42 protein-coding genes are annotated in these 50,132 nt (G+C 64.5%); 29 read left to right on the top strand and 13 right to left on the bottom strand.

Translation table 11 applies throughout. The annotated features are described in order from the left end of the window. The first annotated feature begins 532 nt into the window (after window positions 1–532). The 3 genes from AAFP30_RS27950 to AAFP30_RS27940 are packed head-to-tail and all read left to right on the top strand — an operon-like array spanning window position 533 to window position 3,942. Window positions 533–1,462, top strand: coding sequence for a hypothetical protein (locus AAFP30_RS27950; RefSeq protein WP_419233325.1), 930 nt, complete (start codon window positions 533–535; stop codon window positions 1,460–1,462). Beyond that, window positions 1,455–3,278, top strand: coding sequence for a hypothetical protein (locus AAFP30_RS27945; RefSeq protein WP_419233324.1), 1,824 nt, complete (start codon window positions 1,455–1,457; stop codon window positions 3,276–3,278). Before AAFP30_RS27950 ends, AAFP30_RS27945 begins: the two co-directional genes overlap by 8 nt. A 22-nt stretch (window positions 3,279–3,300) precedes the next feature. Beyond that, a complete protein-coding gene (locus AAFP30_RS27940) occupies window positions 3,301–3,942 on the top strand; it encodes a helix-turn-helix domain-containing protein (protein WP_419233323.1) in 642 nt (213 codons plus the stop codon). 1,345 nt (window positions 3,943–5,287) lie between these two features. Here AAFP30_RS27940 and AAFP30_RS27935 read toward each other — a convergent pair. Next, on the bottom strand, window positions 5,288–6,316 hold the full coding sequence (locus AAFP30_RS27935) for a DUF6545 domain-containing protein (RefSeq protein ID WP_419233322.1): 1,029 nt from the start codon (window positions 6,314–6,316) through the stop codon (window positions 5,288–5,290). A 562-nt stretch (window positions 6,317–6,878) separates the two neighbouring features. Beyond that, window positions 6,879–7,796, bottom strand: a complete 918-nt coding sequence (locus AAFP30_RS27930) for a nucleoside hydrolase (protein WP_419233326.1) — start codon at window positions 7,794–7,796, stop codon at window positions 6,879–6,881. Window positions 7,797–8,312: 516 nt separating this feature from the next. Here AAFP30_RS27930 and AAFP30_RS27925 point away from each other — a divergent pair. The 8 genes from AAFP30_RS27925 to AAFP30_RS27890 all read left to right on the top strand — a co-directional run bounded on the left by AAFP30_RS27925 (window position 8,313) and on the right by AAFP30_RS27890 (window position 20,659). Then, complete coding sequence (locus AAFP30_RS27925; RefSeq protein ID WP_419233321.1) at window positions 8,313–10,319, top strand: hypothetical protein; 2,007 nt, start codon at window positions 8,313–8,315, stop codon at window positions 10,317–10,319. A gap of 480 nt (window positions 10,320–10,799) precedes the next feature. Next, window positions 10,800–11,513, top strand: a complete 714-nt coding sequence (locus AAFP30_RS27920) for a ParA family protein (protein WP_419233320.1) — start codon at window positions 10,800–10,802, stop codon at window positions 11,511–11,513. Beyond that, complete coding sequence (locus AAFP30_RS27915) at window positions 11,510–11,980, top strand: hypothetical protein (protein WP_419233319.1); 471 nt, start codon at window positions 11,510–11,512, stop codon at window positions 11,978–11,980. The genes AAFP30_RS27920 and AAFP30_RS27915 overlap by 4 nt, the downstream gene beginning before the upstream one ends. A 133-nt stretch (window positions 11,981–12,113) precedes the next feature. Continuing rightward, window positions 12,114–12,986 (top strand): DUF2637 domain-containing protein, encoded by an 873-nt coding sequence (locus AAFP30_RS27910; RefSeq protein WP_419233318.1) that lies wholly within the window; start codon window positions 12,114–12,116, stop codon window positions 12,984–12,986. Window positions 12,987–13,206: 220 nt separating this feature from the next. Then, a complete protein-coding gene (locus AAFP30_RS27905) occupies window positions 13,207–13,926 on the top strand; it encodes a DUF3800 domain-containing protein (protein ID WP_419233317.1) in 720 nt (239 codons plus the stop codon). A gap of 681 nt (window positions 13,927–14,607) precedes the next feature. After that, complete coding sequence (locus AAFP30_RS27900; RefSeq protein WP_419233316.1) at window positions 14,608–16,593, top strand: site-specific DNA-methyltransferase; 1,986 nt, start codon at window positions 14,608–14,610, stop codon at window positions 16,591–16,593. Continuing rightward, window positions 16,590–19,145: a DEAD/DEAH box helicase gene (locus AAFP30_RS27895; protein ID WP_419233315.1), complete on the top strand. Its 2,556-nt coding sequence runs from the start codon at window positions 16,590–16,592 to the stop codon at window positions 19,143–19,145. Before AAFP30_RS27900 ends, AAFP30_RS27895 begins: the two co-directional genes overlap by 4 nt. A 623-nt stretch (window positions 19,146–19,768) precedes the next feature. After that, window positions 19,769–20,659, top strand: a complete 891-nt coding sequence (locus AAFP30_RS27890) for an Abi family protein (protein WP_419233314.1) — start codon at window positions 19,769–19,771, stop codon at window positions 20,657–20,659. Window positions 20,660–21,271: 612 nt separating this feature from the next. Here AAFP30_RS27890 and AAFP30_RS27885 read toward each other — a convergent pair. The 8 genes from AAFP30_RS27885 to AAFP30_RS27850 form a co-directional block, all read right to left on the bottom strand. Then, a complete protein-coding gene (locus tag AAFP30_RS27885) occupies window positions 21,272–23,080 on the bottom strand; it encodes an NACHT domain-containing protein (protein WP_419233313.1) in 1,809 nt (602 codons plus the stop codon). Window positions 23,081–23,097: 17 nt separating this feature from the next. Then, on the bottom strand, window positions 23,098–24,162 hold the full coding sequence (locus tag AAFP30_RS27880; RefSeq protein WP_235726358.1) for an IS630 family transposase: 1,065 nt from the start codon (window positions 24,160–24,162) through the stop codon (window positions 23,098–23,100). A 295-nt stretch (window positions 24,163–24,457) separates the two neighbouring features. Next, window positions 24,458–24,724: a hypothetical protein gene (locus tag AAFP30_RS27875; RefSeq protein WP_419233312.1), complete on the bottom strand. Its 267-nt coding sequence runs from the start codon at window positions 24,722–24,724 to the stop codon at window positions 24,458–24,460. Further along, a complete protein-coding gene (locus tag AAFP30_RS27870) occupies window positions 24,721–25,158 on the bottom strand; it encodes a hypothetical protein (RefSeq protein WP_419233311.1) in 438 nt (145 codons plus the stop codon). The genes AAFP30_RS27875 and AAFP30_RS27870 overlap by 4 nt, the downstream gene beginning before the upstream one ends. A 400-nt stretch (window positions 25,159–25,558) precedes the next feature. Next, window positions 25,559–26,065 carry an RNA polymerase sigma factor gene (locus tag AAFP30_RS27865; RefSeq protein ID WP_419233310.1) on the bottom strand — a complete coding sequence of 169 codons (507 nt, stop codon included), beginning with the start codon at window positions 26,063–26,065 and terminating at the stop codon, window positions 25,559–25,561. 69 nt (window positions 26,066–26,134) lie between these two features. Continuing rightward, window positions 26,135–27,393 (bottom strand): IS3 family transposase gene (locus AAFP30_RS27860; RefSeq protein ID WP_419233309.1). Its coding sequence is split into 2 segments (ribosomal slippage): window positions 26,135–27,048 and window positions 27,048–27,393, totalling 1,260 coding nucleotides; the frame shifts between segments, so codons are not numbered across the junction. A 61-nt stretch (window positions 27,394–27,454) separates the two neighbouring features. Beyond that, the gene (locus AAFP30_RS27855; RefSeq protein ID WP_419233308.1) at window positions 27,455–27,592 is read right to left on the bottom strand and encodes a hypothetical protein; all 138 of its coding nucleotides are present in this window, start codon (window positions 27,590–27,592) and stop codon (window positions 27,455–27,457) included. Window positions 27,593–28,025: 433 nt separating this feature from the next. Beyond that, window positions 28,026–29,411 (bottom strand): pentapeptide repeat-containing protein, encoded by a 1,386-nt coding sequence (locus AAFP30_RS27850; protein ID WP_419233307.1) that lies wholly within the window; start codon window positions 29,409–29,411, stop codon window positions 28,026–28,028. A 323-nt stretch (window positions 29,412–29,734) separates the two neighbouring features. Here AAFP30_RS27850 and AAFP30_RS27845 point away from each other — a divergent pair, with 323 nt between their 5' ends. Next, a complete protein-coding gene (locus AAFP30_RS27845) occupies window positions 29,735–30,958 on the top strand; it encodes an IS110 family transposase (protein ID WP_006896189.1) in 1,224 nt (407 codons plus the stop codon). A gap of 38 nt (window positions 30,959–30,996) precedes the next feature. Here the strand turns inward: AAFP30_RS27845 and AAFP30_RS27840 are convergent, their stop codons facing one another. Beyond that, window positions 30,997–34,038: an RND family transporter gene (locus AAFP30_RS27840; protein ID WP_006896188.1), complete on the bottom strand. Its 3,042-nt coding sequence runs from the start codon at window positions 34,036–34,038 to the stop codon at window positions 30,997–30,999. Between the two features lie 86 nt (window positions 34,039–34,124). Beyond that, window positions 34,125–34,751: a TetR/AcrR family transcriptional regulator gene (locus AAFP30_RS27835; RefSeq protein WP_006896187.1), complete on the bottom strand. Its 627-nt coding sequence runs from the start codon at window positions 34,749–34,751 to the stop codon at window positions 34,125–34,127. Window positions 34,752–34,865: 114 nt separating this feature from the next. Between AAFP30_RS27835 and AAFP30_RS27830 the strand changes: the two genes are divergently transcribed. From AAFP30_RS27830 to AAFP30_RS27775, 12 genes are all read left to right on the top strand, one after another. Then, window positions 34,866–35,342: a PaaI family thioesterase gene (locus tag AAFP30_RS27830; RefSeq protein ID WP_006896186.1), complete on the top strand. Its 477-nt coding sequence runs from the start codon at window positions 34,866–34,868 to the stop codon at window positions 35,340–35,342. 414 nt (window positions 35,343–35,756) lie between these two features. Beyond that, window positions 35,757–35,981, top strand: a complete 225-nt coding sequence (locus AAFP30_RS27825) for a hypothetical protein (protein ID WP_419233306.1) — start codon at window positions 35,757–35,759, stop codon at window positions 35,979–35,981. 99 nt (window positions 35,982–36,080) lie between these two features. Continuing rightward, window positions 36,081–37,640, top strand: coding sequence for a ParB/RepB/Spo0J family partition protein (locus AAFP30_RS27820; protein WP_419233305.1), 1,560 nt, complete (start codon window positions 36,081–36,083; stop codon window positions 37,638–37,640). Between the two features lie 85 nt (window positions 37,641–37,725). Beyond that, on the top strand, window positions 37,726–37,956 hold the full coding sequence (locus AAFP30_RS27815) for a hypothetical protein (protein WP_419233304.1): 231 nt from the start codon (window positions 37,726–37,728) through the stop codon (window positions 37,954–37,956). Further along, the gene (locus tag AAFP30_RS27810; protein ID WP_419233303.1) at window positions 37,953–38,291 is read left to right on the top strand and encodes a hypothetical protein; all 339 of its coding nucleotides are present in this window, start codon (window positions 37,953–37,955) and stop codon (window positions 38,289–38,291) included. The genes AAFP30_RS27815 and AAFP30_RS27810 overlap by 4 nt, the downstream gene beginning before the upstream one ends. 375 nt (window positions 38,292–38,666) lie before the next feature. Further along, on the top strand, window positions 38,667–39,032 hold the full coding sequence (locus AAFP30_RS27805) for a hypothetical protein (protein WP_419233302.1): 366 nt from the start codon (window positions 38,667–38,669) through the stop codon (window positions 39,030–39,032). 416 nt (window positions 39,033–39,448) lie between these two features. Beyond that, window positions 39,449–40,057, top strand: coding sequence for a hypothetical protein (locus AAFP30_RS27800; protein ID WP_419233301.1), 609 nt, complete (start codon window positions 39,449–39,451; stop codon window positions 40,055–40,057). A gap of 90 nt (window positions 40,058–40,147) precedes the next feature. Continuing rightward, entirely contained in the window at window positions 40,148–40,447 is a 300-nt protein-coding gene (locus tag AAFP30_RS27795; protein ID WP_419233300.1) for a hypothetical protein, read from the top strand. Between the two features lie 1,068 nt (window positions 40,448–41,515). Then, window positions 41,516–42,355, top strand: coding sequence for an ArdC-like ssDNA-binding domain-containing protein (locus tag AAFP30_RS27790; RefSeq protein WP_419233299.1), 840 nt, complete (start codon window positions 41,516–41,518; stop codon window positions 42,353–42,355). 661 nt (window positions 42,356–43,016) lie between these two features. After that, window positions 43,017–43,454: a hypothetical protein gene (locus tag AAFP30_RS27785; protein WP_419233298.1), complete on the top strand. Its 438-nt coding sequence runs from the start codon at window positions 43,017–43,019 to the stop codon at window positions 43,452–43,454. An 84-nt stretch (window positions 43,455–43,538) separates the two neighbouring features. Continuing rightward, window positions 43,539–43,907, top strand: a complete 369-nt coding sequence (locus AAFP30_RS27780; protein WP_419233297.1) for a hypothetical protein — start codon at window positions 43,539–43,541, stop codon at window positions 43,905–43,907. 35 nt (window positions 43,908–43,942) lie between these two features. Further along, window positions 43,943–44,944 carry a DUF3560 domain-containing protein gene (locus AAFP30_RS27775; RefSeq protein ID WP_419233296.1) on the top strand — a complete coding sequence of 334 codons (1,002 nt, stop codon included), beginning with the start codon at window positions 43,943–43,945 and terminating at the stop codon, window positions 44,942–44,944. A 231-nt stretch (window positions 44,945–45,175) separates the two neighbouring features. Here AAFP30_RS27775 and AAFP30_RS27770 read toward each other — a convergent pair whose 3' ends face one another. Beyond that, window positions 45,176–46,486 (bottom strand): ISL3 family transposase, encoded by a 1,311-nt coding sequence (locus AAFP30_RS27770; RefSeq protein WP_419233295.1) that lies wholly within the window; start codon window positions 46,484–46,486, stop codon window positions 45,176–45,178. 311 nt (window positions 46,487–46,797) lie between these two features. Between AAFP30_RS27770 and nrdH the strand changes: the two genes are divergently transcribed. The 5 genes from nrdH (at window position 46,798) to AAFP30_RS27745 (ending at window position 49,670) form a co-directional block, all read left to right on the top strand. Beyond that, window positions 46,798–47,046 carry a glutaredoxin-like protein NrdH gene (gene nrdH / locus AAFP30_RS27765; RefSeq protein ID WP_419233294.1) on the top strand — a complete coding sequence of 83 codons (249 nt, stop codon included), beginning with the start codon at window positions 46,798–46,800 and terminating at the stop codon, window positions 47,044–47,046. Window positions 47,047–47,061: 15 nt separating this feature from the next. Continuing rightward, entirely contained in the window at window positions 47,062–47,226 is a 165-nt protein-coding gene (locus AAFP30_RS27760) for a hypothetical protein (protein WP_419233293.1), read from the top strand. A gap of 29 nt (window positions 47,227–47,255) precedes the next feature. After that, on the top strand, window positions 47,256–47,933 hold the full coding sequence (locus AAFP30_RS27755) for a hypothetical protein (RefSeq protein ID WP_419233292.1): 678 nt from the start codon (window positions 47,256–47,258) through the stop codon (window positions 47,931–47,933). 14 nt (window positions 47,934–47,947) lie between these two features. Continuing rightward, on the top strand, window positions 47,948–48,136 hold the full coding sequence (locus AAFP30_RS27750; protein WP_419233291.1) for a hypothetical protein: 189 nt from the start codon (window positions 47,948–47,950) through the stop codon (window positions 48,134–48,136). Between the two features lie 319 nt (window positions 48,137–48,455). Then, window positions 48,456–49,670: a hypothetical protein gene (locus tag AAFP30_RS27745; RefSeq protein WP_419233290.1), complete on the top strand. Its 1,215-nt coding sequence runs from the start codon at window positions 48,456–48,458 to the stop codon at window positions 49,668–49,670. Window positions 49,671–50,132: the final 462 nt, after the last annotated feature.

Raw genomic sequence — 50,132 nt, 5'->3', positions numbered from 1 at the left:
TGGCCTGCGCCCCCCGCCCGCCCGCCCGTCCCCTCGCTTCCCTGACCAAACACACACTGCGTGCGCTTTTGGTCAGGAAAGCGAGGGGACGGGCGGGCGGAAGGGCCAATGAGGGCAACCCAGGGAAGACAAGAAGAGAAATGAGAAAAACTACAGACGATCGTGAGTGGTGGCAGAGAGAGTTCGAGAGGAGCAGTGACAGACACCATCAGGATCAGGTGCGACAGCACTGTGACGTTCCAGAAGTGTCTGGCTCCGATCAGCTCCTCTCGAACAACTCTCTCTGCCACCACTCACGACAAAGACTCGTGCCGCATCCGCGTCACGGCCGGCGCTTCGCGCCGGTCAGGGCGACCGCTGCGCGGTTCTCGCTCGTGCCCCCTGGGGCCGTCGGCGCCAAAGAGCGCCGCCGTCGGCCGCCGCGCCGGGCGCGGCGCCGGCCGGTCCCGCCGATCACGTGGCAGTGCCGGGGCAGCCACTTTGCTCGTCGCGACCGAGTTCATGTCGTAGCGATCGTCGAAAGTTTCTCCTCATGAGCACCCCCGCCGACTTCCCCGCCGCTGCCCTCATTGGCCCAGCTTCCGCCCCTGTAGCCCAATGGCTCGAGCTCGTCCGTGTTGCCGACACCGACTCGCTGCACATGGTGTGCCAGGCGTTCGGCCGGGGCCAGACGCGGCGCAGCAGCAACCGCACCGTCAAACGCCTCGAAGAAGCAGGACTCGCGGTGCGCTCGCGCCGCGCGCACACCAGCGACATCCTGGCCACCGCATCGGCGCGCGGATACACGCCGCGGTCGCTGTCCCACGACCTCATCGTGTCCAGGGTCAGTGCGATTGCGCTCGGCGGCGGTTGGTCCTGGGATCGCGACGTCGCCGCGCAGAACGAGCACACCGCCGACGGCATCCTCTACGACGGTGCCGGCCGACGCATCGCGGTTGAGGTCGAGATGACACGCAAGAGCATTTCGCGCACACGCCAGATCCTCCTGCGGCACAGCCGGGTGCCAGATCGGTACACGCGCGTGCTCTACGTCGGACCGCGCGACATCATGACCTACATCGAGCGCATTGCCGGAGAGACCGGCACCGCCGCTGTCCTCTGCGGCGCGGTGCCGGCCGTCGAACACTGGACACACGAGGTCGATCGCGACCAACTCGCTCGCGCCTTCGGGCGCCTCATCGACACCGTTGCCGCTCCCGGTCATCAACCGACGCTGCCCTATCCCGGGCCGGTGCCACCACCGGCACCAGCCGCAGCGACGCACTCTCAGGAACGCACCATCACCGACGAACAGATCCTCAACTTCCGCGTTCCATTGCCGGCGCCTCACCTACTCACCTCCGCTGATCGCATCGCCGCGCAGCGTCTGCTTGCGCAGCGACTCACCCGCGCCGAGGTCGCCGGGGACGAGCGCACAGTCCAAGCCACCCGACAACGGCAGGAAGAGATCGCCAATGCCTAAGCCACCGCCGACCGCACAACCACTACCTGTCACTCCGTTCGTCTTACTGGGTCTGGTCGCTCTCCCCGTCATCGGCGCGATCTACGTCTCCACCCGCAACGGCCTGCCGACCCTCCCAGCTTCGATCACTGCTGCGCTCACGAGCGCTGCGGTCGCCATACCGACGGCCGCCGTCATCATCGGGCGGGCTCCTACCTTCCTGACGACCCGGCCGCGCTTCTGGGCATGGCACCCAGACCGCGTTCTGCTGAGCGTCGCCACGGCGACCTCGGCGATACTGACCGCTGTCAGCCTCATCGTGACGATGCGCGCTCCCGTGCCGCTGTCGGAGTTCTATTCGCGGCCTGGGTGGGCAGTCCCCATCTTGGCGCTCGGGATCACCACTGCCGGGTGGGCGTTCCTCGCAGCGCGATTGCGACTTCGCCGCCTCGCCCGGGATCGCTTGCTCCCCGACGAGACGCTCACGGCGCGAGTCGTCAGCGCGATCCGAGCCGCCGAGGCCATCGACGCGACCCGCTCGGTCGGCGTCGCCCTCGACACCTCCCGCGCACGGCCCATTGTCACGGACGATTCCCTCACCGCACCTCATCGAGTCGGCGACCACTACGCCTATGGCCGGATCAACCGCGAACGTCTCCAGACACGCGACCAATACCGGATTCTCAATGGGTGGACCGACCCGCGGGACAATTGGATTGTCTTGCCCGACCGGGCCGGTGCTATGCGGGCACTCGTCATAGCGGCGTCCGGCTCCGGCAAAACCTACCTACTGTTCGCGCAGATGCTGTGCGCCACCGCCGCCCAATGGCCAGCGCTGTTCATCGACCTCAAGGGAGATCCCGAAGATGCCGATCGCCTCGTGGACAACGCCCGGGCGAGGTGTCCACGCAGCCGAGCACATCTGCTCGAAGGTGGATTCCGGTTCTTCGATACCCCCAGCGTTGCGAACCTCCGCGACAGGATTCTCGCCTTGTTTCCCGCCGCCCAGGGTGCCGACCGCTACTACGAGCAGCGCCGCACCCAGATCCTTGACCTCGTCCTCGACGACGACCTCGCCCTGGCGCCGACCTCGCTTGACGACATCGAGCGGCTCTTCCACACCCCCGACCTTCTCCCCGACGCCGAACGCGCGAGACGAGCCCTGTCCAACCCGACAAAGAACGGCGGCACCGACGGTCAAGAAGTGCTCAACGAAGTGACCAACGCTATCCGCTCCATCCGCGGCCACATCACGACAAGCACTCGTGCACACGACGGCTGGAGCTTCGCGACGCTCACCGCCGATCGCTCGCTTGGTTCCTTGCGCCTCTACCCCGCCACGAACAAGATCGACCAGACTTTCGCCGGAGTCCTACTTGTCGCACTGCGCCAGCACATGGAACACCGCATGCGCACCAAAGAAAAAGACACCCCGTTCCTCTGTGTCGTTGACGAGTTCCCCCAGATGATCAGCGCCACCGACGACGCCGCCACCACCGGCGCCATGCTCTACGAAACCGCGCGCTCAGCCAACATCGGACTCATCCTCGCCGGACAAACAATCTCCGGCTTCTCCAACGATCCCAACACCCAAGACCGGCTGCTCCGCAACGGAACCGCGGTGATCGTCGGTCGCACACCCGACCCCGAACCGGTTGTCGAGCTCGCCGGCACCACCATGCATCTTGAATCAAGCGCAGATCCCGAAGGCGGGCTGAAGTCGTCCCGAGCCCAGCACACCTACCGCATCCATCCAGACGATGTCCGGCGCGTAGAGATCGGCGGATTCTGGATCATCGCGGACGGCACAACACGGAGGTTTAACGCTCTCCCCTAACGCGTGCCAAAGTATAGGCACAATGAGTGAGACTGACGATGTCGAAGAGCCGGCCGCACCGAGTGCGCCAGGCGCTCCCAGCTACTTACGTGCAGCTCGTCGCGCAGCCGGACTCAGTCAATCGCAGCTTGCCGAAGCTGCCGGCCTTGCAGTCCGCACCATCTCGATCATTGAATCCGGTGACTCGAATCCCCGTGCAGCCACCCTGACCGCTATCGCCGAGGCGCTTGGCATTGACGCTGGCGAACTCGTGGGTGCCTTCGCAACCAACACACCACCAGGAATCACGACGCCACCACCCACCAGCGACAGGCATGTCACGGTGGCGGCCGCCGATCTTGCCGCCCTCTTCGATACCGTCGCCACAGTCGCTAGCACCGGCGCACTCGATGACCGACACACGAAAGACATAACTGCACGTGCGGGCCGACTGTTCACTGCTTACGCAGTGGCCTTGCTCGAACACGCCCTCGCACACCCCGACACACACAGCATCGACCCGATGGCTGGCCTCATTCGACTCCAACTGCATCAGTATCCCGATGACTCTGAGCAACGGCGCTACTTAGTGTGGCTGCTCGGCGACGACGACGCCGCCGCTAAGGATGACCTTGTCCGCTATCACGCACGGCGGGATCTGCTTGGCCGCCGTTCTAGTGAGTAGAAGCTGGTGCGCGGCACCCATCCAGCCCAAGCCCTTCCGGTGACGTCTTGAGATTTTGCGATCCCCGGCTAGGTTCACCACTCGTAGGTATCGCCCGGCCCTCGTGTACGCACGTATCGCCACTCGCCGTAAGGCGACTCCTGGCCACACCGGATCGCAATCCGTTCAAGCCACGCCAGGTTCAACGCCCAATGATCATCCGTTATCACCGGTACTAGTTCATCAGCGTGCACGTGCCTTAGTCCCGCTCCCAGTTCTCCACGGCCAACTCTTCCCTCAGGTCGCGGCATACGCCCACGCCGTATCGGGTGCTAACGCTCATACCCCGCTGTTCGACCTAACCTTGGATAGTCATCAGGTTAGGTTGTGAGGCGCGGGCGCTGCACTAATGTAACGCTGATATATAGGTATGTCCAGGTGTGAAATATTGTCAGGGTAAGGGTGGGGCCGCTGTGTTTGATGGTCAGTACTTCGCCGACGTCGTTCATCGTCGGCGTAAGGAACTCGGGTTGAGTCTTGCTGCCGTTGTAGAAGCTGGCGGGCCATCCGAACCTACGATGATCCGTATCGAGGGCGGCAAGACTTCCCCTCTAAGATCCCCCACATTCACCAAACTCGATCAGGCTCTTCAGTGGCCAGCGGGCAGCGCCAGGAGTGTCTACGAGGGCGGCGATCCCCTTCCGCCACCGAATTCGAATGGAGCCGACTCTCTTCGCTTGGCTCGCGGCGACATCATTGTTGCTGTCGGCACGATCACCGGACTCATAGAGGCTGCCAACGCCATCACAGCTGCCCTATCGAAGCTGGAACGAAACGCGGACGGGTCGAATACGGACGTGCTAGATGAGTTTCGGTCTGCCCTCGGAGAGCTTCGGTCAGCTCTATCTCCCCTGGTGGGCAGTGCTGTCTCAGCCATGCTGTCATCAACTTCTAGGCAAGGCATACCAGCTGCGCGTGTGGCAAGCGCAATCGAGTCGTTCATGACACAACCACCCGACGACGAGACACCAGCGCGCACGGCCGCCAACAGGGAACGTCGACGCCTCTATGCTCAGCAGTTATCCTCATCGCCTGATCACAGTGACCGGACCAAGGGAGGTACAGATGTCTCCGACGCCCCTGGCTAGCCCCGCTGATCGCGTCAGACTTGCGTTACGGGTCTGGAAGATACCGATCGACGAAGTCAGCGCGCAGGTTGGCTCGGCACCCGCAGCGTTCATGGCCGGCGAACTCTCCGAATGCGAGCTCGAACGCTTCGCGGCGTATCTCGGTCTATCCGTTGACTGGTTTCACGGCAAGCAACCCGACGTGGACACGGAAGCGATGCTCTTGGATTCGCTCACCACTAGCGGTCCCGGCAATCTCCGGCTTCGAGGCCGCGTGAAGGACTTTCAGGATCAACCAGGCGGGCCAGGCGCAAGACCTCCGACGGGCTGATGTCCTCTTTGCTAGCTCCAGCAGCGGTGGGGCGGTCCAGCAGTAATAGTGCGTCAAGGCACTCGGTAACCATTCGAACGATGGATTCGTCCCTGTCCAGCTCGACGGAGGGTTCGAGCCGCACAGATGGAACCTGCGAAGTGAGATCCTCCCACAGGATCGGGAGGCCACGAAGTGCTGCGCCAAAGGGACTATCTGTTCGCTGGCGAGCTGACCAGTTGACGAGGCCAAGCAACGCAATTGCCGACATCCCAAGCGTGAAATAGGCGAACAGGTTGCCGTTGCTGTCTCTTTGCAATTGCTCAGCGGTACCGATGTCTCCCAGGGCATTTGCCACCGCGTACCAAAGCAAGCTGGCTGAGTTCAAGCCCGTTGTTACAAAGATCAGCACACCCGTAAACACAATCGCGGTGGGGGGCCGTTCCCTCGGTTCGTGAGTACGCAGTGCCAGCATCACATGTACCAGTGCGTAGCCGTCGCCAAGCAGGATCGTTCCGGCGTAGACCGCGAAGTACGCCACCGCCAATCCAGGGCTGGCCTCCTCGATATGCACATGCCGGTTACCAGCGGCAACGTCAAGACACAGCAACGTGGTCGACGCGATAACCCAGACCACGCACATCCGAATCACGATCCGCTGCGTCACTTTGCGGCCGGCCCATCCCGTACGCGCATCGCGAACCGCCGCAGCTGCAACGAAGGCCGCGGCGACAGTGAGAACTTGTGCTGCTACGCGAACGGCACGCGGATCGACTAAGGAGGTCAGTAGATCGTTCGTCACACCCATTTTGATGAGATGCGCACCACCGAAACAGGCCACAAGAAAGGTGAACCATCGGGCACCTGGTGAGCGCATCAGCACAAGCCGCAGTGCGACTACAACCAGTGTTAGGACGGCGATGCTGACATCGAGCCACATCGGGATCGTGTTTCTCATCGCGGCCCCATAAAGGTGCTCACGACTGAAGAGTCCGCGATCAAGCTCTGGTACCGGCTGAGGGTCCTGAAGTCCTGATCAGTCACCAGAGTGAGGACTAATAGCTTACTGGCTAGTGTTTCTGCCGCTCTTTCTGCGGGGTCGGCGAAGTCTGAAATCGCTTTTGTACCAACATCAAAGTCCTCGGGTTCATCGTTGATTCCGAACGAAATCAGTGCCCTCTGCACCAGGTGTTCAGGCATCGCGGAGAAGAGCCCATGTATGTCGCGAACTGCCGGCTGCGCACTTCGCGCGCATTCGTGGTTAAGGAACAGGTGCGCTAGCTCGTGCGCGATCACCAGGTGAGCCCTCCACTGCCCGCCTCTCACTGTGTGATAGATCGTTGCAGTGTCACCCTTGACGGAGACCGCCCCACTGACCGAGGTGAGTCCCGTCAGCGGAACGAGCCGAATCTGCCGGCCTGTCCGATCCTCACAGTAGCGCCGAAGGTCCTCGATAGACACCGCCTGCCGTCGAACGGCACCGCGGACAATTGAGTAAATCCTGAAACGGTCCCGAAGCTTCACCGGCGCAGCGCTTCCCGAACCAGCTTGCCTACCATTTCAGGTGCCGGGGGCGAGGTGGCGAACAGATGCCGGGTGGCAGCAGAGGTGCTCCCGCGTACCACAGGGGTTCCGGAAGACTTGTCAACAAACGCTGCGGCAGCACACGTTTCGAACGAATCGTCAATTAACAGCGCAGTTGATGCCACTGTGTCGTGCGCCGGCACGCGCCACCCGGCACCGGACGGCTCGTACCCGTACGCGTCGGCCCGCGCTGCGCCGTAGGCCGCGCTCAATTCGGCCAGCTCCGCACCCAACGGTGATGCACCGAAGTCCGGCTCCCCAAGAACGACCCACCGTGTCACATCGAGCCCTACCCACGTAACAGGTAGCGATTCTGCGGCCGCTATACAGGCTGTGGCGGTCGGATTATGTCTCGTGTTGGTGTCGCCGGCATCGTCTAGCCACGCGGACCGCGCCGCCAGGCCATGCCCAGCCATCACTACTATCCGGTCCAGGGCGGCCAGGGCAGCTGGGTCAATGCAATACGCCTGTGCAAGGTTACTCAGGGGGGCGATCGCGAGTAGCCGGCCCTTTGGCCCAGCCTCTCTCGCGAAGCTGACAATCGCCGCCGCGGCGTCACTCTCCCCAGAGCGGAACTCTGGGTGGAGCGAGAGCACTCCTCCCATTCCATCCGGGCCGTGGACAGCAGACGGGGTCCACGACTCCGGGGGCGCATCTGTCGACGCCACTACCGGCACCCCCAGCGCTCCTGTTCTGCGTAGAACATAGCGGGCGTTCGCGGCCGCCTGTGCGGCGGAACAGTTTCCCCACGTGGTTGTCACGCTTGCTACGTTCGCAACTTGCCCGAGAACCGCAAGAGCCAGCGCATCATCCACGCCGCAGTCCGTGTCCACGTGTACTGGTCCCCTGAACATTCGCTCCATGGCGCTTTCCATTGCGGCCTCACTTACACACTATGTGAGTGAAACACTAAAATAGTTGCCGGGACCGCGGTACTGTCGGCGTGTCGCCCCCACCCGGGGGGTTTTGTGTAGCCATAATGACAGGCATGGCAGGACGCCCTCGAAAGGACCCAACCGGAGCAGACCTCGCACCGATGAACCTTAAGGTCCTCGCGCAGGTCAAAGAGACGGCAGTAGACGCCGCCCTATCCCGCGGTCTGACACTGACGGACTATGTCTGCCTGCTGATCGCTGAGGACAACCGAGATCGGTTGCCCTCGACGGTAGTGCCGATGCGTCAGGAGGTACTGAAGCTGCGCGACAGCGCATAACTGAAATGCCGAACGCCCCCGGCGGCAACCGAGGGCGTTCGTGAAGTTTGAGGGGCGAGACGGGAATCTCGCTCCCTGATCCCCGAAGGGACAGTCTGTGACGGACTGGTCTCAGGATAGCGTGCACCCATTTGGTCGCGCTAGTTCTGATGAGAGCGTGTCGGATCACGACTCGGTTACTGAGTCGCGGTGGTCCGAGATTTACCGGCTGCTCTCCGCACCCGGTGGCGAAGCGTTTGCGCTGGCGGGTACTGCGACGGCGAACAAGGCTCGGCGAGAGCGCAGCGGCACCCCAATCGAGCTGATCACGGAGGCTGAGCGCGCCGGCGGCGGCAAGGCTATCTGGGCGGTCGTAGCCCCGATCCGTAGTGATCTCTTGGTCATTGACCTCGACCGTTGTGCACACCAGGTATGGCCACACCTCCGCGACGTGCTCGGTGACTACTCCGCGACAGCCGCCTACCTGGCCCGCTCAGGCAGCCCGGATTCACTGCACGTAATCCTCAAGTGCGCCTCGGCTGCCTCTGACCGCGGCATCCGTGAGTTCCTTGCCGATCTGCGCCGACAGCTCAATCTGTCGGCTCGCCGCATCGACGTGCTGAGCCCCGGGCACCTGCTCCGCCTGCCGGGCAGTGCATCTCTGAAACCTGGCGGCCGCCACTGCACACCCGTCAACGACAACCTCACACCCATCACCGCCGTCCAGACCGCCGAGCGGCTGCGCGTTGCCCTTGGCAGTGATGAGCCAGGACCGGTGCAGGCAACCTTCACCCGTCACGACGACGGGTGGTGCGTGCAGCTCGACGCCGCGGTGTATCGCCCCGGGCTCGAGGTAGAGGTCCATCGTCGTGACGGTCAGATCAAGCGGGTGCGTATCGGCGCGGTCGTTGCCTATGCCGGCGAGAGAGTCCGCGCCGCGATCGCGGACGACCTCACCACCCACTCCCCTACCGCGGGTCCTATGGTTGCGCTGTCAGCGGCCGCGCAGATGCACGAGCTCGCTCCTGATACTGGCGGTCCGGGTGAGCTGCAATGGCAGGCACCACGTGCCTGGCGGCGGCGTACGCCTATTTCCGCGCAGCAGTGGCGCGTCCTCAACGACACCGGAGGCGAGGACCGCTCGGCCGCGGCGACGGCCGCGGCGTGGGTGCTCTGGGATGTGGGCCTGCGTTCTTTCGCTGCGGTGCGTTGGTTCTACGCGCACTGCCCTGCCTTCTCGAAATTCCGCGACCGCGACGGTGACCGCCGGCGTGCCCGTTCCGCGTGCGCAGCGCACTGGCAGAGCATCGCTGAGCGGGCCAGTACTCATCGGCCGCCGCTGGACCCCGCCGACCAAGCACTCGTCGACGACGCCCTCGCGGAGGTCGCCACATGGGACGAGCCTGAGCTGGTCGCGGCCGCGGTCGCCGTCATCACCCACCGCTACACCGACGGACACGGCCTCGCCGATCGCCCGATCGCCAAGCGCTGCCTAGCTGGATGGATGTCGGTCTGCGATAGCCGCGCGTTCATCCACCTCCGCCACCTCCAGGAGCGTGGCCTGCTCGTTCGGACCCGCGATTGGCGCGACGGCCCAGCCAACGAGGCAGCCCTCTACTCGCTGCGGGTACCAGACGAGCTTTACCGGGGAAATGGTGACCATGACGTCACAGACCCCCACCGGCTCCACCCACTCTGGGGACAACTCGGGCACCACGCCCACCTCCTCTGGTCCCTCCTATCGACAGCAAACTGCCCTCTCCCCACACTCGACCTGGCCGAGCGGGCCTCGATGCAGGTTGGTGGAGCCGGGTGGGGAGCTCTCGGTGTACTGACCACTCTGGGTTCGTTGGGGCTGGTCTCACGGACAGGGACGGGCAAAGGGACCCGGTGGACAGTGACCCCCGAGCAGGCAGAGAAGGGGGCAGTTGACGGTGCCGCGCGATCGAGCGGAGCGTTCGAACGCTACCAGCAACTTCTGGCGCGGATCGTGGGCGAGCGCAAGGCCTACCACGCAGAGGGGCCCGGTGAGCGGGCCCGAATGAGGACCGGGCTCAAGGTCCTACGGGACCGTCTGACCCACTCTGATGTGGCTGGACGAGATCAAGGCAGTCTGTTCTCCACGGCGGCGTCGACCCGCGATGTGACCAGATACCCGCAGGGTTGGCCGGATGGCTGCCGATGAAGCATGGCGAGGTCTTGGCCCGTCCGGCAGCGGCCGACGCGGGACGTTGAGCAAAGGCTTTGCGTTCCCCGCACTTGTGTGCGGCGCTCTCCGAGCTTTGGCTCAATTTGACCTTTGGTTGGAGTCGTCGCTGCAGGCACTCACCTTGGCAACCACCGTTGTAGCCCTACAATTGCTAAACACTAGAACCGCGCAACGTTTGAGCGTTTGCACGTTGAAAACGGGTAAACATATAAGACTCAAACATTGCCACGGCGGAACGTTATATAGTTAGATGGTTGCAGCCCTACAGTGCTGAAACGGTGTAATGTTGCAACATCGCATCTCTGGAATGTTGCAGCGTTGTAGCGTTGAAATGATCGAACGCTATGGGGTGACAACGTTCTGCCGCTATAACTCACCTGCGGCGGGGTAACGGGAGCTGCGATGGCGCAGTTTCAGCCTTGTGCAGTCACAACGTTTCAACGATGGAGGATCGCAATGGCAAAGATCGTCGTGCACCACTCCCGAAAAGGCGGGGTGGGTAAGAGCACCGGAGCGTACGAGCTCGCTCACCTGCTCGATGCGGTCCTCGTCGACTTCGAACACGACGGTGGGGGAGTGACCGGCAAGTGGGGGTATCGGCCGTTGGACCGGCTCCGGATCCCCATCCTCGACGCACTCCAAAGCGGCCGTACCCCGCGTCCGTTGAAAGGCCACGGCAAACCACGTCTCGTTCCTGGCCACCCCGACCTCTACGACCAGATGCCGCAGCACGACGTCGTAGCCGACGCTCTCGAACGATGGGCGGGGGAGTGGGACACCGAATGGGTCATCGTCGACACTCACCCGGGGATCTCTCCAGCTGCGGCTGGCGCACTCAGCGTCGCTCACGCTGTCATCGTCCCAACTCCACTGCGGAACCTGGACCTGACGGCGACGGAAGAACTGATCAACGACATGCCCGACTATCCGCTGATCATCTCGCCCACGATGATCCCGCCCGTCCCACCTGAGGCGGAGCTCAGAAGGCTAGCGAGAGCAGTCGACGGTACTCCCGTCCAGGTTGGTCCTCCGATTCCGCGTGCGGTTGCGGTGGAACGGCGGACAAAGAGGATCGCGATCACCTCAGAGAACCCGCCGGCGAAGGCGTTGCAGCCTGTCGCCGAGGCATACGAAAAGACCGCTAAGTTCGTCCAGGAGTACGTCCGATGAGTGGACTCGATGACATGGCCCAGGCGCGACAGAAGCGTGCGCGCGCACGTTCGATGCCACCACCGCGGCACACGGCGCCCGCTGTGGCTGCCGCGCCAGGCACGACCCCGGTGCCCGCGCCACCTGACACCACAGCCAGCGCCCCAGCGGCCGGGCAGGTTTCTCCACCTCCCAAGAAGAAGCAGCAGCACGCGGCACCCGCAACTCCGCCCACTGCGGCGACTACGACGACGGGACGCACCGTCGGCCCGAGCACGATCTACTTCGACGAGCCGACCGACGACTGGCTGGAAGAGGTGTGCATTACTGGCCGCCGCACCAAACCCCGAATCGACTCGCGCAGCGCTATCGCGCGATATGCCGTCCGCAAGCTCATGAACGAGATGACGCCAGAGCAGGTCATCGAGGCCATCCGGACCGAAAGCGCCGCAACCGCACACACGAAACCAGGCCGCCCCCGCCATTGAAACTTTGTAACGGCACAACTGCACAACTTTTGATCTTCGGCAGGGCTAGTCGTCTGACCTGGGATTGAAGAGGTCCTGGTGGTGATTGGAGCACCACCAGGACCGACGACCAACAGAATGGAGCTGTTGATCTATGTCCGACCCTACCCACGCCCGCAACACCACCGAGGCGGCGACGAACGCTGCCAGCGTGGCCACCGCAGTCATCCTGAGCCTCATCGTCGTTGCGGCCTCGTTCACTCTGAGCTTCACAGCACTGAGCGATCTCGCTCGCATGTCCGGGGCTATCCCGGCCCGCTTGGCCTGGCTCCTACCCGTCGTGATCGACGTCTTCATTCTGCAAGCCACCTGGTGTGTCTACGTCGCCACCAAACGCCGCGACGACGCCGGCAAGCGGTATCACTTCGCGATGCTGGCGATTTCCAGCACAGTCAGTGTGGCCGGCAATGCCGGCCACGCCTTCCTGGCCAGCGACCAGGGCGTCATGCACGGCTTGATGGCAGTCGCCATCGCTATCGTCGCGCCCCTAGCCCTACTAGCGAGTATCCATGGGCTGGTCATGCACGTCTGGGCCGGTGGGGGAGTAACAGTGCACGACCGGACGCCGGATGTCGACCACGCCACCGAGGACGGTGCGCCCCATGCACACTCGCAGGTCAGCGTCTCGAGAGAGCCGCATGTGCAGCCTCATGGTGCACAGGGCGACGCAGACACCTCGCCCCTGGGCCTCGCAGACCTCGACGCCCAGATCACCGACGCCGACCTCGAGCTGGCCAGACTGGTGTGCAGTCGCGGCCGGCTACGCAACGATGACCGCGCAGTCGCGCGCGTGCTCGTCGCCGAACGGCTCCGAGTCCACCGCGAGCAGACCGCCGACCTCACTGGCGTGCACAGGACCACGATCGGCCGCTGGCGCGACCTCGCGGCCGAGTGCACGGCTGACACGTCGTCGTACGGCGAGCGTGCGCACACAACGGATCAGCCCGCGCTCGTCGACGCACACTGAGGACACCGCCACTGAACTGCGTTCGCCCAAGGCCCGACCATCGTGCCCTGGGCTCCGGAGTAGGTATGGGCGTAGGGCTCAGCCCGCCCGCGCGCGGTCCCGAAGAAGCAGAGTTCCTACTCGCCCCCGATTACTTCTATGGGACGTGAGATCGATAGGCGGGAGCCGCCCACACGGGGCGGACGGCGGACGCGCCTCCGGCATCGGTCATGATCGTGATGTGCCAGCCCATCTCGAGCGGATGATCTACGTCGACGACTCCGGGCACCCAGCGAGCGGTCTCCACGTCTACGGGTGGATCGAGTTTCCCCCCGACCACTGGAGCTCGGTGCTCGCCTCGTGGCTCGACACCCGAAAGATGCTGTGGCGCGAGTACAGGATCGCGGTCACCAAGGAACTGCACACCACCGAGTACGTGAATGGTCGCGGCCGAATTTCGAAGGGCGTTCCCGACCGGCACGTGCATGCCGGTGTCGAGTATTGGAAGGATTTCGGCCGTGAGGTCGCTGAGGTCTGTCTGGAGACACTGCGCTGCACGGAGGGCCTGCGCGTAGGCGCCGTCTACCGTCGCGGCGACCCTGGCGAAATCGCCACAACCAAGAGAAACCTGTACGCGGACCTCGTTGCCCAAATTGAGGTCGAGCTCGCTGCCAGCGGCGGCCTCGGCCTGGTGTTCATGGACGGCGACGGCAACGATCCGACGTACCGAACCACGCATCGAGGGCTCGACCTGCGTAGGAGACGACTCATCGAAGATGCCGTGCATATCGACTCCGCCGCCTCACAGCTGGTGCAGATGGCCGACCTGGTCGCCTGGTCAGCAAATTCGCACGTCGATCGTCATTCTCACAACGAATTCGCGTGGCAGTGGTACGAGAAATTTCTCTCCGAGCGGGACCCTTCCCGCGTCCCGCAGGAAATAAAAATAAAACCCCTCTAGATACAGCGAGACCCCCTTATCCACAGGTGTGGGGGGGTCTGCGACAGCTACATTACGCCCTGTCCCAGGTTTAATCAATATTGGGACACCGGCAAAGTGCTGCCTCGCCCCTGACCACGACCTTCTTACTTGGCCGCTCGGGCCGGCATCTACCTCCGTCCGCGCGCACACGGATTGTCGATCGACTGGCAACCACAGCGTTAACCGTGGGCCGGTCTGTCGACCTGCACTCTCGTCAACCCCAGCCCTGACGTGATTGCAAGGAGTCAGCATGTCGGTGCAGCTTTGGGACGTCTCAGGATCGGTGCTCGCGCCAGGCGTAGTTGGGTCGTGGCAGCCAGTGCCCATGGAGACAATGCAGATCGTCAACGGACTGGACTGGGTAACCGTCCAGCCTAGGGGAGAAGCTATCGATCGGAAAAGGATATAGCGACAGGTCGCTGACGGACCTGACGTGCAGGTGACGTCACCGATGATTATCGGCGTCTCCTACGGATCGACGTGATCGACGATCTCCTTTATGCAGTAGCCGAGGGTGCCGTAGTCGCGTCTTCGGCAATCGGTGTCGATCAGAGTCGGCGATACGCAGCGAGCGCCGAGGTTCTGTTACCCGATGGCGCCCGAACGGATGCGGACCCATAGGCTTCTCCGGTAACTGTTGCGGCGGGAGAGGTGAGGTGGATGGGCGACGAATCGAACGTCCTCGATCAGCTGATCTCGCGTGTCGATGATGAAACCCTGCGTGCTCGCCTGGCGCAGGAGGTCGACCTACTGCGTGGCTCGCGTCGCTTTGGACTCGTGTTTGACCGGCATCTCCCGGAGTCGGTCCGCCTGCCCGACCATCCGATCCGCAAGGGCATCCGCGTCACTCTGCGAGATGAGTCCTCGGCCGAGACTTGGATCGTCGACCGCTTCACCGACCGCACCCGTGAGGTCGCAGTCCTCAGCGGCGACTGCGGCGAGCGAGTTGCGTCTGAGTTGATCGTCGTCCGCGAGTTCGAGGAACCGATCTACCCGGGGTTGCGCTCGGTCGAGCGCATCGAGAACGGACCTGCCGACGCGCCGTGGCACGTGGTGATCAACGGCGAGAATTTCCACGCGCTCCAGGCGCTGCGGTCGACCCACCGGGGCAAGGTTGACGTGATCTATATCGACCCGCCGTACAACACCGGCAACGACGGTTGGATCTACAACGATCGGTACGTCGACCAGAACGATCGGGCGAAGTCCTCGAAGTGGTTGTCATTCATGGAAAGACGGCTGCTCATCGCGCGTGATCTGCTGAAGCCCACGGGCGTCCTCATAGCGGCGATCGGTGATGACGAGCATCACCGACTGAGAATGCTTCTGGACCAGGTGTTCGAGACTCAGAACTTCATTGTGAATGTCGCTTGGCAGGGCGGAGTCTCCGCGCTGAGTCGCCACCACGGCGGCGGTCTCGACTACATGCTGATCTACGGGCGGGATGCGACCAAGGTCGGTCAGTTCCTCGACCCGAAACCACTCGCGCCGGAGATGCTGCGCGTCGCACGCGACGCCGTCGAGAATGGCAAAAGCGCCCACGAGGCGCAGCAACTGCTCAGGGAGTTCATTCGCACCGAAGGCAAGGACCTGCCTCCAGGTGTCCGTCGGTTCAACCATGTCGACGACCATGGCGAAGTGTACCTGGAAGGTGACCTCGCGAACTCGCTCTATCGTCCCAACCTGCGCTACGAACTCACCGACCCGGCGACCGGCCGTACCTATGAGCCGCCGAAGAACGGGTGGGCCGTAGGGCGCGACATGATGGCTGACCTCATCGCCGAAGGTCGGATTATCTTTGATGGTGACCGGATACCGACCAGGAAGCGCCTCCTGCGTGAGCAGATGCATTCGTTGACGAGCCCATCGTTCTACCGTGATCGTCGGACGGCGACGAATCGGTTGGCGGCGCAGTTGGGGGACAAGAGGTTTCCCTTCCCCAAGGACCATGAAGTCCTCATGCGCTGGTTCCGGATGGCTGCTCCTAAGGACGGGGTCATCCTCGACTACTTCGGTGGGTCTGGTACGACGACCGAGGCTGTCATGCAACTCAATGCGGCCGATGGCGGCTCTCGCCAGTCGATCCTGGTGACCAACAACGAACTGGGTGCCTCGGAAGCAAAGAGGCTGCGGAAGGCCGGCTTGCATCCCGGTGACGAGGGCTGGGAGTCGCGCGGCGTATTCCAGTACGTCTGCCGCCCGCGAATCTCGACCGTGGTGACCGGCGAGCGCCCCGACGGCTCCAGCTACTCCGATGGACTGCCGGCCAACGTTGAGATGTTCGATCTGACCTACCTCGACCCGGGGATGGTCCGCCGAGGCCACGAGTTCGAGTCGGTCGCACCGCTGTTGTGGCTCGAAGGCGGTGCTCGCGGGCCGTGCATCGACGACGAACCCGAGGACGGTTGGGCGCTGACCGACGCCTACGGCGTACTACTCGACGTTGACGCACTCACCGCGTTCGCGTCCGCCGTCACCGACGCTGCGACCAGCGGCGCCCCGCCAGCGGTCCTGTTCATTGTTACCGACTCGGAGGCTGAGTACCAGCAGGCCGTCGAGCGCCTGCCAGTTGGCATCGAAACCGTCCAGCTCTACGAGGACTACCTGTCCAACTACACCATCAACGTCACCGATGGTGTGCGGTGAAGTTCACGCTGGAGCCGTACCAGAGCGATGCGGTCGACTCGGTGCTCACCAATCTCGCCAAAGCCCGCGCCGGTTACCTTGACGACGGAGAGCGCACGGCGGTCGGGCTGACGGCCCCCACAGGCGCCGGTAAGACCGTCATCGCTACCGCCGTGCTCGAAGGCATCTACAAGGGCACCGCGACACGTCCGCCAAATCCGAGAACCACCGTTCTGTGGATCACCGACGATCGCGCGCTCAATGCGCAGACAATCTCCAAGATCACCCAGGCAGCGGGCGGTTCGATCGACATCAACCGAATCCGCTTCATCGGCGAAGTCGACCATCGGACGCTGGAACCGGGCGTGATCTACTTCGTCCACATCCAGGCAATGCAGAAGAACTCGACGCTGCACGCTATGCGCCCCGACGGCACCAAGAACGACAAACGCACGCACGGCGTCTGGGACATGATCGCCAACACTGTCTGGGACCGGGGCCAGGACTTCCTGGTGATCTGGGATGAGGCGCACCGCGGCTCGGGTACCAAGAACACCGACCGTAAGTCGATTGCCGGGACCATCGTAGACGGCGGCACCACCAACATCGGCACAATTCAACCTCCAGCTCCGGTCGTCCTGGGTATTTCGGCTACTCCCGACCGCTTCCTTGCCGCGATGAACGCCGCGAACCGCACGCCGCGACTGGTCGAGGTCAAGGCCGGTGACGTACGCGAGTCTGGTCTGCTCAAAGACCGCATCCTGCTGCGCAGTCTCGGCGAGTCCCAGTCAGCTCCCAACACGATGCTCGCGCTGGCCGTCGAAGATCTGAAGTCCTCCGACGAGGCCTGGCGCACCCACCACGAGACCACCGGAGACCGGCTCGTCGAGCCGCTGCTCGTCGTCCAGGTTGAGCAGGGCATGGCGCCGGCCAAGGAGGAAGCACGCCTCGCCGAGATCCTGTCGGTGATGGAGTCGACCTGGCCGGCCCTGTCGGATTACGCCGTCGCACATGCCTTCGGTGACCCGCACGGGCCGAAGAGGGTAGGGGACAAGACGATTCGCTACCTGCCGCCGGAGGCAATCTCCGGCGATGACCAGGTACGCGCGGTGCTGTTCAAGTCGGCGTTGACCACCGGCTGGGACTGTCCCCGGGCCGAAGTTATGATTTCGTTCCAGAACAAGGACAGCTACACCGAGATTGCCCAGCTGATCGGCCGGCTCGTCCGTACCCCGCTGGCCAAGCGGGTCGACGGCGGCGACGACCGCCTCGACGAGGTCGCCGCCTACCTACCTGGCTTCCGCTCCGAGCATGTGGCTCGCGTCGTGACCGCGCTGACCGAGGACGAGACCGTCGAGGTCGAGGTCGTGGTGGCGCCGGTGGTGTGTGAGAAGTCCACCGACGTGCCGGCGGAACTGTTCGACCTGCTCGACACGCTGCCCTCCTACACGCGGCAGAAAGCGTCATTCGCCTCCCGTACCGCACAGCTGTTGAGCCTGGCCACCGCGCTCACCGAGTACGGGATCATCAAGAAGGGTTCGGCGACCGCCAAGCGCTGGATCATCGACCAGATGCGCGCCGCTGACGGCCAGCACAGCAACGAGATCGACGCCAAGGTCGTGGACATCCTCTCGCTGACGGTCAGCACCACGATGGTCGCCTACGGTGAAATGGTGATGCAGAGCGTCGGTAAGTCCGACACCGCAACCAACGAGCGCGACATCGAGGGCTACTTCCAGAAGGCCAAGCGGCTGTTACCCGATGCGTCGGCGACCTGGTACTTTGCCGACCTGTGCGATCGCGGTGAAGAGGACGTCGACGCCTATGCCCGCCTCGCGGCGATGGCCGAGCTGGGTTTCAAGGACATCGTCGAGCAACAGGCCGCCTCGCTCATCGACAACTGGCGCCAGCAGCACGCCGCCAAGGTGTCGGCCAAACCGCGGCATGTGCGGGAGCAGATCGAACCCCTGTGGCACCTCGGGAAGACGCCGATGCTGCCCGCCACGGTCGAGGTCCGCGATGTCTATCCGGCCGCCACGGAGAAGCTCAAGAACAAGACCACCGCGGCCATCGACACCTACCCTGGGCACCTCTATGTCGTTCCCGAGGGCAAGGCCAACGCCGGCAGATTCCCCGTCGATACTTCGCGCTCGTCATGGGAGGCCGAGGTGCTGGCCGCCGAACTCGACTCCGACACGCTCGTCGGTTGGTACCGCAACCCCTCGTCGGGCCGACACGCACTGGCAGTGCCGTACGTGTTCGGCGACAAGCACCAGCTCATGCACCCGGACTTCCTGTTCTGGCACGACGACGGTGACGGTAAATACGTCATGGACATCGTCGATCCACACCGCTTCGACCTCGCCGACACCTCGGCCAAGTGGTCGGCGCTCGCGCGCTACGCACAGGACCACACCGAGAACGTCCGCCGCTGCCTGGCGGTGGCAATGGTCGGCGGTTCACTCAAGGCGCTGGACCTCACGACCCCGGGCATCGACGACCGCATCGCGGCCGCGACCAATCAGAACCTGATCGCGGCCATCTTCGATGGCGAGGGAATGTCGTATCCGTGACAAGGTGTTCGCATTGTCCTGGGTGAGTGGCAGTATGACCGGAGCGCGAGAGCAAATGAGCGCCCGCACGTTCGGCAGGGTAGGGTGCTGCGCTCTTGGCCAGATTGTCGAACACGGGACATCCATCAAGGGGGTTCGGATTGACCCACCGGGTCACCGCTCCGAGTCGATGAGCCAGAAACCACCCCGTGCCGGCGAGAACGGTGATCAGAAGCAGCCAGTCGTCGAGAGTCATGCGGATATGACGCTCCCGGCCGCTGACCGGTTCCATCGCGGTCACCCTCCGCCGCAGCCAGGGATCACCGCGCCGACGGCTATGCGAGAGAGCGCCTGACGCTGTAGATCACGTGATCCGACACCATCGGACACTGATCATGTCTTCCACGTCGAAGGGGCTAGGTTTAGTGTGTGGTCACCGACGACACTGCCCGACTCTGCCCCTGTGCGGGACACCCGTGCATGATAGGGACTCGGCGCCAGTCGGTGATCTGCCTCACTGGTCGGGCCTTCATCAGTACTTGGCGGGCAACGGTATCCGCTGCTACATTGGAGTCAATCGACCCCCTCCCAAGCCTCTCAGCGATGCTCAAATGGGAGGGGCCTTTTTCTTGCCCGGGGACACTGTGAAGCCGCCACTGACGTGGGCTGAACAGGTCGCCTTGCTGGCCCGTCGCGGTCTCGTGATCGATGACGAGGATCTATGTGCTGAGTTCCTCGCCGGTCACAACTACTACCGATTCTCCGGGTACATGCGGTATTTCCAGAAGGCGCCGCACGAGGGTGACGACGATTTCATCCCCGACACGACGCTGGCGCAGATCCGTGGCATTTACAACGCCGATCAGGCGCTGCGCGCTTCGCTCACCGAACAGCTCGCGCAGGCCGAACTGCTCCTGCGCACCCACACGGCCTACGTCATCGCCCACAACCACGGGCCATGCGGGAGCTACCTGACCGAGGAGTTCTACACCGACGCGCCGGGCTCCGAGCCCACCGTCGATTCATGCCTCAAGGACATCCGCAGAAGCCGCGAGCGTCATATCCTGCGGTACGCGGTCGGCGACACCGACCCAGACCTGAGTAAGCTCCCGATCTGGTCGGCCGTCGAGGCGCTCTCGTTCGGGACGCTGTCCAAGTGCATCGAGCGCGGGGCGCAAGGCCAGCTCGCTGACGAAGTCGCGACCAGCCTCGGCGCCGCCAAGTCCGGCTTCGCCTACCGGGTGAGGGCGCTCGTCTATGTGCGCAATCGCTGTGCCCACCACAGCCGGATCTGGAACCACTCGATCATCGACGCGGGCCCGACACCGAACAACGTCCGGAACAAGGCCAAGCGCGCAGTCGGTCAGTTCAAGCCGCGATCGGTTCTGGACGTCATCGCCTCACTGGACGACATCGTCGTGCGCGGCAAGGTCGGCGAGCCCATGATGGCTGCCCTCTCCGAGCGGCGGAAACGAGACACCGACTTCTGGCAGGGTCTGTCGCATCCGCAGAACCCGCAGGACCACCGGCAATAGAGCTCTGCCGGTGGCGTCCGTAAGTCGGTCGTTGAGTAGACACTCGGCTGCCTGCCCGCGACCGGACCCGCGAAGCGTCCGTAGGCCTGTCCAGGCCTGAGTCCGGTGAGGGTGCAGCGTTCGCTTCGCCCCACTCACTCTCCCGCACGGGTTCGGCTTGCTCGCCATGTCGCCGCCGCCACGGGTTGCCCACGTCATCGGCGAACTGAAGGTCCGCTCGCACCCCTGCCGCTCCGGGGGCGCTGTGCATCACTTCCGTCATCTACGTTGTCATCCCACAGTCGCGGCCTGTCGGGTGACAGTCGATCTGGGACGGTGACATGCGCTGGGAGCTCCCGATTTGTGGCGATCGTCGTCTGGGTTTCGAGACTGGTGTCATCTGAATTGGTACTTCCGAGCGATTCGTGGCCCCATTGGCCCCTGAGTGGCAGTCGATCTGGGAGTTCTCGTCGAATTTCCGCAGGTGACATCCGACCGAGTCTCATGTCCGTGTCAACAACTCCCAACTAGGGCGTCAAAGTCTCATCTACGTTGTCATCCAACACGGCCGCCAGTGTTGTGCGATTGCGATCACCAACATCCGCCACGCGAAGTGGCTGACAGAAGCCGCCATTATCGGCGCGACTCGCCCTCCTCACCAGGCGGTGGCGAGGAGGGCGCGCCCGCCTCGGCCTCGGGAGAGCCGGCGGCCAGCCACTGCTGAAAAGTGTCGTGGCGAAACTGGTACTCGATGCCACTGACCCGCAACAACCCGGCACGACGCGCCCAACGCAGAAACACCGCCGGCCGCCGCGGCAACACACCGGACCGCCAGAAAAACAGGCACGACAACAAGTAGTTCACCGACGCAGGCGCGCTCACGAGCCCGCCCACGAGCCCGACCCCGAGCCCGACCGCGAGCCCGACTACGAGTTCGCCCCCGAGCCTGCCCACGAGCCCGCCCACGAGAGCGAACACGAGCACGGCCCCGAGCCCGACCACGAGCCCGAACACGACCCCGCCCACGAGATCGTCCCGAATGACCCGGGTTTCGTCCTGGCCGATCCGTAAACGGTCGGAGTCAGTCGTTTCGAGCCCGCTCACGAGCCCGCTCACGAGCCCGCTCACGAGCCCAGCCCCGAGCCCGACCCCGAGCCCGAACACGAGCCCCTCCACGAGCCCGAACACGAGCCCGAACACGAGCCCGCCCACGAGCACGCCCACGAGCCCGAACACGAGTGCCCGTGGCCACCGTGATCGTCCGGGTACACGCCAGGCCAACCGCTGGGTGGTGATGTTCTCCGACCAGCCCATACGCCCGACCCCGACCAGCCCGACCACGAGCCCGACCACGAGCCCCTCCACGAGGCCGACCACGAGCCCGAACATGAGCCCGACCACGAGCCCGACCACGAGCCCGTACACAACGGCTGCGATGACCGCCCACGTGAGTCCGGTGATGCTCGAGAGATTGTTGAGGCTGAGTCCCGCCGCCCGCGTGTGGGTGAGGTGGGTGGCCAGTGTCGTCAGCCACCTTTCGACGTTCTCGGCGGTGTAGTCCGCGGTCGCGGTGTCGGTGCTGTCGATATTGCCGACGGCGGCAGGGATCAGGGTGGCCAACAGGCGATCGCGGATCTCGGTGGGCGACTGACTCTCCACGAGGCAGGGCGCGATGGTCGGGGAGTGGTGCACGGCGCTGGCGGCCAAGCTCAGCAGCCACGGGGTGGACAAGGCAGCCACCAGCGAACTGTCGGGCCGCTCGATGATGCGGTCGATGATGGCATCCCACGTGGCCGGCGGCGCTCCGAGTTGGGTGCGGTAGTCGGTGAGGTAGTCGATGATCGTCTCGGGTGGCAGTGCCCGCAGAGTCAAAGTGGTAGCTCCATGAATCCCGCTGTCGCCACGGATCTCACGAAGGCGCTCAAAATCGGCAGTCCGGCAGGTGACCACCACGGGACGATTACGCCACGGGGACCTGTTGACCGCATCGAGAGCAGCACGCGCGCACGGCATCGCAGAGTGCTCGTCGCCGAACTCGGCGGAAGGGTCCATTTCATCGAGGCCATCGAGCACCGGCAAGATTCGACCGTCATCGACGAGTTTGCGCATCGCTCGCCGGTGCTGGCCGTAGTCGATCGAGAGGCGATAGGTCAACCACGCCGACAGATCGGTGCCATCCCAACCCGCAGCGTTGATCCGCACCGGAACTGGTGTGCGGGCCTGAACCGCCTCGGGCAGTTGCGCCCGTTGATCCAGCAGTGCGAGTAGGAGGTGAATGGCAGCGACCGTTTTTCCCGCTCCCGGTGCACCGAGGAGAACGATGCGGGCCGGTGGCGCCATCCTGCCGACAGCGTCGCCCAGATCCGAGAGTTCCACAGCGGCGGCGCCGTCCTCGCCGGTCAATTGCTGGCGGGCGGTGATGTTGACCTCGAGGTCGATCACGGTACCGGCGCCGGCGGCTAGTGTTGCGCGTCTGAAGTTGGTTTACGTTTCGCGCCGGCGAGTATTTCCTCGGCGGGTTTGGTCCACACGAATGGGTGGCAGCGGTCGTTCCAGCCGTCGATGAAGGCGCGGATCGCGGCGACGAGTTCTCGGACGGAATCGAAGGAACCGCGCCGGATGGCCTGGCGGGTGATGATGCCGAAGAACACCTCGACCAGGTTGAGCCATGATCCCGATGTTGGGGTGAAATGCATTGTCACCCTCGGGTTCTTGGCCAGCCACGTGGTGATGTCGGCGTGCTTGTGGGTGTGGTAGTTGTCGCACACGATGTGCAGTTTGCGGCGCGGATAGGCTCTGGCCACCATCTTCATGAAGTCGAGGAACTCGGCCTTCCCGTGACGCTCGTAGCATCGATCGACCACCGATCCCGTGGCCACTTCGAGTGCAGCGAACAAGGTCGTGGTGCCATTGCGCTTGTAGTCATGGGTAGCCTTCTCCGGCAGACCCGGCCGCATCGGCAAGATCGGCTGAGTGCGGTTAAGCGCCTGGATCTGGCTCTTCTCATCCACGCACAGCACCACGGCGTTCGTGGGCGGGTTCAAATACAAGCCGACGACATCGCGAACCTTGGCCTCCAACTCGGGATCGGTCGAAAACTTGAACGTCTCGCGCCGCCATGGCTTGATCCCGTACCGTCGCCACGCACGGGCCACGGTCGCGTCGCCGATCCCCAACTGTTTCGCCAACAGCCGGGTCGACCAGTGGGTGACCGCCAACCGCTCGGGTGGTGACTCCAGTGTCACAGCGATGATCTCGGCGTCCTCAATCGTCTTGGGCCGGCCGCTGCGTGGCTCGTCGTGCAGCCCGTCGATCCCGTGTTCGACGAACCGATCCCGCCACTTGATCACCGTCGGCCGAGACACCGACAACGCTCTGGCGGTCGCCGACGTGCCGGAGCCCGAGGCAACCGACAACACGATGCGGGCACGCTCAACCAGACCCGCACTCACCGTCGATGATCGAGTCCACGACTCCAACACCGCGCGCGAATCATCATCGAGAACCAACGCCGAAGTGGGCATACGGCAATTCTTCCACCCGAACGCCTGTAAGCGAATTAACGACGCGCAACACTAGTTGATCCAGCAGTTTCCGTTCGCTGCGCGCCACGGCGTCGGCCAGGTCGTCGACCGATCCTTCGGAGGACAACCGGGACGTGTCCGGCCACACCTTGCGGCGAAACCAGCCGGCCGCAGGCCGTGCCGCCGCGACACCGACCTTGACGCCTGGGCCCACGAAAAACTCACCACCACTCACAAAGCTCCAGCGTGCCAGGATGCTGCGGCTTCTGCCCGATCAACACCCCGCACCCGAGGATCATCGGGCGAGATACAGACGCGCCGCGGCCTGTTTCGCCTCCGATCGCCGTGTGTCGGCGTCGCCAAGGCTGCGGCACAGCGCCGCAAGAGACTCACTGACCCGAGCGAGGCATTCGGCGGGGGTCATGTCGTCACCGAGGTCATCGACCGCGATGTCGTCGCGCTCGGCCAGCTCCCGGTAGTCGCGCTCAAGGCCGAGCACGTGGCGTTGCAGCGAGGCGAGTTGATCATGCAGCTCGTTGAGTGGTGCGTCGAGAGTGCTCATTGGCGGCCCGCGTTCCGCTGCTCGGAGTCAAGCGCTTCGGCGATGGAGTCCAGGGTGCGCGGGCTACCACTCGTCCACGCAGTCTTGAGCCGCGAGGCTTCCGACGGAGTCAGCGCCCGCCCCAACAAGCCGCCAAGAATCCGCGACACTGCCACGATTCCATCCAGGGATACCGTATCCCCCGACGGGGGACTGGCGAGGTACCCGCAGTCGGTCAACGCCGCATCCAGCACCACCCGGTACGGGGTATCGGTGACCCGACCCACCGCGACCAGGTTGTCGTGGGTCGGCAATGCGCGAATCTCTTTGCGCCACAAGTTCAGGTTCATCCGGCTCATGCCGATCTTGGTCGCGATCGCCGCATCCGACAGTCCGGAGCGCTGCTTGTAGCCATCGACGATGCCGGCAAGGGAGTGTCCCATCTGGGGTGTCACAGTCTCATCTTCGCTGTCACCACCGAGACTGTCAATCAGTGCTTACTGCTGTCGTGTAAACTACTACTTTACATAATAATAACTATCGGCGTGGAATATTTTGTGCCACACCATGTTTCGTCACAAGTGACGACATGCATAGGAATGCTGGTTGGCGAACTCCAAGCCTGTGGTGCGACAGTCCATCGGGCGCGTCGCAGGCTTTCTTCTGTGGATCGGCAACTGTCGCATCGAGCGACTCAATGTCTCCGAATCCACCACCCTGCGTTCGCTCGCCGGGTGAGAGTAGTGAGCACGCGCCGCGCGTCCGCGCGGCGGTCGGCGTCCGGGTGGGCGACGGCGTAGATGGTCGCCACAATGATCGGGAGACTCGAGACAGCAAACACCCACACGAACGCGCTCATGCTGCTGCACCCTGATCGCGCACCCAACGCCCAAGAGCGGTCGCCTCAGGTATATCGACCTTCGCTGCGAAATGGAGCGCGACAAGCTTTCGCCGGTAGAGGTTGAGCTGTGAGCGCATTGTCCCCGGCTTCTTCCCGAGCCGAAGCGACGCCTGGTTGAAGGTGACGCCCTCCATCGCGACCAGCATCAGGACGCGAGCGAGGTCATGTGGGGCGAGCTGAAGTAGCCGATGCATCCAGCGAAGGTCCGCGCCCTCGCTGCAAACTGCAATATCGTTCACCCAATCAAGCAGGTCCTCACGCGGATACTCGCTGCCAACGTTCTTGTGCCGACGATTAGCCACGGCCGGCAACACGTTGCGGCACGCGCCGATGAAAAAACTCTGTACGCTCGCGGGACCCGCCTCGTCGAACCGGCCACTATCGAGATAGCGCATGAACCCCGGCAATGCGGCCAGAAAAACATCAAGTGCAATGTCCGTCCGGACCTCGTCGCTACCCATCGCCGCCTGCTCAACCGGTAACGACAGCTCACCGGGCCTTGACCCCGGATCTTGGACACTGGGTGGGATTCATGCAGCGGTCAATAGTGTAGCACTAGAGTGCTTTTCGTAGTTGATGGGTGACATGAAGCCGCACCAGGAGTGGCGGCGGCGCGTGTTGTACCGCACCAGCCAGCCGAACACTTCGCGATGGCACGTCACCGCATCCGGCCAGAAGCGGTCATCTTGCAGGACCTCCCGCTTGAGAGTCGCATTGAATGATTCGGCCAACGCGTTGTCGGCACTTGTCCCCACCGCTCCCATCGACTGGATCACCCCCAGCCTGGCGCAGTGTTTCGCGAAATCCCTACCTGTATAGACACTTCCATGGTCACTGTGGAAGATCGCGCCAGCCAAACTACCCCGGGTCAACGCGGCATTGGTCAGCGCCTCGGTGACCAGTTCGGTACGCATGTGATCAGCGATCGCCCAGCCGGCCAGACGCCGCGAATAGCAGTCAATGACCGTGGCCAGGTACAGATTCGTCCCATCTTCCAACGGCAGGTAGGTGATGTCTCCGACATACTTTTCGTTGGGCGCATCTGCGGTGAAGTCCCGTTCGACCAGGTCAGCGACCTTGGCATCGGACGGCTCGGGGATCGTGGTGACCACCCGCCGGCGCCGGCGATAGCCGGCGATGCCGTGCTCGGCCATCACCCGCGCCACCCGCTTGTGATTGACCCGCTCCTGCGGTGGCACACCATCATTGAGCTCAGCAGTGATCCGCGGCGCACCACAGGTGCGGTCCTCATCGTGAATCTCGCGGATACGTTGTGCCAGCACAGCATCAGACTCCTCACGAGCCGCCCGGGTCGGCGCAGCTTTACGCCAGGCATAAAACGACGAACATGCGATCTCGAGGAGTTCGCAGAGCCACTTCACCGGGTAGGTGTCGAGGTGGTCGGCGACGAACTGGAAGCGGCTCACCAGTTCGTCTCCCCGGCGAAATATTTGGCCGCCTGACGCAGGATCTCGCGTTCGGTGGTCAACTTCGTCCGCTCGCTGCGCAGCGCGGCGTTTTCAGCCTCCAGACGCTTCACCTTGGCCTCCACAGTCTCCGGGCCATCCTCGGTGACCACCGGCTCCTGACGGGGTTTGAGCGGGCTCTGCGTCGCGCTGCCGTCCGCGGCCCTCTTGCGGCCGGTGCCGTAGATGGTCAACCACCCACGCAACGTGCCGCGCTCGACGCCGAGATCGGCGGCGATGCCGCGCACCGTGGCGCCCGGCGTGGACTCGTACAACTCGACCGCGTCTCTGCGGAACTCCTCGGAGTAGTGCTTTCGGGCCATCTCTTGATCATCTCGCTTCCTCCCGCACAGATGCGGGATTCAACGTGTCCAAGATCCGGGGTCAACTCCCACCGAACCGAGCCATCTCACTGCCCACTCCGTCGGCCAGCCAACACTTGATTGTGCCGACCGCCGGATCGTAGAGCTCGGCAGCCAGCACCTGCCCCGCCGGGGTCAGCACCCCTCCGCTCGTGATCATCTTCTCCATTTGGGTAATACCGTCCCTCGCGCGTTGTTTGTCGAGCTAATCCCTTCACGGGTTGCATGCGCGACGGTCGCGAAGGTGTTGCACAGACCTTTGTTCAAGACACCTGCCCGCGACGGGCCTCAACCGTCATGGCTCCCACGAATCGCCGAGCACCGCAGCCAACCGGTCCGCCAGGTCGGACGCTTCGTATCGCTGCCCATACACCACGTCATCACACTCGACGGCCAGATCCATCAGCTTCGAGTCTGGTGGCGCCCACGACCCGTTCGCCCGTGACATCTCGCCTGCCGGCGCCGCATCATCGTCCGGATGTCTCGCGCGGCCGAGCGCAGTATCTCTCGGTCGGTCACCCGGCCACAGTAGTAGAGGACTGCAAGTTAGCCAGGTCGCCCGGCTGAGGAGGTGAGGGTGTTCCGATCGCAGATCAATCTGGCAAGCGTTGCTCAGACACCACGGTCACCTCCGCCCCGCGAGAAAACAACGCCGCGAACTCGCTCGTCGCCGACAACATGATGTGCTGCACCGCCGGTTCAAGGCGGTCAGTAGCTTCGATATTCGCAGCAATATCCTTCGACGACAGGGCTTCAATCTCCGCATTCGCCTTCAGGAGACGGAGCTCGTTCTCCTTCAGGTCGGCGCGATGTCCCATCTCCTCCGCGGCCAGCTTCGTGATCCTTGCTTTGCTGTCCTTATCTCGTTCCTCGTTCCAGTCCGCCCACTCGGTCTTACGAGTAACCAATTTGATCAGGTTGAGAAGTGAACTCTCCTTGCCCTTAAGTACATCCTTGGCTGTCCATGCCGACACGCCCCCATAGCCCGCGTATTCAAGCAGCGTCACGAACCACGGACTCCCATAACCGACCCGCGAGACCTTAAACTCGACCGCACCTGGCGAACCAGTCGCCGTCTTCACCAACGTGTCGCCATCCCCAGCCGCCTCCTGCTGACGCCCCAACTCAGCACCCACAGAAACAGCCAACCCACACAACGCATCAACCGCACGCATCAACTCCAAAAGCGTCCCCGTCGACACACCAACATCAAGCTCAACCTCGATATCAACCACAGCCACAACCTCTTTCACAACGCCGACGGTGTCGCGGGCGGCGATGGCGGCGATAGCGGCGCGGGAGAGCTTGGCGCTGGCAAACACTGTGCCGGCAAGCTCTGCGCCGGCAAACTCTGCGTCGGTGAGATCGGCCTCGGCGAAGTTGGCGTTTCTGAGGTTGGCCGCGGTGAGGTTGGCGCCGGCAAGCTCTGCGCCGACGAGCTCTGCGTCGGTGAGATCGGCGTCGGTGAGGTTGACGCCGGCGAGGATGGCGCTAGAGAGGTTGGCGCTGATGAAGGTGGCGCGGGTGAGGTTGGCGCCGGCCAGGGTGGCGGCGACGAGGGTGGCGCCGGCCAGGTTGGCGCGTACGAGGTTGGCGCCGACGAGGTTGGCGGCGACGAGGGTGGCGCCGGCTAGGTTGGCGCCGAAGAGGTTGGCGCGGTTGAGGTTGGCGCGGTTGAGGTTAGCTCGGGTGAGATAGACGCTGGCAAGGTCGACGGCGAAGAGGTTGGCGCCGGTCAGGTCGACGGCGGTGAGGTTGGCGCCGGCCAGGGTGGCGTTGGTGAAGTTCGCTCGTACGAGGGTGGCGTTGGTGAAGTTGACGCGCGTGAGGTCGACGTCGGTGAGGTCGACGTCGGTGAGGTCGACGTCGGTCAAATTGGCGCCGCCGAGGTTGGGCCTTCGATCGCGGTTTGCGGCGCGCCACCTATTCCATGCAGCAACATCACTGGCACGCAAGAGCTCAATCGGAGAGATCGCCATGTAGGCAATCTAGCCAAACTCACTATGCGACTCTCGCCGACTCATGAGCTGCCGCGACACCAAGCCCTCCCGCATCCGCGTCGCTCCCGCACAATCACCTTTACGTTGGAGTACGTCCGGGGCGGTCGCCTCGGACGTTCGTCCGCGGTTCGGGGCGTGGCTCGACAATCACCTGTTGTCGCTGGTGGCTTGGCGTGGAAGGTCACCCCGGACCGTGACGGGTCGTTTCGGCCGCTGATTGAGATGTGTTCGCGAACTTGTCGCTGTGTAAAGGTGTGCCGGCGAAACCACCCTGACGAGCCAACCGCACACGGAAGGACAGTATGGACGAAAAGATCTGGGTAGGAATTGATGTCGGTCGGCATGCGCATCACGCCGCCGCGGTCGATGAGGCGGGAACGGTGCTGTGGTCTCGGCGGCTTCCCAACGATCAACCGGCGATCGAAGCGCTCATGGACCGGGTCGCCGACATGAAATTCGTGGTGTGGGCGATCGACATGACCGCACCGGAATCGGCGCTGCTGAGGGGTGTGCTGGCTGCGCGGCGCCAGCAGATCCGCTACGTGCCCGGCCGGGTCGTGCACAGCATGACCGGTGCGTTCGCGGGTGAGGGCAAGACCGATGCCCGCGATGCGGTCGTGATCGCCCAGACAGCCCGCCTACGTGGCGATCTCGCCACCGTCTCGGCGCCCGACGACGTCGCGATCGAACTCGACCTGCTGACCGGACATCGCAACGACCTCGTCGCTGAACGTACGCGAGGCATCAACCGCCTGCGCGGCCTGCTGACCCGCATCTTCCCTGCACTAGAACGGTGTTTCGACTACTCGACACTGACCGGTCTAACGTTCCTCACCCGCTTCGCCACGCCATCTGCGATCGCTGCGGTCTCTGACGACGAGATCTACGACCACCTGCGCAGTCACGGCGTCCGCCGACCCACGATCCCGAAGATGATCGACAAAGCCCGTGCCGCGGCGGCCGCGCAGACCGTCACCCTGCCTGGCGAGGCGACCACAGCCCTACTGGTGCAACACGCGGCTACCTCGTTGGTCATGCTGACCCGTCAGATCGCCGACCTGGATAAGCAGATCACCGAGGTGTTCCGCCGCCACCGTCACGCACGGATTCTCGAATCCGTGCCAGGCATCGGCACCCGAAGCGGCGCTGAGCTCGTCGCGATCACCGGCGGCGACCTCACTTCGTTCGGCTCGCCCGCCAGACTCGCCGCCTACGCCGGTCTTGCTCCGGTACCGCACGACTCCGGTAACCGCCGGGGAGCCTTGCGTAGACCCCAGCGTTACCACAGAGGACTTCGCAAGGTGTTCTACATGGCCGCACTCAACAGCTCGCAACGCGACGGCCCGTCCCGCGAGTTCTACCAGCGCAAACGACGCGAGAAGCGTTCCCACGTCCACGCTCTCATCGCTCTCGCTAGACGTCTGGTTGACGTGGTCTGGGCACTGATCCGCGACGGTAGGGTGTGGTTGCCGCGGCCGACCGTCGAGCGGGTGTCAGTCGATGAGGTGGGCGCGATGGCTGGATGACTGGCGGGGCCGGTCAGATCTCGGCACGTGCGTGCGTACTAGCGGGACACTGGATGCGTGTCGGTTCGGGTACTCGGCCACCAGCTTGCTCTGCCGACAAGTGTGGCGATGGTCGGCACAACGATGGTGCGGACGATGAAGGTGTCGAGCAGCAGGCCGATGCCGATGATGAGTCCGACCTGGGTCATGATCGAGATGGATCCGGCCATGAGTCCGAACATGCTGGCAGCGAAGATGAGGCCGGCCGAGGTGATGACTGATCCGGTGTTGGTGACGGTTCTCAGGACGCCGATGCGGATGTTGTTTTGGGATTCTTCGCGTAGGCGAGAGATAAGAAGCATGTTGTAGTCGGCGCCGACCGCGACGAGGACTATGAAGGCCAGTAGTGGTACGGGCCAGGCGATATCGGTTTTGAGGATGTGTTGAAAGATCAGGACACCGATACCCAGTGCCGCGGTGTAGTTGAGTATGACGGTGCCCAGAAGGTATAGCGGCGCGATGAGTGCTCGGAGTAGGAGTATCAGGATCAGGCCGACGATGGTGAGGGTGGCCAACGCTAGGAGTCGGAAGTCTTCGGTGAGTAGACGTTGCAGATCGGCGTTGATGGCGGGGAACCCGGCTATCGCGATGTTGGAGTCCTGCAGGGTTGTGTTCGGTCTGGCGGCGAGTGCGACATCGGTGATTGTGTCGGCCAGTTGCATGGCCTCGGTGCTGTAGGGGTCGAAGCTGGTTTGTATTGCGTAGCGCACGGTATGGCCGTCGGGCGAGACGAACTGGCGAGCGACGTCGACGAAACGGCGGTCTGCGTTGGCCTGAGGTGGGAGGTAGAAGCCGGTTGCTGAGTTTGTTCCGGCGGTCTCGCGGGCGGAGGTTTGTAGTTGTGTGGCTAGCGCGGCCATCCCGGCGAGTTGTTGAAGGTTGCTGTCGATCAGCGCGGATACACCGGCGGCGAGTTGGCGTGATCCCGCCGCGAGTTGACTGATACCTGTTTGCAGTTGGGTGAGCTTGCCGGGAAGGTCTTGGCTGCTGATGCTTCCCAGCGTGGAGCCCAGTGAGTTGACGGTGGAAGTGAGTTGGTCGGTGACTGTTGAGATCGGTGTATCCAGCTGCGCGAGTTGTGTTGACAGCGTGGCGATCTGGTCGAGGGTCCCGTTGCTCAGTAGGGCGTCGAGATTGCGGGTCTGCGCGCGCAGAGCTGCGCACTGCGGGACTTGGGTGCACCAGGGCGCATTATCGAGGATGGGCAGGATCGAGGTCACTGTTGCCAGGGCTGCAGATGTTTGGCGGGTGAGCGCGGCCAGCTGTGGGGCATTCTGAGAAGCGCGATCGAGCGCTGGTGCAGATGCGGCGAGTTGGCGGAGTATCGGCTGGTACTGCTGAATTTGCTGCCCTGCTGTGCTTGCCTGATCGAGGATGCCGGCCAGGGGGGCCAAGTTGGTGCGTACCTGGGTGTCGAGCTGAGTAAGCCCGTCGGCGAGTTGGAATGCGCCGGTACGGAGCTGTTCGAGGTCACCTCGGCGGTTCTGGCCATCGTCGACCGCACCCGCCAGCCGGTCCCCGATCTGACCGTTCTGCCAGGACAGCTCGGCTTGCTCGAGCTTGTCCCCGGTGGGACGGGTAACACCGATGACTCGAGTCACTCCGGGGATCTGGGATACACGTGAGGCCATTTGCTCAAGATCGGCCAGCCCGCTGGCAGTACGGAGATCGATCGGTGCATCTACAACGAGGAACTCAGTGATAGTGACGTCTTGAGGGAAATGACGGTCGAGCAACGCGTAGCCTTCGTTGCTGTCGGTTGTCGCGGGCTGCCCCTCACGATCGTCGAAGGTGATCTGGATGCCCATCGCGAAGACGCTAAGCACGATTAGCCCGACCAGGGTTAGTGCCAGCAGAGGCACAGGACGCCGCACGACGAGCACGGCGACGCGATTCCAGTACTTTCGGGTCAGATCTCGTCTGGGTGCGCCCCAGCCGAATCGCGCCGCCCACAGCAACACCGGTGGTAGCAGGGTGACCGTGGCGAGGAATCCGATGAGGATGGCGATCGCGCATGCCGGACCCAAGGTGGAGAACACGCTCAGCTGACCAAACACCATCGCCAAAAAGGCCAGCGCCACCGTGGCAGCTGAAGCCAGGATGACCCGTCCGATAGTTGCTGTCGCGTCCACGAGCGCAACCTCAGTGGTAGCGTCCTGGCGTAGCCGTTCGTGATAGCGACTGATGAAAAAGACTGAGTAGTCGACCCCGGCTCCGAGCAGGATGACGGTCATGAACGCGACGGTGAACTGCGATACCGGCATACCGAGTTCGCCGAGTGCGGACAAGACCCCGCGGCCCACGCCGAGGCTGACACCGATCACCAACAACGGCACCAGCGCGGTGAACAGCGATCGGTAAACGATCAACAGAATGATCGCGATAAGCGCCACCGTCGCCACAGTGATCACGACTAAATCGCTTTCAGCACTGACGATCTGGTCACTGAAAGTGGCCGTCGGCCCGGTGACATGGACAGTGGTGTCCGTACCGTCAAACACGCGCTGCGCGGTTTGGCGCACGGTCTCCACAGCATGCGTGGCCGTTGGCCCTCCCAAAGTTCCGGTGACCCCGACAGGCAAGTACCAGGCTTGCCCGTCCTCACTCAAGGCCTGGCCGGCCGTCGTCGGATCGGAGAGCAAATCCCGCACTGACTGCACATCGTCGAAATTTTCGCGCAACTGCAGAACGAGCATGTCGTAGCGTTCCCGCGCCACGTCGGTGAACCCGTTCGGGTTCTCCATGGTCACGAAAACAGTGGTCTTGGCGCCCTTCTCACCGAACGCACCACCCATCTGATCGAGTGCTTGAAACGATGGAACCCCAGCAGGGATCGGATCAACAGACTGCTGCCGCACCACCGTCTCCAGCTGGGGAAACAGTATCGCCAAGACGATACCCACAGCCACCCACGCCCCGATGACGAGGAATCTGTGCGCCAAGGTGAACCGTGCCAACCGCCCCAATGTCGTGCTGTACTCGCTGCGTTCCGCCAACCGGCGCGCCGCCAAGCGCCCACCACTTGGACGTTGGACCACCATACGCAGCACCTCACCCTCGACCCAGCCCGTCTACGAAACCGACGGTATCGTTACGGTACTAGCAGTACCGTAGATGGGGAAGGAGGTCAGGAGGTTTGGTGTCGCCGGTGGGCCATGAGGAAATCGTCGACAAGCTGTTCGAGATCGCCAACGGTCATCGACCGAATGCCCGTGAGCTTGGCAAAGACAAGGGGGCCCGCCAGTTGAGTGACTGCCATGGTCAAATCGAGGTCGCCGAGCTCCGCCGTGGCCACGTCACTCGTCAAAACTCGATCGAATGGTTCTCGATACTGCTCGACGACTCGACGACGCAGTGGCGCGAGCGCGTTCTGATCCCCGTCGGATTGCCCGGATTGCCGGGGCTGCTCGGGAAGCATTGCCAACCATGCCAGCGTCGTCAACTGCAGCGGTGCCTGCTCAATAAGCTCAGCCTGCCGCTGCATCAGCTTCAGCAGGTCATCACGGATCGACGTCGTCGTCTCGGGGGTCTCGGCCTGAGGCAACAATCGCTCGAAGGCAGCCGCCACCAGATCTGTGGAGCTCTCGAAGTGACGATACAAGGTGGTGCGAGCAACACGAGACAGTCGAGTGACCGCCTCCACGGTAACGGCTTCGACCCCGCCACTGTTCAGCAAGGTCACCGCAGCATCCAACAAACGCTGACGCGACCGAACCCGCCTCGGGTCAACATCGTCGGAATCGATGGTTTCCACCTGGCCACTCCCTATATAGCCAAAATCACGAACCCCTGACTGCACAACAATACCGTCGGTAACAGAGCGAAACTGCCAGTGGCGGTACCGATTGAAGGCTCAGAAAGGTCACTTATGAGGGGCGACAAACCACTACCAGCACACGCACCATGGTGCATGGGATGCGGCGAAGACAACCCCAATGGCCTGCACCTCGAGGTACACCTGCACGGCGACCACGTCTACGCCGACCTGCAATTCGACGAGCGCCACTCAGGAGCCCCGGGACTCGCCCACGGCGGAGCCATCTCAGCGGCATGCGATGACATCATGGGTTTCACCCTGTGGATCGCCGAGACACCCGCAGTCACCCGAACCCTCACCGTGGAGTATCGACGCCCGGTCCCACTGCACACCCCCGTGCACATCACCGCCTCCCTCGTCGACGAAACCGACCGCGCGCTCTTCATCGAAGCCAACGGTACTGTCGGCGACACAACCTATTTCGCCGCAGAAGCGGTCTTCGTAAAGGTCGACTTGAGTCATTTTCTTCGTCACGGAGACTGGGGCGCCACAGCAGACCTCATCACCAGATTCTTTCAGGCCGACTAGCGACCGCCAGGCACGCCACCAAGCAGAAGAGTCGCCCCGCATCCACCAGCTGGCCCATCCTTGCGCACCCGCATTGAGATCCACGACTGCCGGGTGGCGTCGGGCCTGGCCGGCAAAGTCGCATAGCCGGCAGTACGGCAGTACAGCAGTGTTGTGCCGGCTTCGCCGTCATCTGATCGGAGCGGCTTCGCCGCACTGTGGAGCCCTTCGGGCTGAGTTGGTTTGCGTTGCACCATCCATCCTTTTACCTCCAGTCCCGTGCCGCAAGGGCCGTGAAAAACTTCTCCGCCCTACGGGTTTCAGGCCTTCGGCCCGGACAACTTTTTCACTGTGAACACCCTTGCGGCCCGCTCCCTCCGGCAAAGACATGGCTAGTGCAAACGCAAACCAGCACTCACAACGGGAGGGGTCACCATGACCAGCGCCACCGTCTTTCAACTGTGCAATAGCTGCGCCGTCGCCGTCGCCTACGGCGACATGAGCGGACTGGACACCGAGAACACCGCCGAGGTCCTGGCCTTCATGGATCACCACGGCCTGCTCGTCGTCGCTGACGACATCGACCCGCCCGGCTCCTGGCTCTGCGAATGCTGCGGCCTGGACCAACTCGGTGCAGCACGCACATTCGCCCACCACTAGAAACCTCCGCGACGGACACGTTCCGTACACGGGCAGAAGAAAACCCGGTCAGCAGCTACCTGACCGGGGTCTCACCACAAAGAATAAGGGAGAACCCCAATGGCAGACAACACCACCACCGCGACCATTCCCACCGGGGAGCTGCGCACCCTGGACCCGCACGAGCTGGTCATCGGTGACAACATCCGCACCGACGCCGAGGCCAAGCTGACCGCCGATTTTGTCGCATCCGTGAAAGACGGCCTGCTCTCACCGATCCTGGCCACCGACACCGGCGATGCCGTCGTAGTGCGCGACGGGCAGATGCGCACCCTGGCCGCACGCCAGGCCGGACTGACCACAGTGCCGGTCTACGTCCTTCCCGCGACCGCCGACGAATCCGACACCGAGCAGCTCCGGGCGCGCGTGATCGACCAGTACAAGGCCAACGAGCACCGCACCGACCTGACCGCCTCCGAACGAGTCGAGGCGATCGCACAGTTGTCGCTGCACGGAGTGTCCCCGACACGCATCGCCAAAAGCCTCGGACTCAACAAGAAGAAGGAGGTCGACCCGGCGATCGCGGCCGCGAAGTCGCAACACGCCAAGGACGCCCTCGACGCCGACACCCTGACGCTGGAACAGGCAGCTGTGCTCGCCCAGTACGACGACGAGCCCGAAGCTCAAGACGAGCTGATGGAATCGTTGCGGTGGGGACGGTTCGAGCACACCGCCGCCCACCTGGCCGCAACCACCGCCGAGCGTGCCGCCGCCAAAGCCCAGGCCGAGCAGTACACCGCCGACGGGATCGCCGCCACGCTGCGCCACCCCAGCCACGCCGACACCGCCGAACGCCTCTCGGTCCTCGTCGACGCCAACGGTGCGCGAGTCACCGACATCGAACAGGTACCGCACGAGCAGCGCCTTGCCTACGTGCACGCCTCAACCACCGAAACCTGGACCGACACCGACGGAAACGAGGTCGACGAGGATCTCATCGACTGGTCGCTGGAGGACGAAGAGGACCCCGAAGCAACCCCCGATGACGGTCTGCGCGACCCGCGTACGCTGACCCGCCACGAGCACGTCGAGGTCGAAACCACCTGGTGCGTAGCTGATCCCGCAGCGCTCGGTTGGTCGCGCTACAGTTTCATCCCCACTGGCAACACCAGTGACGAGCAGGTGCCACAGGACACGCAAGCCAAGTCCGACGAGCGCCGCCAGGTCATCGCCTTGAACAAACTCGCTCTCACCGCGACCGAGGTGCGCCGACAGAAGGTGACCGAGTACCTGTCACGCAAGACCTTGCCCAAGGGCAAAGCAGGCGCGGTCGCAGCGTTCCTGGCCGAAACGATGTGGCAGTACCACGACCTGCTCGGCTACAACCGTGCTGACGGCTCCGCACGCGCGCTCGCAACCGCGTTCCTGGGCGACACCGCGCCGCTCGCAGCGCTCGATGGCGCCAGCGCCGAACGCCGCCAGATCATCAACCTGGCCATCGCTCTCGGCGCGCACGAGGCCGACATGCCGAAAACCGCGTGGCGCGAAACCGATCGCAGCTACACCAGCCACCGCCCGGTCTACCTGCGGCTGCTGGTCGACGTGTTCGGCTACACGCTTTCCGAGATCGAGGAAGTCATCGCGGCCGATAAGCAGGCCGCAGACATCGACCTCACCTGACCGGCGGTGGTGGGGCGGACCCGCGAGGTCCGCCCCACCACCGCCGCACCACCCCCTCTCCCCACCGCTCACAGAAGGACACCCAATGACCCGCGCACACACCATCCCCGTCATCGCCGATCAACTCGACCACCGAGCAGCCACTCTTGCCCTGGCCCGCATCATCACCATCCTCGGCGCCAGCCCCGACTGGAACGCCGACACCATCGATGCCGTCCGTGACGCGATCGTTCCGGTTCACGCCGCCAGCGGACTGCCCACTTTCGCCGACGCCGACCACCGCGCCGTCGCCTTCTGGCACGGAGTAGCGCAATGACGGGCCTGTTCCCCGACTGCCCACTCCCCGGCTGCATTAACCTCACTCACCGACAAGGACATCCCTGCCGCCAGTGCCTGGCCAGTTTCGGCGACTTCCTCGCCCATACCCCCGCCGGCACCCCACTGACCGCCGCCGTTCAGCAGCAGCGTGACCGCGACACGATTGCCGCCTACCGCGCGCAACACGAACCGGCCGTCGAACGGTCGCTGGCGATCGAGGCCGGTCAGCAAACCAAACCGAATCAGCTGTGCTGGCTGTGCGATGAGCGCCGCGCCTGCGTCAGGGTCGCCGGCCGATGGGAATGCGGCCAGTGCCGCCACATCGCCGGCTGAGGCGAAAGCGCCGAAAGTCGGGGCGGCCGGCGGCCGCACAGAGTTGTCCTCGGGGCCGGTGGCTACGCTGCGCTGCGCCACCGGCCCCGAGGAAGGCTCCCAGTTGGGTGGGTGGTCACCAACTTGCGCGCGCACGTCGACCAAGTGTGACCGACGGGGACCCCCGACCTGTCAACCCACGCCTGGTGACTTCCGCGTGTTCTCCGCTGCGCTCCGCCCACGCGCTCCGACCAATTCGGCACACCGCACTCGCTGCGCTCGCAGCCGAATTGGCCTCCGGCACACCAGGCTCTCCGGGGTTGACAGCCCACCCCCGCCGGTCCCCCAGGTCTTCGACGTCCGCCACACCGGCGGACACCAACCGAAAGGATCGCCATGCGATACATCCCCAGCGCCACCGTCACCTCCGCCGCCACCGGCAGCGTCGCCAACATCCTCTGGATCGCCGCCGACCTCACCGTCACGAATCCCGAGATCGCAGACCCCATCCGGGAAGCCGCCGCCCAGCTCATTGCCGGCGGCAGCACCACAGCACGCCACGGCCAAGCCGCGGTCGAGCTCGCCGCGATGATCGCGGCCTCCCGGCACCCGAACCTCGCCGGCAACGCCGACGAGGCCGACTGGGCAACGTGGCACCGGCAGCTGACCGAACCGTGGCCGATCCTCGCCGACGCGGCCGCGACCGCCGCCCGAATCGGCGGGTTCGAAGCGAACATCACCCCAGGGCGGTGGACGCTCTAACACCAACAGCACCGGGTCCGGGGTCGTCGCCACCAGACGGCCCCGGACCTGCGTGTTTCACCTCCCGGCACCAGCCCTACAACGGAGCGGCCTGTCGGCCGCACAGTGTTCTCCCTCCCCTCCGGGTCGGGAGTTCGCGAGTTGGGTGGGTGGTCACGTTTGTGTGTGCGTACGTCGCCCCAATTGTGACCGGCCGGGGACCCCGACCTGTCAACCCACGCCTGGTGACTTCCGCGTGTTCTCCGCTGCGCTCCGCCCACGCGCTCCGACCAATTCGGCAAACCGCACTCGCTGCGCTCGCAGCCGAATTGGCCTCCGGCACACCAGGCTCTCCGGGGTTGACAGCCCACCCTCAGCCGCCCCCAAAGGGCTCCGACGTCCGCCACCCCGGCGGACCGAAATCGAAGGAGCTCGCAATGAACAACACCGCCTCGACGATGCCTCGTCTGCGCGACCAGCTCACCACGCAGGGCGTGGTGTCGCGCCTCGTCGTCACCATGACCGGGCGCCAGGACTACCGCATCACCACCACCGCCGCCAGCACCGACTCCGCGGCACTACAGCTCGAACTGCCCGACCTCGTCATGCAGTTCACCTCAGCAGAGCAGGTCCAACACCTGCTCGGCTTCGTCGCCTTCGGCGTCCAAGCGAGCATGGGCATGGTCACCAACTACGCCCAGTACGATCCGACGCCCCAGCAGGTCGCGCGGATGCGCAACACCGTCACCTGGATCGCCACGCCCACCGGCACCGCGACCCGAGAGCAGATGACCCACACGGTCATCAAAGGCCAGACCATCCCCTACCTGACCCTCGTCTTCGACCCGGTCGCACTGCGCGTGCTCGACACCACCGCGCTGCGCTCGCTCATCGACGCGCTGCGCACCGCGCACCGCACCGCGATCGCCGTGTTCCCCGACGGGCGGCAGTACACCGCCGACCCCACCCGACGGGACTGGAAGCCTACCGGCCCCGAGTTCGGGCGCCGCGGCCACGGCTGGACCACCCCCGACGAGGACGACTAGTTCTCCACAGGGGCGGCATCACTCCACAGATGCCGCCCCTCACCGGTCGCGGCACCCCACACCGGCGGTGCCGCGACCACAATCAGAACCATGATCACCTGGACCGTCACCACCTACACCCCCGACACCAACACCACCAGCACCGACCACGGTGCCGCCGACAACCGCGCCGACGCCACCAGCGAAGCCGCCGCCACCGCACGCCTCCAGCTCGACGACATCACCGCCGACGGCTGGACACTTCCCTACCTCGCCATCGTCATCGACGACGACATCGCCCTCATGCTCGCCATCGGCCGCGACAACGACGGTCGGCCCGACGTGGCGGCCGCATACCTGCACCTCGACGCCCTCGAGGCCGGCGCCGCCGAACCCGGGCGCATTGCCTGATAAAGCCAAGGACCGGGCCAGCCCAGGCCGGAGCTGGGACACCCGGCGGAAACGCCGAAGTGGACACCGTTACCGGAGGTAACGGCGCCCACCCGCCACGCTGCACGCTCTCGACCACCATGTTTGAATACTCAAACGCAATGACCCGCCCGGAAACGCTGGGAAAAAATCCCAAACGGGGCTAACGTTGCACATGGAAGGACAGGAGCGAAGGTTCATAACATTCGCTTCCCGCCCAACCACAACGCATCATCAACGACATTTGCTCAGCACCACGGCCACACGTGCCAGCCATGCCGAACAACGTCAACGAGAAGCCTGATCACCTGGACACCGGTTGGTAGCCACTTCGCCCAGTCGATCGGGCTTTTCTCTTGTCTCCGACGCACACTCACCACCTCCTTCTAACCTTCAGGCCCCCCGCGGGAGGGCCTGAGTCGAGCGTTCGGTGGCTAGTTCAAAGGATACGAGCGCCCATGCTGCAAAATCGCGTGCAAGTCGACCTGGGCCGCTACACGTAACAACGTGTTTACATGCGCGAAATATTTACGCGGGCTAGCGAGAGAAATCCCAGGTCAGTCACGCCCCGGCCCTGCGACACACGAAGCGCGACACGCCGATATTGCAGGTGGCAATTGTTAACTACGTGTGCTACAGAGCGATGGTCCACGCCTCGAACGACCGCCCTGTGCTGCCGCGACACCAAGCCCTCCCGCATCTGCGTCGCTCCCGCACAATCACCCTGACTGCCAACCCTGTTTGAGGTGGCAGGCCCAGACCCGACGTGCTGTCAGTACAGCAGTACGGCAATCCGGGTGCCGGCGTGGCCAGCATCTGAACCGACGCGGCTACGCCGCGACAGAAATGTCAGGCGATGGGGTTTGTCCGCCCCCATCCATTCTCTGCCCTCTGGTCGTAACCATCAAGGCGCACAAAACTTTCCGCCGACCACAGGTCGCTACGCTCCCCTGCGGAAACTTGTGTGCTTCCTCCTTGACAGTTCCTCCCGCCGGGAAGAGATGGCTGGTGTCAAACAAACCGCACCACCGCGACCACGGAGGGGACACCATGAGCCGCACACCCAAGCCGACCCGCGAACAGCGCGCCGCCGCACGCCGCGAGCTGGCCGCCGAGCTGCACGCCACCATCGCGACGAAGATGGAAACGCTCACCCGCACCGAAGAGTGGGCCGCATTCCTCGACTACGCCACCAAGTTTCACGCCTACAGCCTCAACAACCTTCTGCTCATCCTCGCCCAGCGCCCCGACGCCTCCGAAGTCGCCGGATACAACAAATGGCTCGAACTCGGCCGCCACGTCCGCGCAGGTGAGAAAGCGATCCGCATCCGTGGATTCAGCAGCCGCAAAGTGACCGAGGTCGACACCGACACCGGCGAGGAAGCTGACCGCAAGGTCGCCACCTTCCCGATCCTGTCCGTGTTCGACGTATCCCAAACCGACCCCAACACCGAAGTCACCGACTGGATGCGCAAGAAGAACCCCAACGCCCGCCTCTGGGTCGACGTCGACCAGCCCGTGCAGAAGCTGACCGGAGACGACCCCGCCGACATCTACACCCGCACCCGCGACCACCTCACCGACCTCGGCTGGACCGTCACCCGCGAGCCGATCCCCGGCGCCACCAACGGCTACACCACCACCGACGGCAGCCGCCGCATCGTCGTCGACGACGCCCTGGCCCCCGCCCAAGCCGCCAAAACCATCATTCACGAGGCCGCCCACGCACTGATGCACGAGGACATCGAGTCCGCCGACTACATCGAGCACCGCGGCCGCTGCGAAGTCGAAGCCGAATCGGTCGCCTACATCGTCGCCGGGATTGCTCGGACTCGACACCAGCAGCTACAGCATCGGATACATCGCCAGCTGGTCCGACGCCAAACCTGAACTCATCGCCGAAACCGCGTCTCGCGTCCTGTCGACCGCCCGAGACCTCGCCAATCAGATCGACCCCGATACCGACACAGAACACACCGCCGCATGACCCGGCGGGTGCCTGTCCATCACACGGACGGTCAGGCACCCGGCCGGGCTGCGGCCGTCTGAGACGGAGCGGCCTGTCGGCCGCGCTGTGTCATCCCTCCCCTCCGGGTCGGGGGAGTTCGAGCAGAAGGAAGTTGCCGGCCGCCGCCGGCAACTGGACCGACGCGGCTGCGCCGCGACAGCGATCTCAGGCGATGGGGGTTTGTCCGCCCCCATCCATTCTCTGCCCTCTGGTCGTAACCATCAAGGCGCACAAAACTTTCCGCCGACCACAGGTCGCTGCGCTCCCTGCGGAAACTTTTCCGCTTCCTCCTTGACAGTTCCTCCCGCCGGGAAGAGATGGCTGGTGTCAAACAAACCGCACCACCGCACACCAGGAGGACAACATGGCCCGCCAGACCCGGCAACGGCGCTCAGCGTGACGTGTTCAGCCGGACGAGCCGCGCACATCAGAACCCGAGCACTGTCCGCGCGGCCAAGCGCCAGGCCAACCGTCAGGACCGCGCCACCGCACGGCGCGCGATCGCCGAACAGCTCTGACCCACCACTCGAAAGGACCACCGCCATGAGCACCAACCGCGCCGCCCTCGCCACCACCACTGTCACGCTGTCTGATGGCCGCACCGGTCACATCGTGGGATACGTCGAGGCATTCCCGAGCCACCCGGCCGCCGGCACCATCGCCGCGCCGATCCCCGGCACCGATGAACCCATCACCGCCGCCGTCGACGTGTTCGCGCTGGTATCGGTGCAATGGGCAACCGAGATCATCAACGTCGACCTGCACACACTCGAGGCGACGACTACGTACGCAGAGGGCATGTTGGGCACCCCACGCGGCACCAGCTGGTACCTCGCACCAGTCGAACCCACACCGAACGGATACGCCACCGTGCGTGGATTCGCCGCCAGCGCCACAACCGCCCAGGTCCCCGCAATTCTCGGCATCACCGACGCCCGCCAGGTTGAAAGTGCACGACCACCCGCTGTGGTGACCCACTGACCCCCGGTGTGCCCCGGCCGGAACCAACAGTCCCCGGGGCACACCGGCACCCAACCGACCACCGCACACCAGGAGGACAACACGATGAACCGCAGCTACACACCAGCCCAGATCCCCGCCGACTACCACCACACCAGCGCCGGAATCCTTTGGACCGCAGCCAATATCGCCGCCACGCGCGATGACGACCGCGACGCTCTCACCGCAGCCATCCGCGAGCTCGACGCGCCCGAGCACAGCGCCAGCCTCGCCGAGCGCGCCGCCATCGGCTACGCGCACCGCGCAGCCAGCCCCTACGACCTCGACCCCACCGCACCCGGTCACCGCTGGGCCACCTGGCAAGACGCCCTCACCGACCCCTGGCAAGTCCTCGCCGACGCCGCCACCGCCTACAGCGACCCCGGCGACGAGCGCGAAGGACTCACCCCCGGCCGCTGGACCCCCGCCGCCTGACCCGACCAACGCTAAGACGTATTCGAGAGGACGCCATGACCATCACGATCAGCCACACACCCGACGACGGCACCCTGGTCGACGGGACCAGCCGAGGAGACGGCACCAACACCATCCTGAAAGCCTGCGGATTCCGCTGGTTTCGCACCCTGGGCATGTGGGGCATCCCCAACAGCCGCGACCGCCAACCGAACCGGCACAAGATCGACCACGCACGCCGCGCCCTCACCGACGCCGGCCACCAGGTCACAGTCGAGCTCGACACCAGTTTTCGCGACACAGCCACCGTCGAGGCCGACAAAGCCGAACGCCAGCACGCCCGCGCCGCCGCACTCGAGGCCAAAGCCGACCGACACCGCGACCGCGCCGACGCAGCATGGGACGCCGACCGCCGCGCCACCGCAGCGCTGCCGCCCGGAGGGGAGCCGATCAAAATCGGCCACAGCAGCGAAGCGCGGCACCGCCGCGCCATCGACAACGCACACGCCAAACTCGGGCAGGCCGTGGCCGCCGAGAAGCAGGCCACCGAGACCGCACGCCGCGCCGACGTCGCGGCCGAGGGAACTGCACGCCGCAACAACCCGCGCACTGTCGCCAACCGCATCGAGAAACTCGAAGCCGACCAGCGCCGCGACGAACGTGCCCGAGATGGCTACACGCGCACCCTCTACACCACCAGCAGCGGCCAGAAAGTCTGCGATACCACAGCGCCGGCCACCGGCACCTACCGCGAGCAGCTTGACGCCCGGATCGCCCAACGCGCCGACGAGATCGCCCACTGGCGCCAGGTCCGAGCCGAGCAGATCGCCACCGGCCAGGCCGGCGACTACGGCCCGGACACCATCGCCAAAGGCGACCAGGTCCGTACCCGTTTTGACGACTGGTGCACCGTGCTGCGCGTCAACAAGAAGACCGTCAGCGTCGAAACCCGCGCACCGTTCGGCGGCCGCACGATCCGGGGCACCCTGCCGTACCAGAACATCACCGGACACCGACCCGCCAGCGCCACAACCGATCTCGACACCAGCACCCGGTAGCCCGCCGGGCATCGAGCCCGGCGGGTCGGACGCTTCGCGGCCCCACTCACCCAGTGCGGACCCGCTACGACACCATCGCCGTTTCCTGCACCCGCCAATTCTCACTGACGTGGCCGCCTGCTCTGTCAATCCGTTTCGGACGAAGAACCGGCACGCGCTGCGCGTCGCGCCGCTCCACTCCGCTTATTTCGCACCGGTTTTTCACCCTGCACTAAATGGGCTCTTCCTAATTCAGAGTGCGCGCAGGCTTTCTGCGAGTTGGCCGGAGTGGATGAGTGACCGCAAGATGTAGTGGGTGAGGTTGCGAAACCCGAGCGCGATACCCCGGAGGTGCTCGAGGCGCCCGTTGATGGCTTCGACGGGGCCGTTGGAAGCGCCGGTGTCGAAGTAGGCGAGGATCTCGGCACGTCGGGCCCACAACGACCGTCCGAGTTGAGCCACCTCCGCGAGGCCGGCCGGTAGGCCGGTGTGGATGCGTTTGAGCAACTTGTACATCGCGATCTTCCCGTCCCGCTTGTTCGGCTGGTCATAGGCCTCGATCAGGTCCTGATAGATCGCGTAGGTGATGGCCACCGCCACATGCTCGTCGTGGGCGTCCAGACCCGTGCGTAACCGGGTCTTCTGTTTGTCGGTGAGCAGCCCGATCCGGGTCAGCAGGGTCCGGCGGATACCGTAGAGCGGATCCCCGGACCGTCCCCGGTGCCCGCACGTATCCTGTTGCACGCGTTGACGACACAGGGTGAGTTTGTCCGCGGCCAGATGCACGACGTGGAACGGGTCCATCACCGCACGCGCCTTGTCCAGGGACTCTGCGGTCGCGGTGCGATAGCCGGCGAACCCGTCCATCGTGACCACCCGGATACGATCGCGGAACGCCTGATCCCGCGCGTCGAGCCAGTCCTTCAACGCGGCTTTGGAGCGCCCGGCGACCATATCCAACAACCGGGCCGGACCGGTACCGTCCACGATCGGGGTCAGGTCGACAAGGACGGTCACGAAACTCGAATCACCCTGGCCGCGAACATGTTTCCATTTGTGTTCGTCCACGCCGAGAACGCGGACGCCGGCGAGGCGTGCGGGTGCGGCGGCCAGCGTCTGGGCCGCCTCACACGCCAGGGTGTTGACGGTGTTCCAGCTCAACCCCACCGCGACCGCCGCCGCGGTGACCGACATCTTGTCGCAGATCATCGACCGCAGAATCCAGGTCGTGGTGCGGCGGGTGACCTGCGCCCGCGGGGCCACGATCGCGCTCAGGTCGGCGCGGAACACCGACGTCGAGCAGGCGTCGTTGCCGCATGTGTAGCGCGGCACCGTCAGGTGCAGCCGGGTCGGGTGCCCGACGATCGGTAGATCGGCGACCTCGCGGTCGACATGATCACGCAGCCGACCCCCCTGCCCGCAGGACGGGCAGCTCTTCTTCGGGTCCAGGAGCTGGCAAAACAAGTGGGTACGGTCCTCACCGTCGATGGCGGCGTCGGTGATCGTCACCCCCAACTCGATGGTGCGGCAAATCGTGTCGGCAAGAGCGCTACGCTGCGTCATGGGTCCTGTGAGTGTTCGGATGAGTGTGTAGGAGCTTTCATCTTCACACCACAGGACCCGCCCACATCACGCGGCTCACACCCGCAAATCCGACCTACATCTTGTGGTCGATAGAACCTGTTTCACGCACCGTCAATCCTGAAGAGCCACTAAATGGACAGAGCAGGCGTCCACGAATGGGCGGCTAATAATCAGGAAATGGCACTTATCCAGGCACAAAAGAATACCAAACATGTTGTATCGCAACACTATTCGCGGTAGAATGGGCACTACAGAGTAAACTTCGCGACTCGCACAGAATGGATACGGAAATGAGCGACAACAGCACCACCATCACCGTCTACACCAAACCGGCGTGCGTGCAATGCAACGCCACCTACAAAGCGCTCGAGAAGGCCGGCCTGGAATACACCATCGTCGACATCAGCACCGACACCGACGCCCGCGACTACGTGATGGGCCTGGGATACCTGCAAGCCCCGGTTGTGGTCGCCGGCGACGATCACTGGTCCGGTTTTCGTCCGGACCGCATCAAGCACCTCGCCGCCGCCGTTGCCTGACAGGAGGATTCACCGATGAGCATCGACTACACCGAACGCGCCGCCCGGTACTGGGCACAGTCCGAGCAGGCTTACGCCGACGGAGATCCCCGCCTCGGTGACGACCTCGCCGATCTGGCCGCCCAGTGCGACCAGTGGGCGCACGAAGACCTGACTGGCGTCAGAGCCCGGGCTAGCTGACCATAGAAGGAGTGAGGACGGTGACCGTCATGATCGACACACCCCGCAGCACCGAAGAGCACACCGAGGACAAGGCAGTAGCCACCTCGGCAATCGAGCCGCTACCCGAACTCGAAACCGTTACCGCCGGTGATGATCCCACCCGATACGGCTTCCTCGACGCCACCGAGGACATCGACGCGGCCCTCGACCTCGAGCTGGCGTTTCTTGCTGCTCTGCTCTACGCACCACCCGCGATATCCCACGCCGTCATCACAGCTCTGATCGGCACCCGCACCGAACCCGGCAACAACCCCACCGTCCTGCCGGCCGACACCACCCTGTTCCTCGGTCCCGCCACACGCCGCATCTTCGAGACCGCGGTCGCGCTCATCGACGAAGGAACACCCGCCACACCGCAGCTTGTGCAGGCACGCCTCACCGACAACGGCGCCCACCGTCAGACCAAAGGCGCCCTGCTCGACATCGTCGCCCCCGCGACCCCGCGGCCGAGCGTGGCCGGCGGCGCAGATCTCCCCCACCTCGCCGCTGCGCTTGTCGATGCCTGGTACCGCCGCGGCTACCTCGCCCTCGTGACCCGGATGCACCAGATAACGACGAGCCGACCTGTCGACGAACTCGCGGGCCACTGGGCCGCACTCACCACTCACCAGCAGACCGCCGAGCGCCGCCGGCTGGCAGTGCGCGACACTCTGGCCCGCATCTGAAAGAGGACCTGGCAGTGACCACCGAACGCAACGACGACGAACAGAACGAGGACCTCGCCGCGGACCTCCGCGACCACGGCCACACTTGGGCCGAGATCGCCGCGGCCGTCAACCTCACCCCCTACGCCGCGCAACAGGCCGCCAACAGGGCTGACCGGCGCGCACGCACGCGCGCCGAACGCGACCAGATCGCCCTGTTCTGACCAACCACCGCGTGGCCGAGACCGCACCGCAACGGCGGAGATATGCAGTAAAGTGCTAGTTGTGACTGGTTGACCCGAGCCGGCCGCAACACGCGCGGCCCGTTCACCGAACAGGATCGCTGGGCGGATGTCCCCACCTTGACTGGTTGGGACATCCGCTTTTTCGCTGTCTGCACGGATTTTTCCAACGTTGCCGGGGATGCACTTGCAATCAAGCAAACTAGAATTATAGTGATGGTCAGCAATGATTTATAGCGCATCTCACACCGGAGGCATAGTAGTGAACGACCACCAGCACCGCCGCGTCATGGTCGCGGCAATGGGAGCTGCCTTGACCGTGGCTCTGGCCGCGCAAGCGGCCCCAGCCGGCGCCGAACCCTCGCCGCAGATCCCGCAGGGCGATACCTCGCCACAGACCCCGCAAGGTGACACGTCCCCGCAAACCCCGGAAACCCCAGCTCCGGCACCGGCGCCGAGTGCGCCGTCCTATGTGCCCGAGCAGCGTGTGGTTCCTATCTCGCCGCCCTCCACCGACTACTGGCAGCCGGTTCCTGAGCCGCAGTACTCGACGCCCTACGACCCCACCTACGCACCGCCGCGCACCGCTCCGCGGCCGGCGCCGCGCGTTCCCCGCATCGCACCCGAACCGGAGACGCTGCGCGTGGGCAACCTCGTCGTCGACGAGGCCGACATCCCTGATGTGCCCAACAAGACGGCCCTCATCGGTTCCGGCAACGAGTGGTCGGCCTGGGCTGAGCAGGAGATCGCGAATCTGCTGCTGTCGATGGGTGTTCCGCGCGACGAAGCCACCCGCAAGGCCGCGGCCGCGGTGATCGGTGCCGTGGCCGGTGGTGCGCTCGGCGGCACCGTCGCCGCCACGGCAACCGCCCTGGTCGTCGGCTCGGTCGCCATCCCGTTGGCAACGATCATCGGCACTGGTATCGGCGCGGGTGTCGGCGCAGCACTACCCGCCCCTGCCCCCGGCATCAATGCTGGCCCGGGCGCGCTGATCGGCGCCGGAGCCGGTTTCGCCACCGGCGCTGCGATCACGGCTTTCTCCGCCGCAGCCGCAGGTGCCGGCGGCGCAGCTCTCGGCGCCGCCATCGGCGGCGGCCTGGCCTATGCGCTCGGCGCCGGTGACCCCGGAACCAGCCGCGAGCGCCCCGGCCTGCCCCTCACACAGGAACCCACCGACCCGACTCCGCCGCCGAATCCCACACCGCCGCCGCCGGACCCGGGAACCGACCAGTTCCGGCTCGACCTCCCGGCCGACCAGGCCGCCGACCTCGGACTGCCCGGAACCGATGTGTCCTACCAGGTCACCGGTGGCGGAGACGTTCAGGTCAGCGGCCACGCCGGCGGGCAGCAGATCACCGCCGGCTGGACTGCCGAGCAGGCCCAAGCCCCGCTCCGCGCTCTCGGACCGGCCGGCGCGCAAGCGCAGAAGGCCATCACCGACACCACGCGGGCAGTGACCGATGAGGTCGCCAAACATCTGCCCGGTGTGACCGTCGAATGGCCCCAACAGCGGTAGAACCCCGCCACCAACAGGACAGGAGGGCCACGGGTGAGCGACTGGATCACTGAGTGGGAGAAAGCATCCGGTAACACCGCAGCTCCCGATGCCACCCACCGAGACGACGTCGACGATGTCGACCAGCCGGTGCCTGCACCCGCCGACCTCCCGGCGGCAGCGCCAGCGGCGCCGACACCCGGGCGGCGCAAGGACCGCCGCCGACGGGTCGTCTACCCGGCCGCCATCATGTTCGCGGCACTGCTCGTCATCGTCGTCACCGCGAGCGCCCTGGTCGGGGGCTGCGGGGACGTCGACCCCCCCCCCCTCCGCCCCCCCCCCCCAGCGCCCCACCCGATCTCCACCCCAGCACCCGGTACCCCGCCGGGCATCGAGCCCGGGGGGTCGGACGCTTCGCGGCCCCACTCACCCAGTGCGGACCCGCTACGACACCATCGCCGTTTCCTGCACCCGCCAATTCTC

The sequence above is a fragment of the Gordonia sp. CPCC 205515 genome, from assembly GCF_048537925.1.
In the GTDB taxonomy this organism is placed as follows: Bacteria; Actinomycetota; Actinomycetes; order Mycobacteriales; family Mycobacteriaceae; genus Gordonia.
This window is presented reverse-complemented; position numbering and strand designations above follow the sequence as displayed.

Excerpts from the sequence above, each read along its gene's own strand:
- AAFP30_RS27795 (WP_419233300.1), top strand. The coding sequence starts at position 40,148 with ATGATCACCTGGACCGTCACCACCTACACCCCCGACACCAACACCACC.
- AAFP30_RS27900 (WP_419233316.1), top strand. The coding sequence starts at position 14,608 with ATGGGCGACGAATCGAACGTCCTCGATCAGCTGATCTCGCGTGTCGAT.
- AAFP30_RS27785 (WP_419233298.1), top strand. The coding sequence starts at position 43,017 with ATGAGCACCAACCGCGCCGCCCTCGCCACCACCACTGTCACGCTGTCT.
- AAFP30_RS27865 (WP_419233310.1), bottom strand. The coding sequence starts at position 26,065 with ATGGGTAGCGACGAGGTCCGGACGGACATTGCACTTGATGTTTTTCTG.
- AAFP30_RS27915 (WP_419233319.1), top strand. The coding sequence starts at position 11,510 with ATGAGTGGACTCGATGACATGGCCCAGGCGCGACAGAAGCGTGCGCGC.
- AAFP30_RS27745 (WP_419233290.1), top strand. The coding sequence starts at position 48,456 with ATGGGAGCTGCCTTGACCGTGGCTCTGGCCGCGCAAGCGGCCCCAGCC.
- AAFP30_RS27805 (WP_419233302.1), top strand. The coding sequence starts at position 38,667 with ATGCGATACATCCCCAGCGCCACCGTCACCTCCGCCGCCACCGGCAGC.
- AAFP30_RS27820 (WP_419233305.1), top strand. The coding sequence starts at position 36,081 with ATGGCAGACAACACCACCACCGCGACCATTCCCACCGGGGAGCTGCGC.
- nrdH (WP_419233294.1), top strand. The coding sequence starts at position 46,798 with ATGAGCGACAACAGCACCACCATCACCGTCTACACCAAACCGGCGTGC.
- AAFP30_RS27880 (WP_235726358.1), bottom strand. The coding sequence starts at position 24,162 with ATGCCCACTTCGGCGTTGGTTCTCGATGATGATTCGCGCGCGGTGTTG.
- AAFP30_RS27840 (WP_006896188.1), bottom strand. The coding sequence starts at position 34,038 with ATGGTGGTCCAACGTCCAAGTGGTGGGCGCTTGGCGGCGCGCCGGTTG.
- AAFP30_RS27875 (WP_419233312.1), bottom strand. The coding sequence starts at position 24,724 with ATGAGCACTCTCGACGCACCACTCAACGAGCTGCATGATCAACTCGCC.
- AAFP30_RS27920 (WP_419233320.1), top strand. The coding sequence starts at position 10,800 with ATGGCAAAGATCGTCGTGCACCACTCCCGAAAAGGCGGGGTGGGTAAG.
- AAFP30_RS27945 (WP_419233324.1), top strand. The coding sequence starts at position 1,455 with ATGCCTAAGCCACCGCCGACCGCACAACCACTACCTGTCACTCCGTTC.
- AAFP30_RS27830 (WP_006896186.1), top strand. The coding sequence starts at position 34,866 with ATGAGGGGCGACAAACCACTACCAGCACACGCACCATGGTGCATGGGA.
- AAFP30_RS27910 (WP_419233318.1), top strand. The coding sequence starts at position 12,114 with ATGTCCGACCCTACCCACGCCCGCAACACCACCGAGGCGGCGACGAAC.
- AAFP30_RS27940 (WP_419233323.1), top strand. The coding sequence starts at position 3,301 with ATGAGTGAGACTGACGATGTCGAAGAGCCGGCCGCACCGAGTGCGCCA.
- AAFP30_RS27770 (WP_419233295.1), bottom strand. The coding sequence starts at position 46,486 with ATGACGCAGCGTAGCGCTCTTGCCGACACGATTTGCCGCACCATCGAG.
- AAFP30_RS27850 (WP_419233307.1), bottom strand. The coding sequence starts at position 29,411 with ATGGCGATCTCTCCGATTGAGCTCTTGCGTGCCAGTGATGTTGCTGCA.
- AAFP30_RS27930 (WP_419233326.1), bottom strand. The coding sequence starts at position 7,796 with ATGTTCAGGGGACCAGTACACGTGGACACGGACTGCGGCGTGGATGAT.
- AAFP30_RS27935 (WP_419233322.1), bottom strand. The coding sequence starts at position 6,316 with ATGAGAAACACGATCCCGATGTGGCTCGATGTCAGCATCGCCGTCCTA.
- AAFP30_RS27790 (WP_419233299.1), top strand. The coding sequence starts at position 41,516 with ATGAGCCGCACACCCAAGCCGACCCGCGAACAGCGCGCCGCCGCACGC.
- AAFP30_RS27810 (WP_419233303.1), top strand. The coding sequence starts at position 37,953 with ATGACGGGCCTGTTCCCCGACTGCCCACTCCCCGGCTGCATTAACCTC.
- AAFP30_RS27760 (WP_419233293.1), top strand. The coding sequence starts at position 47,062 with ATGAGCATCGACTACACCGAACGCGCCGCCCGGTACTGGGCACAGTCC.
- AAFP30_RS27950 (WP_419233325.1), top strand. The coding sequence starts at position 533 with ATGAGCACCCCCGCCGACTTCCCCGCCGCTGCCCTCATTGGCCCAGCT.
- AAFP30_RS27815 (WP_419233304.1), top strand. The coding sequence starts at position 37,726 with ATGACCCGCGCACACACCATCCCCGTCATCGCCGATCAACTCGACCAC.
- AAFP30_RS27755 (WP_419233292.1), top strand. The coding sequence starts at position 47,256 with ATGATCGACACACCCCGCAGCACCGAAGAGCACACCGAGGACAAGGCA.
- AAFP30_RS27775 (WP_419233296.1), top strand. The coding sequence starts at position 43,943 with ATGACCATCACGATCAGCCACACACCCGACGACGGCACCCTGGTCGAC.
- AAFP30_RS27800 (WP_419233301.1), top strand. The coding sequence starts at position 39,449 with ATGAACAACACCGCCTCGACGATGCCTCGTCTGCGCGACCAGCTCACC.
- AAFP30_RS27825 (WP_419233306.1), top strand. The coding sequence starts at position 35,757 with ATGACCAGCGCCACCGTCTTTCAACTGTGCAATAGCTGCGCCGTCGCC.
- AAFP30_RS27780 (WP_419233297.1), top strand. The coding sequence starts at position 43,539 with ATGAACCGCAGCTACACACCAGCCCAGATCCCCGCCGACTACCACCAC.
- AAFP30_RS27855 (WP_419233308.1), bottom strand. The coding sequence starts at position 27,592 with ATGATCACGAGCGGAGGGGTGCTGACCCCGGCGGGGCAGGTGCTGGCT.
- AAFP30_RS27845 (WP_006896189.1), top strand. The coding sequence starts at position 29,735 with ATGGACGAAAAGATCTGGGTAGGAATTGATGTCGGTCGGCATGCGCAT.